The sequence below is a fragment of the Paracoccus albus genome, assembly GCF_027913035.1.
Taxonomy (GTDB): Bacteria; Pseudomonadota; Alphaproteobacteria; order Rhodobacterales; family Rhodobacteraceae; genus Paracoccus; species Paracoccus albus.
In genome coordinates, this window is record NZ_CP115775.1 from 1 (window position 1) to 57,069 (window position 57,069).

Consider the following 57,069-nt stretch of genomic DNA (forward strand, 5'->3'; position numbering starts at 1 on the left):
GGGGGAAGTTGCATAAGATTCGGGTCTGCCACCCGATCAGATGCAGTTCGAAACCGACCGCAAAACGGTCTGTAGCTGACCAAGCAGGGGAACTGCCATCCCGCTGCAAGGCAAGCGATATGCTAGCTGACCAGATCGGTCGGGCGGCCCTTTGCTGTCCTGACTGGTCGGGTGTTGGTCCCCTTTTGTCTCGTGAAGCGCCCGTGCCGCCTGCTGGCCGGAATTGGGGACAAGACAAAGAGAAGATATAATGAAAGAGCTTTGGGATAGGGCCAGTGATGCGCTGCGGGATAAAATCGGAAACAACAATCACACCGCATGGATTGCACCGCTCGATCTGACCGGCATCGACTCGGACGAGGCCCGGATCACCACCCCGACGCGCTTTATTTCTGATTGGGTTCAGCGCCATTATGCCGAAGCCATTCGCGATGCGCTGAATGAGGCAGGCGCAGCCGTCGGTCGGCTGAGCTTTCAGGTCTCGGCGACCGCACGCACAGCGACATCCCGCAAAAGCGCTGCCGCGCAAACTGCTGCCTCCCCACGCAGCGCCGCTGAACCGGAAATGTCTGCTCCGCTGGATTCGCGTTTTACCTTCGACAATTTCGTTGTCGGCAAACCGAACGAACTGGCCCATGCCGCGGCCCGTCGTGTTGCCGAAGGTGGACCCGTTACGTTCAACCCGCTGTTTCTCTACGGGGGCGTCGGTCTTGGTAAGACGCACCTGATGCACGCCATTGCGTCCGAAGTTCGTGCGCGCCGCCCTGAATCTCGGGTGCTCTATCTGTCGGCGGAACAATTCATGTATCGTTTCGTGCAAGCGTTGCGCGAACGTACGGTTATGGATTTCAAAGAGATTTTCCGTACCGTTGAAGTGCTGATGGTCGATGATGTTCAATTCATCGCCGGCAAGGAATCGACGCAGGAAGAGTTTTTCCACACCTTCAATGCGCTCGTCGATCAGGGCAAACAGATTGTTATTTCGGCTGACCGCGCTCCGGGTGAGATCAAGGACCTTGAGGACCGGATCAAATCGCGTCTGCAATGCGGTCTGGTCGTCGATCTGCACCCGACGGATTATGAACTGCGCCTTGGCATCCTTCAGTCAAAAACGGATGCTTTCCGGGCCCAATATTCCGGCCTTTGCATCGAGCCCGGCGTGCTGGAGTTTCTGGCCCACAGGATCACATCGAATGTCCGCGTTCTGGAAGGCGCGTTGCAGCGTCTGTTTGCATTTGCCAGCCTCGTGGGTCGCACCATCGACATGGAACTGACGCAGGATTGCCTTGCCGATATCCTTCGCGCGTCTGACCGGAAGCTGTCGATCGAAGATATTCAGCGCCGCGTTGCCGAACATTACAATATCAAACTGGCCGATCTGGTCGGGCAGAAACGTGTCCGCACCATCGCCCGCCCGCGGCAGGTGGCCATGTATCTTGCCAAGCAGATGACCACGCGCAGTCTGCCAGAGATCGGGCGTCGCTTCGGTGGCCGCGATCACACCACCATTATGCACGGTGTCCGCAAGATAGAAGAGCTTTGTTCGGACGATCATGGTCTGGCCGAAGATGTGCTGCTTCTTCGCCGTGCTCTGGAAGCCTGACACCAAGGCTTGATTCCGGACGCATTTTTAATGACATTCAGCGGACCGGCCGCTGGCCGGTATTGTTGCGCCGGATGTGCGCAGGAAAGACGCGCGCATGACAGGGGACTGGCAATGAAATTCTCGATTGAACGGGCTGATCTGGTGAAGGCCGTGGCACAGGCAGGATCTGTCGTGGAACGTCGGCATACGATCCCGATTCTCGCCAATGTGCAGATCGAAGCGACACCCGATGGCGTCAGCTTCCGCGCGACCGATCTGGACACCGAAGTTATCGACCGCACTGCGGCGCATGTCGAACGTCCGGGCTCGACGACTGTATCGGCGCAGATGCTGAACGAAATCTCGCGCAAGCTTCCTGACGGCTCGCTGGTGACGATTGCGGTAGATGGCGCGAATGAGCGGCTGACGGTGCAGGCCGGGCGGTCGAACTTTACGCTGGCGACTTTGCCGTCAGAAGATTTTCCCGTGATGGCAAATGCCGAATATTCCGCCAATTTCGCTGCCCCGGCCCCGGTATTGCGCCGTCTTTTCGACAAGGCGAAATTCGCGATCTCCAACGAAGAGACGCGCTATTACCTGAACGGCGTCTATATGCATGTCGCCGATTCCGAAGACGGTAAGGCGCTGCGCTGTGTGGCGACAGATGGTCACCGGCTGGCACGGATTGACGCGCCGCTGCCTGATGGTGCTGCCGACATGCCGGGTGTCATCGTGCCGAAGAAAACGGTCGCCGAGCTGCGTAAGCTTCTGGATGACGATGATCAGCAGATCGCCGTTTCAGTGAGTGAGACAAAAGTGCGGTTTGCCACGCCGAATATCACGCTGACATCGAAGGTCATCGACGGCACTTTCCCGGACTACACGCGCGTGATTCCGATGGGAAACACCCGCAAGATGGAAGTGGACGCCAATGATTTCGCCCGTGCGGTGGATCGTGTGGCCACCGTTAGCAGCGAACGTTCGCGGGCGGTCAAGCTCGCACTGGAGCTTGATCGTCTGGTGCTTTCCGTCAACGCGCCGGATTCCGGCACGGCGGATGAAGAACTTGCCGTGGCATATGGTGATGACCCGCTGGAAATCGGTTTCAACGCGAAATACCTGCAAGAGATTGCTGCGCAGGTGGATCGTGAAAATGCCGTGTTCATGTTCAACGGCTCGGGCGATGCAGCGCTGATCCGCGAAGGCAGCGACAGCTCTGCCGTCTATGTCGTCATGCCGATGCGCGTGTGATCCTGTCCCGGCTGACGCTGTCGCAGTTTCGGTCCTGGCCGCGGTTAGAGCTTGATCTCGACGCGCGGCCATTGGCTTTTTATGGGCCGAACGGGGCGGGCAAGACCAATATTATCGAAGCAGTGTCCATGCTGTCGCCCGGGCGCGGAATGCGCGGCGCGGTGCCGGGCGATCAGGCGCGTCAGGGTGTTGATGCGGGGTGGCGCATCCGGGCAGCCGCCGGCGATGATGAGATTGAGACATCTGCCCTTCCCCGCGCCAACAGAACTGTCAGCATTAACGAAAAGAATACGCCGCAAATCGCGCTCGGCCAGATATTGCGGCTGATCTGGCTGACGCCCGCCATGGACCGGCTCTGGATCGAAGCGCCCGAAGGCAGGCGCAAATTTCTGGACCGGATGACGCTGTCATTTCACCCGGATCATGCCAGCCTGTCGCTGTCCTATGACAAAGCGATGCGCGAACGAAACCGCCTGCTGCGCGAACAGGTGACCGATCCCGGCTGGTATCGCGCGCTTGAAGGGCAAATGGCAGAGGCGGGCGCGAAGATCACGCAGAACCGCCTTGCGGCAATCAAAGCGATCATGGCTGCGCAGACATGCGACAGCGATTTTCCGGCAGCGCAGCTGAGCCTGTTGCCGGGTGAGGGCTTCGCCGATGATCCCAATGCGAACGACATCGCAGGCCGGCTGGAAACTATGCGCGCTAGGGACCTTGCCGCAGGGCGAAGCCTGTCCGGCCCTCATCGCGCGGATCTGGGCGCGATTTGGGGACCGCAGGACATGCCGGCCGCGCTGTCATCGACCGGCGAGCAGAAGGCGCTGTTGCTGTCCATGATCCTCGCCAATGCAACGGCACTGGAGGGTCAGCCCGTGGTGCTGCTGCTTGATGAGGTGGCGGCCCATCTGGATGCCGACAGGCGTGCCGCGCTTTACGACAGGATCACGGCGTTGAACGCACAGACCATGCTGACCGGGACAGGCCCGGAACTGTTCAGCGCATTTGGTCCCCGCGCCCGGCATATTTCCGTCAGCAGAAGCGACGGCGCGTCGCGGGCAGACGAAGCATCCTGACTAGAGCAGCCACTCAATCGGCAGCAGATTCAGAACATAGACGGCGACCCGGTTGCCCAGCCCAAGGCCCGGTTCATGTTCGATCAATGCCTCGCCCCCATCGGCTTGCGGATCGCGCCACAGCATTTTGCCGTCGCGCAGGATCGGTTGGTAACTGCGTCCGACAAGGTCGTTGTTCATCAGGTCGCTGCCGCCCGTGGCGATTTCGGCGCTTTCGATCAGGAAGCCCATTTCGCAATTCAGCGCGGCCGAACGTGGGTCAAAGTTGAAAGAGCCGATAAAGACGCGCAGATCGTCGGCAGCAAATGTCTTGGCGTGAAGGCTGGCACCGGACGAACCGAACGGACCCATCGGATCGTGAGGTTGATCGCCGTCCTCCGCAGGTTTCAATTCATACAGGTTGACGCCAGCTTCCAGAAGCTCTCGGCGGTACTTGACGTATCCTGCATGAACCATCGGCACATCGGTCGCCTGCCAGGAGTTTGTGAGGATGTTCACCTCTACCCCCTTGCTCGCTAGCGCGGCGAATTGCTGGCTTCCGTTCTTGCCTGGCACGAAATAGGCCGAGATCAGATCAAGGCGTTTCTGAACGTCACCCAGAATGTCGGCAAGCCTGAAGATCATCAGTTTATCCCGGTCAACCTCTCCGACCCCTTTAAGGGGATCGTCGGCGACAACGCTGACATCGGTCCAGACGAGCGGTGGACGTTCGCCGCGCGCGAGTTCGGCAGCAACTGTCGCGGTCATGTCCGAAATGGCTTGCCCAACATCGGAATTACGAGCTGCTTCGACCGCGTTGTCAAATGCGGCCATGTCACCGCTGCCGGAAATGACCTGATCGAGCGCCAGGACCGGGGCAGAGTTCCAGTACTCATCGAAGATCGCAGCAGTGTCCGTCACGACCGAACCGACACCCAGCACATCGAGGTCAAGATATGCAGGCGCTTCGCCGACTTCGAAATATTCATTGCCAATATTGCGACCGCCGACGATTGCAGCGGCGCCGTCAACGATGAAAGCCTTGTTGTGCATCCTGCGGTTCATGCGCAGCGGATAGAGCGCGTATCCCAGCAGTTTCGGATTGCGAACGGTCGAGGGATTGAACAGCCGAACGGAAAAATTTTCCTGCGCGTGCATTGCAGCCAGCATGTCGTCCATTCCGGCAATGCCATTGTCATCGAGCAGCAGTCTGACACGGACACCACGGGCCGCTGCCTCTTTCAGGGCATTCATCAGCAGCAAGCCGGTCTCATCATCGTGCCAGATGTAATACATGACGTCGATTGATCGTTCGGCGCCACCGGCAAGCGCCATGCGGCTGAGAAATGCCGTTCGCCCGTCAGGCAATGGATTCACGCCGCTTTGACCAGGATGATCTGACTGCGCGGCCAGAGCCTCGGGGCCAAGACGTGTTTCAGGATCAAAGGGGATTACATGCTCGGTCGGTCGTCCCTCGGTCGAGGGAACGGACCAGATCATTCTGCCGACAAGCCAAAGTGCGACCAGACCAAGGATCACGATAAGAATCATCTTTAACCACCGCATAGTTGCCCCTGATTGAACGCTAGCCACTCCGACTGTTTCAGCCGCAATCCGGCACCTGTGCAAGGGGCGGCTGCATTTCGCCGTTTTGCCACGAAATACAGTGTGTTTCCCGTGACTTTACCTTCGTGAATGACTATATGATGTGCAGAATAACAGGAAAAATCAGGCATGACAGACAGCGCTCCGCAGCCCGCCGAATATGGCGCGGATTCCATTAAAGTTCTCAAGGGGTTGGAAGCCGTCAGAAAGCGGCCGGGGATGTATATCGGTGACACCGATGACGGCTCTGGCCTGCATCACATGGTTTACGAGGTCGTCGACAACGGGATTGACGAAGCGCTTGCCGGTCACGCCGACTTCGTGAAGGTCAAAATTCACGCTGACAGCTCCGTCTCCGTTCGTGACAATGGTCGTGGCATTCCGGTTGAGATGCACAAGACAGAGGGCGTGTCGGCGGCCGAAGTCATCATGACGCAGCTTCACGCAGGCGGTAAATTCGACCAGAACAGCTACAAGGTTTCCGGCGGTCTGCACGGTGTGGGCGTTTCGGTGGTGAACGCGCTGTCCGACTGGCTGGAACTGCGCATCTGGCGCAATGGCAAAGAGCATGTCGCGCGGTTTGAAAAGGGCGACACGGTTGAACATCTGCGCGTTGTCGGCGATGCGCCCGAGGAGAAGGGCACAGAGGTCCGCTTCCTTGCCTCTTCCAAGCTGACAGATCCGAACGGCACGTTTTCCAATCTCGAATACAGCTTCAAGACGCTGGAAAATCGCCTGCGCGAACTGGCTTTCCTGAACAGCGGAGTGCGCATTATTCTGGAGGACGAGCGTCCGGCGGAACCACTGCGAACGGAGCTGTACTATGAGGGCGGTGTTCGTGAATTCGTGAAATTCATCGACCGCTCCAAAAGCGCCGTCATGCCGGAACCCATCTTCATCGAAGGTGAGCGGAACGGGATCGGCGTTGAGGTGGCGATGTGGTGGAATGACAGCTACCACGAAACTGTGCTGCCATTTACCAACAATATTCCGCAGCGTGATGGCGGCACCCATATGGCTGGCTTTCGTGGCGCATTGACCCGCGTGATCCAGAAATACGCGCAGGACAGTGGGATCGCCAAGCGCGAGAAGGTGGATTTCACCGGCGATGACGCACGCGAAGGGCTGACCTGCGTGCTGTCAGTCAAGGTGCCCGACCCGAAATTTTCGTCGCAGACAAAGGACAAGCTTGTCTCTTCGGAGGTTCGCCCGGCTGTTGAAGGCCTGGTGGGAGAGAAGCTTTCGGAATGGTTTGAGGAAAACCCGAACGAAGCAAAGCAGATTGTCGGCAAGATCATTGAGGCTGCGCTTGCGCGGGAAGCTGCACGTAGGGCACGCGAACTCACCCGGCGTAAATCCGCAATGGATGTTGCCTCACTTCCGGGCAAACTGGCTGATTGCCAGGAAAAGGACCCGGCGCTTGCGGAACTTTTCATCGTCGAGGGTGACTCGGCCGGTGGTTCTGCCAAGCAGGGGCGTTCGCGTCAGAATCAGGCCGTTTTGCCGCTGCGCGGTAAGATCCTGAACGTCGAGCGAGCGCGTTTTGACCGGATGCTTTCCTCTGACATGATCGGGACGCTGATAACTGCCCTTGGCACCGGGATCGGACGGGACGAGTTCAATCTGCAAAAGCTGCGCTACCATAAGATCGTCATCATGACCGATGCCGATGTTGACGGCGCGCATATCCGGACGCTGCTGCTGACCTTCTTCTTCCGCCAGATGCCCGAGCTGATTGAGGCCGGACACCTCTATATTGCTCAGCCGCCGTTGTATAAGGTTGGACGTGGCCGGTCCGAGGTATATCTGAAGAACGAGGCCGCGTTGGAAGATTACCTGATCCAGCAAGGTGTCGATGGCGCCGCGCTGCGGTTGGGTTCGGGTGAAACCATATCCGGCAACGACCTTATCCGCGTGATCGAAGAGGCGCGGATCGCACGTCGTATCCTGCGCGCCTATCCGACGCACTATCCGCCTCATATTACCGAGCAGGCGGCCATTGCAGGTGCACTTGTTCAGGGTCGTATAGATCAGGACGCCGCAGGCGTCGCCTCTGCCGTGGCGCAGCGGTTGGATCAGGTTGCCGAGGAATATGAACGCGGCTGGTCCGGCCGACCTACGCAGGACGGCGGTATCCGTCTGTCGCGTCTTCTGCGTGGCGTAGAAGAGGCGCGGACGCTGGATGGCACGATGCTTCGGTCAGCCGAATCGCGGCGTCTGGGCTCGATGACCGAGCAACTGGAAGAGATCTATGCGCAACCGGCCGTGCTGGTTCGCAAAGAGCGCGAACTGCCGATCTGGGGACCACTCAGCCTTCTGCAGGCGATTTTCCTGGAGGGTGAGAAGGGGCTTTCGCTTCAGCGTTACAAGGGGTTGGGAGAGATGAACCCGGAACAGTTGTGGGAAACAACGCTTGATCCGCAGGCACGGACGATGCTGCAAGTCAAGGTTGAAGACTTGTCCGAGGCCGAAGATATCTTCACGAAACTGATGGGTGATCTGGTCGAGCCGCGGCGCGACTTCATCCAGCAGAATGCGCTGAGTGTAGAGAATCTGGATATCTGATCCGTTCGGTTGTCGATATTGCCCGCGCAATAGCGTGGCAATCCTGCCGCAGGTTGCGGCGGGATTGCCGGTTGAGCGGCCACTCTGGATAGGTCGATTGCTGCAATTGCAACTTGGCAATATAGCTCAGCCTATCATTCACCGAGACCGACATCTCTGATCGTGGAGTTAACGATGAAATCGTCCTCTTTTTATCTGCCTTTTGCAATTGCGTTGGCCGCAGTCACTTCCGCTGGCGCCGGTGGCTACACCGCTCCAACAGTTGAAACTCCTATTGAGGTTCTGCCCACGCCCGTCGCTCCGCTGACGTGGCAGGGTGCCTATGTCGGCGGCACGCTGGGTTATGCTTTTGGCGGCGACGACGAGGTCGGTATCGGTCAGGGCGATACGCGTCATTACACAACGCTGGACGATAAACTGGAACTCAGCGGCGTGAACTATGGTCTGCGCCTTGGTTTCCGCGGTCAGCGCAATATCGATGAGCGCTTCGACTGGGTTTTTGCAGGCGAACTTGGCTATGAAGCCGGCAGCATTGAGGACAAAGTTTCGGACGGCATCTATACCGCCAAGTCCGAGATCAACAGCGTGCTGGCGCTGCGCATCAAATCCGGTGTGCTGAACGCTGCCAAGGATACATGGTTCTACGGCATCGCTGGCGTCGGCAAGGTCGATTTCGATTATTCGGTCACGGGCGGAAGTGCCGTAGCCGGGGCAGCCGGGGCGGTCAATATCGACAAGGAAGGCCAATCGGCAACGGGTTACATCCTTGGTCTGGGTGTCGAGCGTAAGATGAATGAGCGTCTGTCGCTGACGGGCGAGTGGGAATACCACAACTATGGCAAAGAGCATCTTGAAGATGTGGCTGGCCGTTCGACCGAGGCGACGCCTGATTGGCACCAGATCAAGATCGGTCTGAACTACCAGTTCTGAGTTCGACCAACCTTTTCAGGGGCCGCGCATCACCTTGCGCGGCCCTTTTTAATTGGCGTTTTCATTCAACCCGTGCGCTCGCGCATTTTGCATAGGGCATGGTTCGGGGAGATTGCGCATCCGCTCAACATATTCGCGCATCAGCCTGATGCGATGGGGCCGGAAGCTGCGGCCGGTCAGCTTTGCGCTGATGATGCGGTTGCAGTGAAACAAGCGATAGTCCTCGCGCATGTTGCACCAAGCCAGCAGCAATAGAGCATTCTCGGAATAGGACATCCCAATGGGCCGGATCTCGCGCTCCGTAACCTGATCGCTCAGATCGCGATAGCAGAGCCAGATCTCCTCCTCCCGCCAGCAGGCGTCGCGCAGAATTGCCATATCAATGGTCGGTCGCGCACGCTCGGTTGCCGCCGCAAAGCCGCGCAGCGCGACATGCGCGGCCTGAAGGGCCTGCCGCTCTGGCAGGGTCGCCACGATACGTGCAAGCGCGTTGCGGGCTGCGTCTATCAATTCGGCATCTGCGACGCGCGGCAGGGCGTCTATCGCAAGGCGCAGGGCCTCGATTTCAAGCCGAGAGAAACTTTGCGGGGGCAAGGCGGGGTCTTCTGTCAGCGTGTAGCCAAGGCCTGCCTCACCGTCGATCAACGCGCCACCCGCACGCAGTGTGGCGATGTCGCGGTATAGCTGGCGCAAGCTGACGCCGGTTTCACTGGCCAGCCTTGCGGCAGTCACCGGAGCGGGCAACCGGCGCAGCGTATCCATCAGTCTCATCAGCCGGTCGGTGCGTGCCATGCTGTCACATTCTGTCAGGGACGATCAATCATAACTGCCGCATCGAAATACAGGAGTCCACAATGCTGACGCTTTATCACGCCCCCAAATCCCGCTCGACCTCGGTCGTGCAGTTGCTGCACGAACTTGGTGTCACGGATCAGGTAAAGACCGAAATCGTGACCATTCCCCGGCCGGACGGATCGGGTGGGCCTGACCCGAAGAACCCGCACCCGGAAGGCAAGGTGCCCTATCTGACGGACGGCGACGATTTCGTGCGTGAGCGTGCGGCAATCGTCCTTTACCTGACGGATCGGTTTCCGGGTGCCGGACTTGGCCGGTCGGTTGGTGACCCGCAGCGCGGCGCTTATCTGTCGTGGCTGGTCTGGTATCAGGGCGTGCTGGAGCCGGTGACGATTATCAACTGGGCCGGTGTCGGCCACCCCGCCATTTCTGCCTCACTACGCGACTACGATACCGCGATCCAGCGGCTGGACGAGGTGCTGAGCAAGCAACCCTATCTGCTGGGGGAGGATTACAGCGCGGCCGATCTTCTGTGCTCTGGCCCATTCGCGTGGGTCGCGGACCAGATGAAGGTCACGCCAGCAATCACGGATTGGGTCGCGCGCTGTCAGGACCGTGACGCGGTGCGGCAGGTTGGCGAGGGCTGACGCCGCTGACCGGCAGGCGGGCGACTTGCACAAGCAGAATGCCCGCCGCCACGATGACCGCGCCGAGTACATCGCTGAGTCCGAAACGCTCGCCAAGAAACAGCGCCGCGATGGTCACGCCGAAGATCGGTGACAGAAAGTGGAATGTGGCGGCGCGCGTGGCACCGATGCGGCCGACCAGAAGAAACCAGATGAATGTCGCGGCGATCCCCGGTGCCAGAACCGTGTAGATGAATGCGAATACCAGCTTCCAGCTCCACTCTATCGGTTGGCCCCATTCGGTGATTGCCGCCGGGACGGCCAGCACAATTGCGCCAACCGCCATTTGCATTGCAACGATCATCATCATGTTGCGGCTTCCACCTGCGCCCCGTGCAACCAGGGTCGCAATCGTCAGTGCTACAACGGCGATAAGGGCCAGCGATGTGCCATACAGATCCAGCCCGTGTTGAAGGCGTACGCCCATGACCATGCCGACCCCCAGCATCCCAAGGATCAGGCCAAGAATGGCCATCGGCCGCAGCCGCTCACCCAGCCAGACCCACCCAAATAGCGCCACCAGCAGTGGCATCATGGATGCGATAATTGCTGCGGCAGAGGCTTCGATGGTTCGCATTGCGACCCAGTTCAGCCCCAGATACAGCGCGTTCTGCATGATGCCGAAGATGATGACGACGCGCCACTCGTTGCGGCTGAGCTTCCAGCTTTGTCCCATCGCACGGGCGAGAGCGATGCCGATCAGGGCCGACAGCGTAAAACGGATAACAAGTGCCGTTATCGGAGGGGCAGCCACGACGATAACGCGCGTCGAGGTAAAGGCGGATGCCCACATCAGGGCAAATGCGAGCCCCATCGCAATTGATTTGAAATCCATGCCGCACCTGCTTCGATCGCGGCGACGATAGCCTTCTGGCATTCCGGGGGCCAGCCTGACAAGCGCTGTCGTTCCAATAAAAAGGCCGCCGGGGTGGCGGCCAGTTCGTTCTTTTTTACATCGCCCTCCCTGTCGGGCGACGGATCAGGCGTTGACGCTGTCTTTCAGAGCCTTCGCGACGGTCACTTTGACCTGCTTGTCGGCGGGCTTCTGCATCATTTCCTGGGTCTGCGGATTGCGGACCATACGCTCGGGACGAGCGCGGCAAGCGATTTTGCCGATGCCCGGCAGGGTCACTGCACCACCATTGGAAACTTCGCGGGTTACCACGGCGGCAATCGCGTCCAGAGCGGCGGCAGCGGATTTTTTGTCGCTGCCCATTTCGTCGGCCAGAGTGGCGACGAGTTGGGTCTTGGTCATCGGCTTAGCGGCTTGAGCCATTATCTGTCTCCTCGTTGCCCCGAAAGTGGGGAAAGTTCAGCGCCGCTTGCGCGGCATGTCCTCTGCTACACAGGGTTTCGCAGAATATTTCAACCGTTTTTCTCTATCCGGACGCAGCAATCGCTAAGAAAGAGCGTTTTCCGCCGATTCTTATGGCATGACGCAGCGTCAACATTGGTTAATATGCCTATAAAAACGCGGTCTCGCTGAACGAACGAAGCTTGCGCGAGTGGATCCTTTCAAGCGGCATATCACGCAGTTTCTCCATCGCGCGAACACCGATCAGCAGGTGATTAGCAACTTGCGTGCGGTAGAAATCAGTCGCCATGCCGGGCAGTTTCAATTCGCCATGCAAAGGTTTGTCCGAAACACAAAGCAGCGTCCCGTAGGGCACCCTGAAGCGGAAGCCGTTGGCGGCGATGGTGGCGCTTTCCATGTCCAGCCCGATCGCGCGCGACAAAGACAGTCGGTGGATCGGTCCCGACTGGTCCCGAAGCTCCCAGTTGCGGTTGTCGATGGTGGCCACTGTGCCGGTGCGCATGATCCGTTTCAGCTCATACCCTTCCAGCTCCGTGACCTCTGCCACGGCTTCCTGCAGTGCCACCTGCACTTCGGCCAATGCAGGGATCGGCACCCAGACCGGCAGATCATCGTCCAGAACGTGATCTTCACGCAGATAAGCATGTGCGAGAACGAAATCGCCAAGACTCTGAGAGTTCCGCAGCCCCGCACAATGCCCGACCATCAGCCATGCGTGGGGACGCAGAACGGCAATATGATCCGTCGCGGTTTTCGCGTTTGACGGACCGACACCGATATTCACCAGCGTGATGCCCTGATTGTCGGCCCGCTTGAGATGATAGGTCGGCATCTGTGGAAGCTTGGCCAATGCCGAAATCTTGCCGTCAGGCGTGTCAATGATCTGGTTTCCGGGCGCGACGAAGTCGACATAGCCGGATTCCCGGTCGCCAAGGGCCTGACGGGCAAATGCTTCGAACTCGTCAACATAGAACTGATAGTTCGTGAACAGAACGAAGTTCTGAAAATGCTTCGGGTCCGTCGCGGTGTAATGCGCAAGCCGTGCAAGCGAATAGTCGATCCTCTGCGCGGTAAAGGGCGCAAGGTCCTCGGCCCCGTCGGGGTGGGGCACGGCCAGTCCGTTGACGATATCGTCGTTAACTGTGTTCAGGTCAGGCACGTCGAAAACGTCGCGAAGGCTGAAATCCAAAACACCTTCCTGGGGCACGTTCAGGTCGGTCCGCGTCGCCACCGCAAAATGGACTGGCATCGGGGTCGTGCTGTACCCGACTGCGACGGGTGTGTCGTGGTTCTTTATCAGAAGGCCAAGCTGCTCTTTCAGATAGTGACGAAACAGGTCAGGTCGGGTGATGGTCGCGGTATAGCTGCCCGGCGTTGCGACATGGCCAAAGGACAACCGTGAATCGGTTTTGGAATGGCTGGTCGTGGTCAGCCGGACTTCGGGGTAATAGGCGCGATACCGCGCTTCCGGTTGGCGTCCGCCAAGTGACGCGACGAAATGCTCGGTCAGGAAGCCCGATGCGCGATCGTAAAGCTCGCACAGCCTTTCCACGGCCGCTGCAGGATCGGTGAAATATTCCTGCTCGACCGGTCTCGGCGTTTTCAGGGGCAGAATCTTGTCGTTCATGAAAGACCTCTTGTTTGAGCAAGAGTGCCAGCCGTGCGCGACACTGGCAAGACGCCCGGCGAGTGCCTAGATCGTCGGGGAAAGGAAATTTTCATGCGTTATTCCATACTTGATCTTGCCCCTGTTCCCGAAGGATCAACGACCGCAGAGGCGATTGCCAGCAGCGTCGCGCTTGCGCAAATGGCCGACGGGCTAAACTATCATCGCTATTGGCTGGCAGAGCATCACAATATGATAGGCATCGCTTCTGCCGCGACCTCGGTCATGATCGGGCATATCGCTGCGCATACATCGCGCATTCGTGTGGGTGCCGGCGGGATCATGTTGCCGAACCATTCGCCGCTGTCGATTGCCGAACAGTTCGGAACGCTTGCCACGATTCACGGAGATCGCATTGACCTTGGGCTGGGCCGTGCGCCGGGCGGGGACGGTGCTGTTTTCCGTGCGCTGCGCAAGACGCCCGATATGGCCGAGAATTTTCCCCATGACGTTCTGGAACTGATCTCTTATCTCGGGGACGCAGCGCCTGATGCGACTGTTCTGGCGCATCCGGGGCAGGGGACTCATGTGCCGGTCTGGATGTTGGGATCGTCACTGTTCGGCGCACAACTGGCCGCAGTGCTGGGTCTGCCATATGCATTTGCTTCGCATTTCGCGCCCGGTGCATTGGACGAGGCCCTGCCGCTTTATCGCGACAGGTTTGAGCCGGCGGGTCGCGCCGATGCACCCGATGGGCCGCATTTCATGCTGGCCGTGAATGTGATCGCAGCGGAGACGGATGAAGATGCCGACTATCTGCAATCCAGCCAGAAGCTCGCCTTCGCGCGACTGCGCAGCGGGAAGCCGGGAAAACTGCCCGCGCCGACGCGTGATCTGTCTGAAATCACCCCTCCGTTGGAGCGTATGGTGGGCCAGGCGCTGCGGGTCAGTGCGGTCGGAAATCCGGCGACGGTGCGGACGCAACTGGCGCAGCTGATCGACCAATACAAGCCGGATGAACTCATCCTGACCGGCCAGATTCATGATCCGGAAGCGCGACGCAATTCGTTCCGGATCGCGGCGGAAGTTCTGGATGAAATAGGCAAGTGACAGTGAGGCCTATCGTTTTGGTTTTCATGAGGGCTGAGTTGTCATGGACATGCTGATCTTCGGGCATGGATATACCGCCGCCGCATTGACTCGGCGTCTTTGCGCTGCGGGTTGGAGTGTGTCTGGCACGACCCGCGGCGATCCGGGGCGTGTTTCGGCGGCCGGGGCGAAGCCGATAAACTGGTCGGATGACAATGGGCGGCTGGAAGATGAGATAGAGCGTGCGGACGCGATCCTGTCATCCGTCGCGCCGGACGCGAGCGGTGCGGCGGGTGGGGCCGATCCGGTCATTGCTCGATTTGCAAGTTCGTTGCGAACTGCGCGACCGAAATGGGTTGGCTATCTGTCCTCGACGAATGTCTATGGCGATCATGGCGGCGACTGGGTGGACGAAGAAACGCCACCCAATCCCACTATGTCGCGCGCAAGGGCGAGGCTGAAAGCTGAAAGGGAATGGGCAGACCTGTCCGAACAGGCGGGTTGGCCGCTTAGGATATTCCGGCTTGCCGGCATCTATGGTCCCGGTCGCGGTCCGATAGAAAAGCTGCGCAGCGGCCGGGCGCGCCGCATCGTGAAGCCCGGTCAGGTTTTTTCGCGGATACATGTCGATGATATTGCCGGTGCGGTCATGGCATCTCTGTCTCAGCCAACCGGGGCATCTGGGTCGCGTGTTTTCAACCTATGCGACGACGATCCGGCACCACCACAGCAGGTGATTGCCGAGGCGGCGCGAATGTTGGGCCTGCCTGCGCCGGAGGAAGAGGATTTCGCCTCGGCAGATATGTCGTCGATGGCGCGCAGCTTCTATGCGGATTCCAAGCGTGTCAGCAATGCGCGCTTGAAGTCCGAACTGGGCTATAAACTGCTTTATCCTGACTATCGGTCTGGTCTTGCGGCAATCTTGCAGGCCGAAGATCGTGTCTGACCCGGATTTTTCGGGCCACGCCTTGGTTGCTGTAGATTTTATAGCTTAGCCTTGCGGATTCGAATGATCTGCTCGGCCAGCAACTCGCACAGGACCAGCTTTGAAACGACCGGGCCAAGCTCGCCACGCTCTGGCAACGGGGAAAGCGGCGTTGCGATCAGCACCTTGTCGCAAAGCTGATTGAGGTCAGCGATCCGGCGCCCGGAAATCGCGACGCGGTATGCGCCCCGGATGCCCGCCGTTCGCAGCATTGCTTCTACGCGGGACGTCAGACCGGTTTCAGACACGGTGATATAGACCGAACGGTCGTCGATTGCGCCAATGATCTCTTCAGCAATGACGGGGTCCTGAATCCCGCGCGCGATCAGCCCCAGCCGTGAAAAGCGATAGGCCAGAAGCTTTGCGGTTATCCCCGAAACCCCCGCGCCGAAAATGTCGATGTGACGTGCAGCGACAAGTTTCATTGCCACCGCGGCGAGATCGCTGTCACTGGCTTCGTCGACGGTTGCGCGCACTGCGTTGGTGATGCGCGTTCCGAAATCGGTTTCTCGTGGTGTGGCGCCGTTGCGATAGGCGATATCCGAGGCAAGTGAGATCTTGAAATCCGTAAAACCATCAAAGCCAAGCTTCCGGCAGAAACGAGCAATACTCGCCTCTCCGCTGCCAGCGAGAGATGCGAGCTCAGACATAGATGCGCGAACAGCCGTATCAGGTTCTTTCACAATGAAATCCGCGATCCGTGCCATTGCGTCGGGCATGTCATCCCGGCTGGTCTCTATCAATCCAAGCACATGCCGCATGTGAAAGCCGCCCTCCTTCAAAGCCGGATCACTTTGCGTTGTATTTTAGCGGCCTGCAAAGACAAGGAAAACGCGCCTTCGCCTAGATGCCCGTCAGTGACCATGCTGCCTGATGACGCAGATATTCGGCAAGCTCTTGCGCGGAACCAACGACGAAAGAAGCACCTGCCGCAAGCAGAGAGCCCGCGCTTTCAGGGCCGCAATGGCTTCCGCCTGTGAATCCGATGGCAGAGGCGCCCGCCGCGACGGCACCGGAGATGCCGCTGACGCTGTCGTCGATGACAGTGCAGCGGCGGATATCCGCGCCGAGCCGAGCGGCAGCAAAATAGAACAGATCAGGCGCTGGCTTCCCTTCCGCGACATCTTCAGCGCTGAATACATGGTTGCCGAAATGCTCTGCCAGTCCCGTCAGGCGCAGCGACAGGGCCAGCCGCCTGTGACCGCTATTTGACGTGACGCATGACGGAACTTCCAGCCCACTAAGAACGGCCCGTATCCCCGAAACCGCCCTTAGCTGGTGGTGAAAGCGCTGAAGCAGAAGCTCATCATATCGTGCCTCCATCGATGGTGACAGATCTACGCCAAGATCCTCTCGCAGAATGTTGCGAGCATGTGCCGCGCTTTTGCCGGTGAACATTGCCGATGCCTCGGCGATGCTAAGCTCAATTCCCAAGGCTGACAGGCATTCAACCATCGTTTCGGTCGCCAGACCTTCGCTGTCAACCAGCACGCCGTCACAGTCGAAACAGATGAGGTCCGTCATGCGGATGCCTGTCGAGGTTGCGTCATTGGGATTGGTCCGTTGATGCTTCATTGGGCAAGCTGTCTGCTGCGAAGGAATTCAGCCGATGGCAGGATCGTCGCATAATCGCGCAGTTCCAGGATCAGCCGGGGTTTGGATTCCAGCTGTCCGAGCGCGGCGAACACCGCGTCCCAAATCACCGTGCCCTTGCCGATTGCCCAGTGGCGATCTGCATATCCGTCGGCGTCCTGCAGGTGAATATGTTCCAGCAGATTGCCCGCGCGATGCACGAAGTAGTCGACAGGGGGCGCCCCTGTCGAGCCATGTGCATAATGCGCGTGGCCAGTATCGATCGACACCTTCACCGCATCGCTGCCAAAGCTGGCCGCAAGTTCGCACCTAGCGTCAGGATCTTTATCCTCGATATTTTCCAGCACCATCGTCACGTTTGCATTTTCGGCGCGGGAGACGACGGTATCAAGCGTATCATGGACAAGATCCAGCATCTCCTGCCGCGCATCAGGCAGGTTGTCGAGGTTGTTGTAGGACCATGTTGTGAAAGGACTGTGAATCACCATCTGCGTCGCCCCTAAAGCTTCACAGACCTCTATTCCCTGCATCATTCTGTGCGTGGTCAGGCGGCGCAAATCCGGGTCGGGATTGGCAAGTGTCAGCCCCCAGAATGGACCGTGGATCCCCAACCTGCCCGCATAGCCGTCCAGCAGGCGTTGCGCATGTGCGACCTTGTCCGACCAATCACCGTTCAGCGTATCAGCGGTGATGAAGTCCTGCAATTCCAGATCGCGCTGATCCACGATGATCCAGTCCCGAAGGGTTTCGAGTACCGATAGTGGCATGGCGGCGCCAAGGACGGGAAGTGCTGACATCATAAGATTCCATATGAAACATACCGGGTATTTCCGGTCGTGGTTGTGAGGTTTCGGCCCTGACCAGAGGACCCGGATGCGGTAAGATTTACCCTGCATTTGTGACGGTATGATCTCAGAACTTCATATTTTTCACGAATAATGGAGGAATACTCCACATTTCATCAGACCGTGTTCGAAGCGTCGCCGAATCGTTACACGCACGGGGCTAATTGGCAGCAGTTTCGGCGTGATTGCGCACGAAACACGCAATTCTGCGTTCCGGGCAAGGCCCGGTATCCGCTATTCAGGAGAACGGAAATGATCCGATTGAATCGACGTCATGCGCTTGGTTTGATGGGTGCGACCGCAGGCGGGCTTATGCTGCCGGGCTATCTGCGTGCGCAGGGAACCCGCCCCTCGGTGACCATTGCTGTCCAGAAGATCACCATTAACAATACGCTAGACCCTTGGAATGAACAGTCCAATGTAGGAGAGCGTGTGTTCTATCCGAACCTCTGGGAAGGGCTGATCCTGCGTGACTGGATGGGCGATCAGGGTCCGGTCCCCGGTCTGGCGACGGAATGGACGCGCATCGACGACAAGACGCTGGAGCTGAAGTTGCGTCAGGGCGTCAAGTTCCACAACGGTGACGAGATGACGGCGGAAGACGTCGCCTTTTCATTCTCGCCCGAGCGTTGTTTTGGGGATACCCAACCGGTCGGTGGCAAAACCATCTATGCAGCGGACTTCGCGCCTCAGACCGAAAAAGACCTGCCCGCGAATCTACCCGGCGTCAGCCGTCGCCTGTGGCCGTCGCTGGAAGGGATAGAGATCGTCGACAAATACACTGTGCGCCTGCACAACGCGACGCCGGATGTGACGCTGGAAGGTCGCCTGTATTCAATGGGCAGCCAGATCACCAGTCGTCGCGCCTGGGACGAAGCCGCCAGCTATGCCGAGTGGGCGGCGAAGCCCGTCACCACCGGCCCCTATATGGTCGAGGATCATCGCCCCGATGTGTCGCTGACGTTGGTTGCGTTTGACGATTACTGGGGCGGTCAGGTGCCGCTGCAGCGCATCACCTTCGTTGCCGTGCCAGAGGTTGCCAGCCGTGTGAATGGTTTGCTGTCTGGTGAATATGACTTTGCCTGCGACCTGCCGCCGGATCAGATCGATCAGGTTCAGAACGCGGATGGGTTTGAGGTGCAGAACTCGACGATCTGGAACCATCGTATCTCGGTGTTCAACACCCAGAACGAAACCCTCGCAGATCCGCTGGTCCGCCGCGCGATGACCCATTCGATTGACCGCGATGCAATCGTGCAGGCACTGTGGAAGGGTCAGACCAATATCCCCGCCGGGCTTCAGTTTGACAGCTTCGCTAGCTCTGACATGTTCATCGAAGGCTGGGCGCCGCCGGAATACAACCCGGAACTGGCCAAGGACCTTCTGAAGCAGGCCAACTACAAAGGCGATGCGATCCCCTATCGCCTGTTGAATAATTACTACACCAACCAGACGGCCAACGGCCAGATCATGGTTGAGATGTGGAAGCAGGTCGGCCTGAATGTCGAAATCGAGATGAAGGAGAACTGGGGCCAGATCCATGATCCCGCAGGCCTGAAGGGTGTCCGTGACTGGTCGGCCTCCAACACGATCAACGACCCGATCACACCTATGGTGGTTCAGTTCGGTCCGAATGGCGAAGTTCAGCAGAAGCAGGATTGGTCCAATGCCGAGCTGAACGAGTTGTCGGTCGTGATGGAAACCTCTACCGACCGTGCGAAACGCAAGCAGGCCATCGCCCGTATGCTGGAAATCGCTGAGCGTGAGGACCCGGCCTATCAGGTTCTGCATCAGAATGCGGTCTTCACCGGCATGCGCTCTGATCTGGGGTGGAAGGCGGCACCAGCTTTCGCAATGGATTTCCGCGCAGGCAACTGGACGACCAGCAGCTAAGCCAATCCGGCTGCAAAGCCCGGCCAGCCGCTTGCTGGCCGGGTCTGCGGGTATTGCTGCCGAAATCGGGGGTTAAATCGTGACCAAGCTTGTAGAGATCCGCGACCTTCGTGTTGCTTTCGATGGCATCGAGGTTCTGCATGGCATCAACCTGTCCGTAGCGCCGGGCGAGGCGCTTGGCCTTGTTGGCGAAAGCGGTTGCGGGAAGTCGGTGACATGGCTTGCGGCGCTTGGCCTGCTTCCGTCGAAGGCGTCAGTGTCCGGCAGTGTCGTGGTCGACGATCAGGAACTGTCGGGTGCAGCGCGGACGGTGCTGGAAAATGTGCGCGGCGGGCGCGTCGCAATGATCTTTCAGGACGCCTCAAGCGCGCTAAATCCGGTTCTCAAGGTCGGCAAGCAGTTATGCGAAGCGCTGCGGCTGCATCGTGGCCTGACTGGTGCTGCCGCGAAGGCGCGCGCTCTGGAATTGATGGATACCGTCGGCATTCCGGATGCGAGGGGACGGTTCAACCTCTACCCGCACGAGTTTTCCGGCGGTCAGTGCCAACGCCTTATGATCGCAATGGCAATCGCCGGAGAGCCGGACCTGCTGATCGCGGATGAGCCGACAACGGCGCTCGACGCGACGATACAGGCGCAGATCCTCGACCTGCTGACACAGCTTCGTCAAGACATGAACATGGCGATGGTCTTTATCAGCCATGATCTCGGGGCGGTTGCACAGGTCTGCGAGAGGGTCTGCGTCATGTATGCAGGACGCATCGTCGAAGAGGGAGAGGTCAAAATGCTTTTTGACCGTCCAAGCCACCCCTATACACGCGGCCTGTTCGACGCGCTGCCGCGACTTGACGGTCCGCGCACGCCGCTGGTTCCGATCCGTGGCAACGTACCTGATCCGCGCAAGAAGCTGCCCGGCTGCGCCTTCGCGCCGCGATGCACGCAGGCGCGCGCGTTCTGTCAGCAAGAGGTGCCATCGCTTTTGCCGCAGACGGACGGGCGCAAGCTCGCCTGCGCCTTTCCTATCAGTCATTCCCGCCCGGCGGAAACGCCACAGAAGCAGTTCGAGGGGGCGCTGTGATGAAACCATTGCTGGAAACCCGCAATCTTGTTCGGGTCTACGCGGGGCGCAAGGGTCTGCTTGGCAAGCCGGTCGCCATTCGCGCTGTGGATGGCGTGGCGCTGCGGCTGCACCAGGGTGAAACGCTGGGCATCGTCGGCGAAAGCGGGTCTGGCAAATCGACGCTGGGCCGTATGCTTCTTGGCGTTGATCCGGCGCAGGACGGCGTGGTGCGCTTTGACGGCGAAGCCCTGCCACCACTTGGCACGAAAGAATGGCGTTCGCTGCGCTCGCAAATGCAGATGGTTTATCAGGACCCGCTTGCCGCGTTGGATCGCCGGCTGAAGATCGCCGCGCAGATCCGCGAACCGCTGGATATTCATGCAATCGGCTCGCCTGCCGAACGGGACGCCCGTGTCGGTGAATTGCTGCGCTCGGTTGGCCTTGGTACGCAGCATGCCAGCCGCTACCCGCATGAGCTTTCCGGCGGTCAGCGTCAGAGGGTTGTGATCGCGCGCGCCCTGGCCACCGCTCCGCGCCTTCTTGTCTGTGATGAGCCTGTATCCGCGCTCGACGTATCCATCCAGGCGCAGGTGGTAAACCTGCTGCGGGATCTAACGCGCGACAGCCGCCTGTCCATGGTGTTCATCAGCCACGACCTGAAGGTGGTGCGCAACCTCTGTGACCGGGTCGCGGTGATGTATCTGGGGCGGATCGTCGAAGAAGGCCCGACCACCCAGCTTTTTGCCGCGCCGAAGCATCCCTACACTCAGGCGCTTATCTCATCCGTGCCCGAGCCGGGTCGCGTTCTTGACAGCCGGGTCATCCTGCAAGGTGAGCCACCCGATCCCGCGCGACGCCCCAACGGCTGCGCTTTTCATCCCCGCTGCCCGTTGGCGAGCGACATCTGCCGCGCGCGCGTGCCGCAACTGATGCCCGTCGCTTCGGGGCAGGCGGCTGCCTGCCATCATGTGAATACCGTGAATACGGTCCGCGCCGCGTAAGGATCATGCCATGATCAGATTTGTCGCCCTGCGCCTTTTCCGCGCCATTGTCACAGTGCTGGCCGTGATGACATTTGCTTTCGTCGTGCTGCGCATGTCGGGCGACCCGGCGGAAGTTCTGATGGGACCCGACGTGCCGCAAAGTGTGATCGACGCATTTCGCAAGGAATGGGGCCTCGACGCGCCGCTCTGGCAGCAATACCTGTCCTATCTGCGAGCCATCCTTTCAGGTGATTTCGGCTTATCTATGCGTGACCGGGCACCCGCGCTTGATCTGGTGATGGAGCGTGTACCGGCGACGCTGATGCTGACCATACCGGCCCTGTTGCTGAAGCTGGGCCTTGGAATTCCGGCAGGCATATATGCGGCGCTGCACCGCGACAGCGCCGTGGACCGCGGTGTCATCTTTCTGGCCGTGCTGGGTTTTACCATTCCATCGTTTGTGCTTGGGTTGGTGCTGGTCCTGATATTCTCTGTGACCTATGGGGTGCTGCCATCGGGTGGCTATGGGTCGTGGCAACATGCGATATTGCCTGCGGTTACCATTTCGATCGGCGGCATCGGCATCCTCGCACGCTTCTCTCGCTCTGCCATGATCGAGGTGCTGGGGCAGCCCTATATCCGCACCGCTTCCGCCAAGGGACTGAAATGGCGTCACGTCGTTATGGGGCACGCGCTTCCGAATGCGGCTGTCCCCATCGTGACCATTGTCGGCTTCATGGTCGGATCGCTGGTCGCAGGCGCCGTGGTGGTCGAGACGATATTTTCCTGGCCCGGAATCGGGCGGTTGCTGATCGTATCTGTGTCGAACAGAGATCTGGCCGTTGTGCAATGTATCCTGCTGCTGATCGCGGCGCTCATGGTGGTCTCCAACCTTATTGTCGATCTGCTTTACGGCTGGCTTGATCCGCGCCTGCGCACGCAGAGCGCCCACTGATCGGGGTATAAAATGGCTGACGCTACGCAAATTCATTCACTGCCCAGAGGCGCAAGGTTCAAGGCGCGTATAGGTCGCGTTCCGGTCACGGTGTGGTTGGGGCTGACCTGGCTGGCTGGCATGGTGATCTGTGCCCTGCTGGCCGATCTGATCCGACCCTACGACATCACGCAGATGGACCTTTCCGCGCGGCTGTCCCCACCGGGAACGCCGGGCCATTGGCTTGGCACGGATGAATTGGGGCGGGACGTGCTGTCACGGCTGATCCAATCGGTCAGGGTCTCGCTGGTGATCGCGTTTGGGGCAACCGTTATCTCAGCCGTGTTCGGTACCACGCTTGGCTTTTTGGCTGCGCAGTTCCGAGGGGTGGTTGAACATTTCGTCGTCATGCTGGCCGATTTTCAGGCGGCGCTGCCCTTCCTGATCATGTCGCTTGCCGTGCTGGCCTTCTTCGGCTCTTCAATGGTCTTGCTCGTCTGCCTGATGGGCTTTTACGGATGGGAGCGTTATGCGCGAATTGCGCGCGGGTTGGCGATTTCGGCGGGCGCGCAGGGTTACGCCGCAGCGGTCGTGCAGCTTGGTGCCACGCCACGGCGGGTCTACCTGAAGCATATCCTGCCGAATGTCGCATCGACGCTGATCGTTTCGATGACTCTGACCTTTCCCGAAATCATCCTGATGGAATCCGGCTTGTCCTTTCTGGGCCTCGGTGTGCAGCCGCCAGAAACCAGTCTTGGCAACATGGTCGGTTTCGGGCGCGATTATCTGACGACAGCCCCCTGGATCATGCTGGGCCCGGCTGTCGTGATCATGTTGACAACTCTTTCGATCTCTCTGGTGGGTGACTGGCTGCGCGACAAGCTGGACCCCACAGTCGGCTGAACGAATGGAGCAATAAAGCTGACTTCAATCGCTAGCTCTGGTTCGCACGCCTGAGGCGGCCCTTTATCGCCGCTCCGTTTTGCCTGATAGGTGCGGAGCACGCCTTGCGCCGCGCCTGCGAAAAGATGCGATCCCGGGCCCGCGTGAATGACGCCGAATATCATGCTTGGTGCCCTAAGGGCCAGGTCTTGTGGGCGATTTTGGCGAAGAGACAGATGAGTTGGAATACTGAAATTTTTAGAACAGCTTCGCGTTGTTCGGTGATTCCAAACAGGCGGTGAGACTGACTCTATTTACGACTGGCTGGCGGAGACTGATGTTCACGGTCAACAGAAGAAAGCTGCTAACAATGAAAATGAGCCGGTTAAAGCCCTGACACAGGCGCGGTGGCTCCAAGCAAAACTGACCGAACCCCTTCGTTCGTTGCGCCCACACCCGATCACGCGGAAATAAGCTCTACCCCGCTCAGCGCTGCGATCTCTGCCAGATCCGCCGCATAGATTTCAGACAGTTTGTCGACTACATCCTGCGTCCAGCCGGGTAGGGTAAGTTCGGTCTCCAATGCGCTGATGTCCGCTGATGCGAGCGCATATTCCACCAGATCACGTCTGGCACTGATATTGCCTGCGACTTCCTCGGTAATGCTTTGCTTCAGTTCCGAAAGAGCTTCGGCCGAAAGTAGCTCTGCCAGTATCACGTCTTCATCAAGCAGCGGCATCGCGCTGCTCACACCGGCCATTCGCCGCAAGACCTCTGGCCAGATGAAAGGCAGATCCTCTTGGGCCCAGGTCACAATTGTGCGTCCAGGCACGGCCGACAGGAAACGGCGGAACATGGGGGCCCATCGTAATTGTTCCAAGTCGATCCCATCCATCACCGCGCCATAGTCGCCCTTCGACATTTCCACGATAACTTGCACATGGCGCGCGGGATGAAGGATGCCGACGAAGAACTCGACAGAGGAATCCGGGAACAGGTTCGAAAGCCCGGCCATCCGGTGATGCGCGAAAGCGTAAACGCCCTGCGTCGTGATCGCCCGTTTCGGCAGTCCGATGAAGCCTGACTGCGACAGCACGACCCGCGCGGCCTCGTCACTGTCCATGACCGCGTCCAGCAGCATCTCCTGCATTTCGTCAGAGGCTGTCCCGCCTTTCAGTGCAGCGAGTGCTTCACCGTAGACGCCACGGTATCTGCGCGGGGACGGAACCTCGATCCCGGCCTTCCAAAGCTCATCCCGATTGCGCAGCAGCGTCCGGATTATACGTTCCATGCCGCTTCCGTAAGCGCCGACGTGATAGACTATTTCCATACGATATCTGATCTTCTTAAACTGCGGGTCAAACTAGCTTTTACGGTGCGGCAGGAAAACCTCTTTCAGACTCTGGCTTGCGCCCGACGCGGAGTGCCGTTAATCGGGCAGCAGGACATGAGTTCAGGGCCGGCATAGCTCAGCTGGTAGAGCAGCTGATTTGTAATCAGAAGGTCGCGGGTTCGATTCCTGCTGCCGGCACCACGATCCGATCCAGTCCGCTTTGATCGCTAGTTCTGCCAGACCTCTATTTCCGGAAGCTCTGTCAGCGGCACATCAAGCGCCTGCATTGCTGCAAGTGAAAGCTGGCTGCCAGAGCCACCGCCGCCCAAAGGTTGCAGGTCGACATTCGCCGATTTTCCGCTTGCCGGGTTCACCACGCGCCCCTTGCCAGCCGCGGAAACGAGCGGGGTCTTGATCCAGAAGCCGCCTTCTGTCGCGTCGCCGAGAGATGCGACGGTCGTTCCCAACAGTCCTCCGCCCGAGGCAGGTGCTGCCGCTGCCGCCTTTTCTTCCGCAGAGGTCGTGTCAAGCTGCGCGACGGTCTGCCCGCCGCCCTGCAATCCGGATGTACTGGATTGCGCGGGGGCGGCCGAAGGCGCGGCGACGGGCTCGACGTAGCCGCCGTCTAGGCCATCGCCGGTGGTCGTTGTTGAGCCTGCCGCCGCAGCCTCTCTGGCGGCGGCTTCGGGGCGCGAGACGATGTCGCTTCCGCCTGAGAGGCCGCAGGCGCTTAGTGTCGCTGTGCTCAGCCCCAGAATGGCAATGGCTCTGGCTCGGATCATCTCGATCTCCCTCGTTTTTCAGGGTTGAGGCTAGCTGCGGGCCGCCGCTTAGGCAACGCCGGAACTTGCGGGGTGGCAAGGACCGACCTATTTCAAAGGAATGAACGTGACGCCGCTGATTGATCCATTCGCGCGACCGATTACCTATCTGAGGGTGTCGGTGACGGATCGTTGCGATTTTCGGTGTAGCTACTGCATGGCGGAACATATGCAGTTTCTGCCCAAGCGTGACCTGCTGACGCTGGAAGAACTGGACCGGATGTGTTCGGCCTTTGTGGGGCTGGGCGTGCGAAAGCTGCGGATCACCGGCGGCGAGCCGCTGGCCCGGCGCGACATCATGTCATTCTTCCGCGCAGTTTCCCGCCATCTGGGCGAGGGGCTGGATGAGCTGACATTGACCACGAATGGCAGCCAGTTGCGTCGATTTGCTGCAGAACTGGCGGATATCGGGGTGCGCCGGGTCAATGTCTCGCTCGATACGCTGGACCCGGAAAAATTCGCGAAGATCACGCGTTGGGGCCGTTTGCCGCAAGTGCTGGACGGTATTGCCGCGGCGAAAGATGCGGGGTTGCGCGTCAAAATCAACGCCGTGGCGCTGAAGGGTTTCAACGAGGATGAGTTGTTTTCCCTGATTGATTGGTGTGCAACCGAAGATCACGACCTGACCTTTATCGAGGTCATGCCTATGGGAGATATGGGGGAAGCGGACAGGCGGGATCAGTACTGGCCCTTGTCAGACCTGCGCAATCGTATCGCCGAGCGGTATACGGTTGTTGATCTGGCAGAGCGCACCGGCGGCCCGGCCCGATATGTCAGGCTGGCTGAAAACGGTCAAAAAATAGGCTTCATCACCCCGCTGACCCATAATTTTTGCGAAAGCTGCAATCGCGTGCGCGTGACCTGCACAGGAGAGCTTTATATGTGCCTCGGGCAAGAGGACCGTGCCGATTTGCGCGCGCCGCTGCGCAACTCACCTGACGATACAGATCTGACGGAGGCTATTCGCGCAGCGATTGCGCGCAAGCCGAAAGGGCATGATTTCGACTATTCACGCCAGAAGATTGCTGGACAGGTCAGCCGGCATATGAGCCATACCGGGGGATAGCCCCTGCGGTTCGGACCGGGGGCCAGCCCCCGGACCCCCGAGGTATTTTGAGCACCAAAGACAGGCAGGCCGGATGGCGGGTGCGACGATCAGGCGGCGGGCATTCGCGTTTCGATCATGCCGGACAGCCAGCTTGCACCGAAGGGGATCGCATCGTCGGAGAAGATATATTTCGGGTGGTGCAGCGGGGCGCTGTCGCCATTGCCTAAGAAGATATAGGCGCCCGGCCGCCGTTCCAGCATGAAGCTGAAATCTTCGGATGCCATGATGGGTGCGGTTTCGGGATCGACATTGCCCTCTCCGGCGACGGCTTTGGCGACATTCACCGCGTGCTGCGTTGGTTCGGGATGATTGATGGTCACGGGGTAGCCGCGATTGTATTGGACCTTTGCCGTCGCGCCGAGGGCCTGCGCTGTATTCTGGGCGACGCGGCGCAGTGCATCGGCCTGAAGTTCGCGCGTATCGGCGTCGAGGCTGCGGGCGGTGCCGCGTATGGTGACGGTTTCGGGAATGACATTATAGGCAGTCGAATCGGAATCGACGACGCAGCAGGAGATCACACCGCTTTTCAGCGGGTCCACATTGCGTGAGACAACGGATTGCAGTGCGACGATGATATGCGCCGCGGTCAGCATTGTGTCTGTTCCCATCTGCGGCTGTGCGGCATGCCCGCCGCGGCCGGTGACGGTAATCTCGAACTCGTCGGCGGAGGCCATCATTCCGCCTTCGCATATTGCGAACTGTCCCACTGGGATACCGGGCATATTGTGCAGGCCGTAGAATTCCTGAATGTTCCAGCGATCCGCCAGCCCATCTTCGAGCATGGCACGGGCGCCCGCCTGGCCCTCCTCCGCGGGCTGGAAGATGAGGATGGCTGTTCCGTCGAAATTGCGCGTTTCGCACAGGTATTTTGCTGCACCCAGAAGCATTGATGTATGGCCATCGTGCCCGCAGGCATGCATTTTTCCCGGTATGGTCGACGCATAGTCCAGACCCGTTGCCTCGGTAATCGGCAGGGCATCCATGTCCGCGCGAAGCCCGATCACGCGGTCATTGGTATTGCTGCGGCCGTGGATCACCCCCACCACACCGGTTCTGCCGATCCCTTCATGCACCTCGTCCACGCCGAATTCGCGCAGCAATTCAGCTACGCGTGACGCTGTGCGGTGGACATCGTACTGAAGTTCCGGATGGGCGTGGAAGTCATGCCGCCAAGCAACGATTTCCGGCAGCATCTCGGCAAAACGGTTTTTCACGGGCATGACAGTTTCCTTATGGCCAGCGATAGCAGGTGAGGGGTGCGCTGCGTAACTACTCGACCGTAACTGATTTTGCGAGGTTTCTGGGTTGATCGACATCGGTGCCTTTAGCAACCGCCGTGTAATAGGCGAGGTATTGCATCGGGACGGCATAGACGATGGGCTGGAAAATGCCGCCCCCGGTGGGCATGGTCAGGCTGGCCCGGACGCCATCGCCGCCTTCGCGGATACCAGCGGCATCAGAGATCAACAGAACCTGACCGTGACGGGCCATGACTTCCTGCATGTTCGAGATCGTTTTTTCGAACAACTCGTCGCGCGGGGCGACGACGACCACGGGCATATGCTGGTCGATCAGTGCGATCGGGCCGTGCTTCAACTCTCCGGAGGCATAGCCTTCGGCGTGGATATAGCTGAGTTCCTTCAGCTTAAGCGCGCCTTCGAGTGCGACGGGGTAAAGCGGGCCGCGCCCGAGGAACAGAACATCGGTGCTTTCCGAAAGCCAGCCAGACAGCTCCTGACACTCATCTGCGATGTTGATGGCCTGGTTAACCAGGGCCGGTATCGCGCGCAGGTCGTCGATATGTGAGGCAAGTTCAGCATCGGTCAGGCGGCCGCGATCATGAGCTGCCTTGAGGGCAAGTACGGCCAGAACGGTCAACTGGCAGGTAAATGCTTTCGAAGAGGCGACGCAGACCTCTACCCCCGCGAGGGTCGGAAGGGCGATATCAGTGTCGCGTGCAATGGCCGAGGTTCCGACATTTACGACGCCGAGGGTCTTTGCCACCTTTCCGTTTGCATAGTGGAGCGCCGCCAGCGTGTCTGCGGTTTCGCCGGACTGGCTGATGAACATGGCCCAGCTTTTGTCAGACAGGGGCGGTTCGCGGTAGCGGAACTCCGACGCGACATCCAGATCGCAGGGCAGGCCGGCCAGCTTTTCGAACCAGTATTTGGCGACATATCCAGCAAGATACGCGGTGCCGCAGGCAACAAGGGTCAGTCGGTCCGTATCACGGAAATCCAGCCCTTCGGGCAGGACGATCCGGCCATCCTTGATATAGTGGCTCAGCACGTCGCCGATGACCGCGGGTTGCTGGGCGATTTCCTTTGCCATGAAGTGGCGGTAGCCGCCCTTGTCGATGGTCGTCGCGCCCACGTCGATCTGCGCGATTTCACGATTTACCGGGCGGCCATCGGCGTTGAAGACTTCGGCACCTTCGCGGGTGAGGATGACGTGATCGCCCTCTTCCAGATAGGTGATACGATCGGTGAAGGGGGCAAGCGCAATCGCGTCAGAGCCGACATACATTTCGTTGTCGCCGTGACCCACCGCAAGCGGACTTCCCCTGCGGGCGGCAACCATCAGATCGGATTCGCCTTCGAAGAGGAACGCCAGGGCAAAAGCGCCGTGCAGCCGGGACAGCGTGGCGCGCGCGGCCTCGACCGGGGTCAGGCCATCGGCCAGATATTTGGCGGTCAGCATGGCGACGGTTTCGGTGTCAGTCTCTGATTCAGGGCTGTAGCCGGCAGCGACCAGTTCTTCGCGCAATTCCTTGAAGTTTTCGATGATGCCATTGTGCACAACCGCCACAGGCCCGCGTTGATGCGGGTGGGCATTGCCTTCGGTCGCGGCACCATGCGTGGCCCAGCGGGTGTGACCGATACCGGACCTGCCGGACAGGGGTTGGGCGACAAGCCGGTCTGACAGGTTCACCAGCTTACCGACGGCGCGCCTGCGATCCAGCTTGCCCGCGTCGTCAATGGTGGCAACGCCTGCGCTGTCATAGCCGCGATATTCCAGACGCTTCAGCGCCTCGACCAGTTGCGGGGCGACCTGATGGCTGCCCAGAATTCCGATGATCCCGCACATCAGCGCTGCCCCTTCTTTGCCTTTTGCTCTCGCAGCGCCTGCATGATGCGGCGGGCGAGGCCTGCTTTGTTTGTCTGACGCGCGCGGCCAACACCAAGCGCATCCGGCGGCACATCTTCGGTTATGACCGATCCGGATGCTGTCATGGCATGATCGCCAACCTTCACCGGTGCGACCAGCATGGTGTCAGAGCCTATAAACGCCTCTGCCCCGATCTCTGTGCGGTGCTTCATCACGCCGTCATAGTTGCAGGTCACAGTGCCTGCGCCGATATTCGTGCGCTCACCGATATGCGCATCGCCAAGATAGGTCAGGTGGCCGACCTTCACGCCTTCGTCCAGCACAGAGTTCTTTATTTCGACGAAGTTGCCGACATGAACGTCGCCGCCAAGCTCTGCGCCCGGGCGCAGCCGTGCGAAGGGGCCGACAGTTGCGCCGGTGGAAATGTGGCAGCCCTCAAGGTGGCAGAAGCCGAGGATTTCGGCGCCGCTTTCCACCGTGACGCCAGGGCCAAAGATGACATTAGGGCCGATGATCGCGTCACGCCCGATATGAGTGTCGAGCGAGAAAAACACCGTTTCAGGCGCGGTCAGGGTTATACCCTCTTCCAGTGCCTCAATACGGCGGCGGGCCTGAAAAATCGCCTCTGCCCGTGCCAGCTCGGTGCGCGAATTGACGCCAAGCGTCTCTGCCTCTTGGCAGGTGACGACAGCGGCCCGATGGCCGTTGTCGCGTGCGAGGCCCGGAATATCCGTCAGGTAGTATTCGCCAGACGCGTTGTCGTTGCCGATCCGGTCGATAAGCTGCCGCAGCAGCGCTGCATCCACGGCCATGACACCTGAATTGCAGAGGCGGATTGCCCGCGTCGTCTCATCGGCGTCCTTGAACTCTACAATGCGCAACAGATTGCCTGCATCATCCGTCATCAGCCGGCCATAGCGGCCCGGATCCGCAGCCTCAAAGCCAAGCACGACAACATCAGCATCATGTGTGGTCAGCTTCGCCAGCGTGTCCTCGCTGATGAAGGGCGTATCGCCGTAAAGCACGATCACCCGCCCGTCGAACCCGTCCAGCAGCGGCAGGGCCTGCGCCACGGCATGGCCGGTGCCAAGCTGTTCGGCCTGCAGCGCGATCTTCGCCGTTTCATCCAGTTTGCCGACGGCCTTGCCGACCTGTTCCGCACCGTGGCCTGTCACGACGACGATATGGGCCGGATCAAGGCTGCGCGCTGCGGCAAGCGCATGGCCCACCATCGGAACCGCGCCGACCTTGTGCAGCACTTTCGGTAGGTCGGATTTCATTCTGCTGCCTTGCCCGGCTGCGAGAATAACGACTGCGATTTCCTGACTTTTCGTCTGTTCCGACATACTGCCCGTTTCGTTGTTTGCCGTTTCTTCACAGGCGGTTTACCCCTTGGCGGGGCAAGCTCGCAAGCGCTCGATACTTCACTTGATTTGACGAAAGGTTACAGAATGGCCGGGACAGTGGTTTTTGATCTCGACGGAACCTTGGTGGACACGGCGGGCGATCTGATTGCTGCGGCCAATACGGCACTGGCGCGGCGCGGGCTTGGTGGCCTTGATCCGGTCGCAGATGCGCGGATTGCGGGCTATGGTGCAAGGGCGATGTTGCGGGCTGGCTATGCGCGGGCAAGCGCCGGGATGCTGATACCGCCACAGGCCGAGGATGAAGATTTTCCTATCGTGCTGGACGCCTATGGCGCCGCCATCGCCGTGCATTCGCGACCGTATCCGGGGCTGGAACGCGCGCTCGCGCAACTGGCTGATGCTGGTTTCCTGCTGAGCGTCTGCACCAACAAACCTGAGAGTCTGGCAGACAAGCTGCTGCGCGAATTGGGTATCCGCGATGCCTTTGCGGCCCTGATCGGTGCCGATACGATGCCGGTCCGAAAGCCTGATCCGGTGCCTTACCGCGAGGCCGTGACGCGCGCCGGTGGCACGGTCGCTGCCTCTTTCATGGTTGGGGACACAGAGACCGATCTGAAAACCGCACGCAATTCCGGGGTGCGCGTGGCCCTTGTGTCATTCGGGCCAGAGGGGCCGTCGCTGTCGAAACTAAAGCCCGATGCCATGCTGGATCATTTCGATGCGCTGCCCGATCTGGCGCAGAAATGGTTTTCAAAGTCTGCTATTTAAGCCCGCCCAGTTCCATCAGCACCGCCCATTCGTCCTCGCTGACTGGCTGGACCGAAAGGCGCGAATTGTTGACCAGCACCATATCCTTCAGGCGCGGTTCCTCTTTCGCCTGATCCAGTGTCACGGTCTTTTCCAGCGGTTGAACGGCCTTGATATCCACACATTCCCAGCGAGGGTCTTCGGTCGTCGAATCGGGATGGGCTTCAGCCACGACTTCGACAATGCCGACGCATTCCTTGCCGATATTGGAATGATACAGCATGCCGCGTTCGCCCTTTTTCATCGCCCGCATATTGTTGCGGGCCTGATAGTTGCGCACGCCGTCCCATTCTTCGCCCGTCTCGCCTCTGGCGACCAGATCGTCCCATCCAAAGACATTGGGTTCGGATTTGAACAACCAGAAAGCCATCAGCCGATCACCCTTTTCCACTCTTTGATGGTCACGGACTGGAACAAACCCGCCTTTCCGTAGGGGTCATCTGCCGCCCATGCCTCTGCCGCGGCCATATCAGCGACATCAAGAATTGCCATGGAACCAGCCATTTGACCGCCTTCGATCAGCGGGCCGCCAAGAAACACGGCGCCCGATTCATTTGCATAGGCCAGATGGGCCTCGCGGTTTTCCATGCGCAGCGGCAGGGAATCCGGTTTGTCACGGCAGATCACAGCGAAATAAGGCATCATTCCTCCTTCAGGGGGCGGCTCATCAGGTTTTCCATGGTCTCTGCCACGCCGGCGTGGCCCTGGGCAAGTGCTGCGACAGCATCGGCGATAGGCATGGCGATATCGCGGCGCTGCGCCAGCACGCTGACGGCCTGCGCGGTCGCAGCGCCTTCGACCGTGATGCTACTGTCAAATGTCTGCCCCGCGCCGAGTGCGTGACCATAACGGAAATTACGCGACAAGTCGGACGTGGACGTCAGCACCAGATCGCCAAGCCCCGACAGCCCGGCCAGAGTTTCGGGCCGTGCTCCAAGCGTCGTTGCCAACCTGACCATCTCGGCAAAGCCGCGCGTTATCAAAGCGGCACGGGCGCTGTCGCCAAGTCCCGCGCCAATCGCCACGCCTGCGGCAATGGCCACCACGTTTTTCAGCGCCCCACCCAACTCGGCGCCGCGCAGATCATCGCTGCGATAGATCCGCAGCACAGGGGTCGAAAGGTCACGCTGCAATGTCTCCAGATCGCTTTCGTCCGAGGCAAGCGTCAGGGCCGTGGGCATACCCCGTGCAATATCGGCGGCGAAACTGGGTCCGGTCAGCGTGGCAATGCGAGCCGTCGGACAGGAGGAGCGGATAAGGGTCGACGGCGACTCGCCCGTTTCAAGGTCGATTCCCTTGGCGGTGTTGACCAGCCAACGACCGTCCAGCAAGTGCCCATGCGCGCTCAGAAATCCCCGCAGCGCCTGGGCGGGCAGGGCAAGTACAAGCGGATCGCGATTAGCCGTGGCGGCAGCAAGGCTTCCGGTCAGTTGCACCGCATCCGGGATACCGACGCCCGGAAGCTGCGGCACCTGACGCTCCTTTCGCAGGCGACGGCCCCACAGGGTCACCTGCTGCGTCCCGCACAGCGCGACGGCCAATGCGGTGCCAAAGGCCCCGGCGCCGATGATCCCGATCATCGCTCTCCTCCATTCAGGTCGATATCGTTCTTCCGGCAGTACCAAAGGAACAGCGGCGCCTCGATCAGGGCCATGGACAGTACCGTAAAGACAAACCAATTCGTGGTCAGCAGGTCCGACCCGGTGTCGAAAATCAGCAGGCTGAAACCGATGCCTTGCCCGTAGAACAGACTGCCCGCAGCCAGCAGCGCAAGCACGAGCAGCAGCACATCAACGGGCAACATCTGCATGACGCGGCGGATATTCATCGCGGGGTAGATCGCGAAATAGGCCATACCAAGCAGCACAGCGTTGAGGATCAGCACCTTCAGTTCGGGCGTCATGCCTTGGCACCGCGCTTTCCCGCGCCCAACATGGGGGCCACGCTCTGATCCAGGGGCCAGCGGGGCCGACCCGCAAGATCCATCCCATCGCGCCGGCCCTGGCCGAATGCCTCGATGCCGGCCCATGCAATCATCGCGGCGTTGTCCGTGCACAGGCGCAGCGGCGGTGCTGTAAAGCGCGCGCCTGCCTTTGCAGCGACGGATTCCAGCCGCAGGCGGATTGCCCTGTTCGCGGCGACCCCGCCCGCGACTGCCAGAACCGGAACCGGATGCGCCGCCAGTGCCCGCGCTGTCTTTCCGGCCAGAACATCCGCGACGGCGGCCTGAAACCCGGCGCAAAGATCCGCGCGGTCCTGCACGGTCAGTCCGCCTTGTGTTTTCGACAGGTCATCACGCGCGCGCAGCACAGCCGTTTTCAGGCCCGAGAAGGACATGTCACATCCCGGCCGGTCAAGCAGCGGTCGGGGCAGGCTGAAACGACCTGCATCACCGGACAGTGCCTGTTCTTCGACCGAAGGGCCGCCGGGCTGGGGCAGGCCAAGTAGTTTGGCAACCTTGTCAAACGCCTCTCCCGGCGCGTCGTCGATGGTGCCTCCAAGGCGTGAGAACGCGTCGGGCCCGTCAACACGCAGAAACTGGCAATGCCCGCCAGAGACGAGCAGCATCAGGTAGGGATAGGCTATTCCATCCGTCAGCCGTGGCGTCAGCGCATGACCGGCAAGGTGGTTGACGCCAACCAGCGGCAGGCCCGAACCCGCGGCAAGCCCCTTGGCCAGCATGACCCCGGCCATCACCCCGCCGATCAGCCCCGGCCCAGCTGTCACCGCAATCCCGTCCAGTTTGGCAAGCGTCAAACCGGCCTCTGCCAATGCCTCCTCCACGCAGATATCCAGCTTTTCCGCATGGGCGCGGGCAGCGATTTCAGGCACCACTCCGCCAAAGGCGGCGTGAAGGTCGGTCTGGCCAGCAACGAGCGAAGACAGAATCTCGCCATCCCCGCGCACCACGGCAGCGGCGGTATCGTCGCAACTGCTTTCGATGCCCAGAAAGATCAGTGTCATGGTTGCGGCCTTGTGCGCGTTAAGGATAGCACTCAGATAGCCACACCGACGCGAGGCCGCAATGACTGCGCCACTTTGCCTTTTGACCCGGCCAGAGGCCCAGTCCCACGATTTCGCGGCTGCGCTGACGGGGGTTGAGGTCCTGATCTCTCCGATCATTCGGATAGAGGCGCTGCCATTCGACAGAAACCGGGTGGCGGCAGCGCCGGGTCTGGTCTTCACATCTGCCAATGCTGTCGGCTTTGCGGGGGCCGGTGACGGCAAGCCCGCGCTTTGCGTTGGTGTCCAGACCGCGGAAGCGGCGCGGGTCGCCGGGTACGACGTCATCACCGGCCCGGGCACTGCAGACGGTTTGATACCGCTTTTGAAGGGGCGGGGGGACTGGCTTCATCTGCGCGGCAGGCATCGCAGCCAGCCTTTGCCGGTGGAAAGCCTGGCGATCTACGATCAGATCGAACAACCGCTCAGCCCTGCGGCACTTGCAGCAGCGCAAGATAACCGGCCCCTGATTCTGCCGCTATTCTCGCCGCGCAGCGCCGCTTTGCTGTCCCGGGCATTGTTTCGGGCGAAGGCCCCGATCACGACGATTGCAATCAGCAGCGCTGCCGATACCGCTTTTGTCGGACCGGTTATTGGCAGGATTGTTGCGGATAAACCTGACCGTCAGTCCATGCTGCATGCCATTTTGTCACTGCGCGTGACGGAACGAACAGGTTTGCCGTGGGTTGAGACCGAAAGGGGCGCCCGCTAGAGTGCATGCGATGCAGTCAGCGGAAGGTCCAGACTGCTGTTATTTCAGGGGGAAAAGACGTGGCCACGTCCGGTAAAAACAACAAGTCATCCAAAGCCACTTCTGCCGCTGCCGCCAAGAGCCCCAGAAAAACCGCCTCGTCAAAGCCGGTTGTGCCGTCCGAGCCGGTCGAAGCGGGCGGCCCTGTCGTATCGCGCATACCTCCATCGACTCCGATCGAATCGGCGATGGTCGGCGAATCAGCGACGCCTATTCCTGCGGCGTCGCGCCGCACTGACGGTGACGAAAAGACGGCCGCGCCGATGGTATCTGCGGATGGTGCGGCAAAACCCACGCCGCCGCATACGGCTGCAAGCGCTCAGCCCGCGCAGACGACCGTCGTCCGCAAGGGCGGTTTCTGGCCGCTGGCTCTTGGTGGGGCCGTTGCCGCAGGGCTTGGTGCCCTGGCTGCGATCTGGGCCATGCCATATCTGAACCCGGCGCCCGAACCGGCTGAAACCGTGCAGATCGATCCGGCTGCGATTCGCGCCGATGCAGTACAGGCCGCGACAGAGGCCGGGGCGAGCGCCGGCACCGAAGCCGCCGAACAGGCAATCGCTGCGCTGCCGCCCGCTGAAGGTGCCGATGCGGCCCTGCAAACCGAACTGGACGCGCAGGCCGAGAAGATTGCCGCGCTGGAGCAGGCACTGGCGGAACGTCCCGCCACGCCGCCCCCCGCCGCAGAGGTTACGACCGCTGAAGATGCCTCGACTGCGCAATCGCCCGCCGGAGGTGAAAGTGCCGAGATTGCCGCGCTTCAGGAACAGCTTGCCAGTCAGGCGCAACAGATAGCCGATCTTGCCGCCCGCCCGCAGCTTGAACCGCAGGCTTTGGAGCAGGTGCAGGCCCTTGCGCAGAATGCCGAACAGGTAAAGGCCGAGATAGAGGCCGCAGCAAATGATGCCCGCGCCAGCTTCGATGCGGTGCAATCCGAAGCGCAGGCCGCGACCCAGCGCGCGCAGGCCGTCGCCTCTGTGGCCGCACTTGGTGCTGCACTGGAACACGGCAGCTCTGCCGGCGAGGCCGTGCAGCAGCTTGAAAGCGCGGGTGTCGAAGTGCCCGAATCGCTTGCTCAGGATGATCTTCCGACGTTGGTTCAGATTCAGATGGGATATGACGCGGTTGCCAGAAACGCGCTGCGGACCTCGCTAAAGTCACAGTCGCGCGATGGCGGGGCAATGACCGCCGTCGGTAACTTCCTGCGCGTCCAGACCGGCGCGCGTTCGGTCGAACCGCGAGAGGGCGGCGACCCTGACGCCATTCTGTCGCGCGCAGGTGCGCTTGTTGAACAGGGCGAGATCACGACCGCATTGGAAGAACTTGCCGCGCTGCCGGAAGAGGGCCAGCAGGTCATGGCCGACTGGATGGCGCAGGCCCGGGCCTATATCGACGCCGAAGCCGCGCTCAATGACGTCGCCACGACGCTGAACTGAGGATTTAACCATGCTGCTATCACTGCTTAAGATCCTTTTGTTCTTCGCCTTTATTCTGGCGGTGGCGATTGGCCTGAACAGGCTGTCGGCGACCACGGACGGGGTGCAGCTTGTCTTTGGTGGCACCGAATACACGCTGGGTCCAATTCAGGTTGTCGTCGCACTTGTACTGCTGGTCGTCGCTGGCTGGCTTGCGATGAAGCTGCTTGGTATCCTGTGGGCCTTCATCCGCTTTGTCATGGGCGACGAAACCGCGATCAACCGCTATTTCGCCCGCTCTCGCCGCGAGAAGGGGATAGAGGCGCTGTCGCAGGGCCTTCTGGCCGTCGCCTCGGGTGAGGGGAAGCAGGCGCAGGATCTTGCTGTGCGTGCCGCCAAATATCTGGACGATCCGCGTGCAACCCGGCTGTTGGCCGCTCAGGCGGCAGAGGTGGCCGGTGACAATTCCAAGGCCGAATCCGTCTATCGCGAAATGCTGGAAGATGACCGGACCCGCTTTGTCGGCGTTCGCGGCCTCATGAAACAAAAGCTGGCTGACGGCGATACGCATACCGCACTGGCGTTGGCGCAAAAGGCCTATGCCCTCAAACCGCGCCATACCGAGGTTCAGAATACGCTGCTGGAACTTTCTGCCAAGGAAGGCGACTGGAAAGGCGCGCGTTCCGTGCTGAAGGACAAGCGCAAACAGGGCGAGCTGCCGCGCGACGTTCATATCCGTCGCGATGCGGTTCTGGCTCTGCAAGAGGCGCGGGATGTGCTTGCCCATGGCTCATCTATCTCGGCGCGAGAAGCGGCGATTTCCGCTGCCAAAGCCTCGCCCGATCTTGTGCCTGCGGTCGTCATGGCTGCGCGGACCTATATCTCGCAGAAGGATCGCCGCAACGCTGAACGGCTGCTGGAAAAGGCATGGTCCGTCCGCCCGCATCCCGATCTGGCAGAGGTCTATGCCGAAGTCGCACCGGATGAGACCCCGAACCAGCGTCTGCGCCGCTTCGAATCGCTGATGAAGCGCAATCCGGATGATCTGGAGACGCGTCTGCTGCGAGCCGAATTGCTGCTCGCGAACGAAGATTTCCCCGCCGCCCGGCGCGCGCTTGGCGATCTGGCCGCATCGCACCCGACCACGCGGACATTGGCCATCATGGCCGCTATCGAGCGTGGCGAGGGCGCGGAAGATGCAACAGTCAGGGCTTGGCTGGTCAAGGCAATGGGTGCTTCTCGTGGGCCGCAATGGGTCTGCGACAAATGCGATCATGTGATGGAAGATTGGGCACCGATCTGCGAAAGCTGCGGCGGCTTCGATACGCTGACATGGCGAGAGCCTGCCCATAAGCGTCCCGTTCCTTCGCCAACGGGGGCAGAGCTTCTGCCGCTGCTGGTCGGTGCGAAAGACGAAAAACCGTCCGATGGGGCTGGGACAGATACCGCTGAGCTTAGCCACGACGCCCAAAAGGTAAACGGCAAGCAGGCGGCTGGTGCCACCGTCGTGGCAGATGTCGCGCCCGGAATGGTGCCCCGCGAAGCCGATTTCAAGGGGGAGCCGTCGAGCACCATCACGGACGCGGAACCACCCGTAAAAAAGACGACCGTAACGCCGGTCGCTGACCCCGCCGAGCGGGTGGAGAAGGCAGACAAGGCTCCGCCGGTGAACGAAGTTCCCGTTGCACCTTCAACGCGGTCAATGTCCACACCGGCACCTGCCCCGCAACCATCGCCTGCGAAGGATACTGATCAGACTGTCGAGCCGCCGCGCCCGGATGTTGAACTGCCGTCGGATGATACACTGCCCCCGGCACGGCAGAATGCGCGGTCGTCGCGATTGGTTCTGGATGGCGATCAGCCCGTCCGCCCGGACGTAGAGCCGCCAGAGACGCCCGCAAAGGGTCGCTGAACGGTCGAAAATCACCGCGAAAGGGTCTTTCCCCCCGCGCCGGAACCTGCTATCCGGCGCGGCACGCAGACGGGGCCGCTGTAGCTCAGCTGGTAGAGCACGTCATTCGTAATGATGGGGTCGGGGGTTCGAGTCCCTTCAGCGGCACCACCTCTGCGCTCTCTTTCGCAAAACCCTTCTGAATGGCTACGGCGCGGGGACACGCCGGAACCCCGTTCTGCTTGATACAAATCAATGACGGCTTTGACGGCTCACCCCATGCTCGTTTCAGGCAGGAGGGCTGATATTGAGGCTGACAGTTCGTACAAATCTGGCCATGCGCGTGCTGATGTATTGCGCGATCCGCAGCGGTGATCTGGTTCGGTCAGCGGATATGGCCGAGGCGATCAATGCCTCAACGCATCATGTCGCGCAGGTGGTCAATCGTCTGTCCGCGTTGGGCTATCTCGAAACCCTGCGCGGACGAACTGGCGGCGTCAAACTTCTGCGCGATCCCAGAACGATAACCGTCGGGGATGTTTTCGTGCAGTTTGAAAGTGGCGTGCCCCTGACCGAATGCTTTGATGAGGCAGGCAATACCTGTCCGCTGCTAGCCGGGTGCAGGCTGCGCGACGCCCTGATCGCCGCTGTTTCGGCCTTCTATGCGTCGCTGGAGGGGGTCACGCTCCACGATCTTGTTCGAAACAACCATGAGTTGCAAAATCTGTTTGCCGGGCACGGGTGTCATACTGTAGAACAGGAATGTGCAATGATTTCAGCCTGACGCGCCTGTCCGCAGTTGCTGGACAGACCGGCCCGAGCTGAAGATTTTTTTCATTTCGTTAACTTTTTTGCTCGCATCGGGCCGAACGTAAATATTGAACTATAAATCAATTTGTTACGATTTTTTGCGCGACGAATGCGCGGCACTGGGGCAATGCCAGGAAGTATTACTTTACATCTTATACCGCGCTGCGGCATTCGCGACCGCCTTGTTTTGTCAAACTTTGTGATTGAAATCTATCGGATTTATGCCGCAACGGCATTGTAGCAAACCGGCCTCCGACCATTTGACATTGCGGTTTTTTCGCGCAGAACCTGAGCGAAAGCCCGCTGGGTTAACCAACAAATGGAGGAAATCACTTGATACGTTTACTCATGACTTCGGCCGCGATGATAGCGCTGACAGGCGCAGCTGCGCAGGCCCAGATGGTGTTCGAGCCCGGCGAGGATGATCGTTTCAACTGGGCCAGCCTTGACGAATTCGCGGCCAGCCATACGGGGCTTGAAGGGCAAAGCTTCCAGATGCTGGGTCCGTGGCTTGGCCAGGACCTTGAACTGTTCGAATCGGTGTTCCCCTATTTCGAAGAAGCGACCGGCATTACCGTGAACTACAGCGGTTCCGACAGCTTCGAGCAGCAGATCGTCATTGATGCCGAGGCAGGCTCTCCGCCGGATGTGGCGATTTTCCCGCAACCGGGTCTGGCCGCCGGGCTGGCCGCCAAGGGCCAGCTGAAGCCGCTGCCGGATGAGATGCGCCAATGGATCGTCGATAATTACGCAGCCGGCGAAAGCTGGGCCGATCTGGTCACCTATCCCGGCCCGGAAGGCGAAGATCACCTGTACGCCTTCCCCTACAAGGCCGATGTGAAATCGCTGGTCTGGTATGTCCCCGAAAACTTCGAGGATATGGAATATGAGGTTCCCGAAACGCTGGAGGACCTGAAGGCGCTGACCGAACAGATCGTCGAGGATGGTGAAACCCCGTGGTGTATCGGTCTGGGTTCAGGCGGTGCGACGGGCTGGCCCGGCACCGACTGGGTCGAAGACCTGATGCTGCGTATGCATCCGGCGGAAGATTACGACGCCTGGACCACGAACGAATTGAAGTTCAACGACCCGAAAGTCGTCGCTGCCATCGAGGAATTCGGCTGGTTCGCCAAGAACAACGACTTCGTCTCTGGCGGCGCGGGCTCGGTTGCATCGACCGACTTCCGCGACAGCCCCAAGGGCCTGTTTGAAAGCCCGCCCGGCTGCTACATGCACCGTCAGGCGAGCTTCATCCCCAGCTTCTTCCCCGAAGGCACCATGATCGGCGAGGACGCGGACTTCTTCTACTTCCCCGCGCCGGAATCTGGTGAATTCGGTCAGCCCGTTCTGGGCGGCGGCACGCTGTTTTCTGTCCTGACGGATAACGAAGCCGCGATGGCCTTTGTGGAGTTCCTGCAAACCCCGATCGCGCATGAAATCTGGATGGCGCAAAGCGGCTTCCTGACGCCCCATAGTGGGGTGAACCCCGATGCCTATGGCGACGATACGCTGAAGCGTATGGGTGATATCCTGCTGAACGCGACGACCTATCGCTTTGACGGCTCTGACCTGATGCCGGGCGCAATCGGTGCCGGTGCGTTCTTCACCGGTGCGGTCGATTTCGTCGGCGGTGCCTCGGCCCAGGAGGTTGCGGATTCGATCCAGGGCACCTGGGACACGCTGCAGTAAGGTTAATACGGCCGGCCCCTCATTCCGGGGCCGGCCGCACGAATGGAGGGGGCAGGGATGGAACTTCTGGTTCTTGCTATCGGCACGATAGCATTGGGCGTCTTGGGTTGCGCCGCTTGGTTCTGGGGGTCGAACTATGTGCTCGACAAAATCTATCCCCCGCGCGGCCCGAATGCCGGTGACAATATCCGGCGCGCGAATGTCATCCGTCCCTGGCTTTTCCTTGGCCCTGCGATCCTGTTTCTGGGCATCTATCTGGTTTATCCGGTCGTCAACTCCCTCTGGCTTTCGCTGAACAACGCCCCGACGACACAGTTTGTGGGACTGGATAACTACACCTGGCTTGCGGGTGACGCGAAGTTTCAGGAATCCATGATCAACAACTTTTTCTGGTTGCTGGTCGTGCCTGCGCTCTCCACGGTTTTCGGCCTTCTGGCCGCGCAACTGACCGACCGCATCCGCTGGGGAAATTTCGGCAAATCGCTGATCTTCATGCCAATGGCGATTTCTTTTGTCGGTGCCGGTGTGATCTGGCGGCTGATCTATGAATATCGTGAACCGGGGGCAGAGCAGATCGGCTTGCTGAATGCCATTGTGCAGGCCCTTGGCGGCACGTCGCAAACATGGCTGACCATTCAACCGTGGAACAACTTTTTCCTGATGATCGTGCTGGTCTGGATTCAGACGGGCTTTGCCATGGTCATCCTGTCCGCAGCTCTTCGCGGCATCCCCGAAGAAACGATCGAGGCTGCGGTGCTGGACGGTGCCAACCCGTGGCAGATCTTCTTCAAGATCAAAGTTCCGCAGATCATGGGCACCATCGCGGTGGTCTGGACGACCATCACCATCACCGTTCTGAAGGTCTTTGACATCGTTTTCGTCATGACCAACGGCCAGTGGGGCACGCAGGTTCTGGCAAACCTGATGTATGACTGGATGTTCCGCGGCACGCCAGATTACGGTCGCGGCTCTGCCATCGCTATCGTCCTTATGATTCTGGTCCTGCCGATCATGATCTGGAATATCCGTAACGTCCGTAAGGAGATGCGCTGATGGAAGGCATGGCCGGACAGAAATCCACGCTGACATGGCTGGTCAACCTTGCGGCACTGATCCTCGTGGTGCTGTGGACGATCCCGACCGCTGGCCTGTTCGTGTCGTCTTTCCGCGACCGCGACCAGATTTCGGCGACAGGCTGGTGGAAATCGCTTTCCGCTGCAGAACAGACCGCATTCGTGCGCACAGGAACCGCCGACGATCAGCGGGAAGAGGGCGACCGGTTCATCCTTGACGGCACCGTCCTTTCCGAAGGGCAAAGCCTGATCGCATGGGGCACGCGTTCCCGCGAACCGGGGGCCTATCAGCCCGGCGAAACCATCGAGTTCGAGGGCGGAGAGCTGACGGTGAACGAGGACGGCACCTACCTGTTCACCTCTCCCACCGCGTTTGAGATGAGCCGGGGCGAACGCATATTCGTCACGACCAAGACGCCACCCGAATTCACCGTGCAGAACTATTCGACCGTTCTGAATGCCGCCGGGATCGGGCGCGCTTTCATGAATACGCTGACGGTGACGATCCCGGCCACGATCATCCCGATCCTGATAGCCGCCTTCGCCGCATATGCGCTTGCGTGGATGGAGTTTCCGGGCCGTGCGCTGCTGACGGCCGCTGTTGTGGGTCTGCTGGTGGTGCCCTTGCAGGTCGCCCTGATTCCCATCCTGCAAATGCATAACGACATCGGCATCGGAAAGGGTTACTTGGGCATATGGCTGGCCCATACCGGCTTTGGCCTTCCACTGGCGATTTACCTGTTACGAAACTACATGGTCGGCCTGCCGAGAGAGGTCATTGAATCCGCCCGAGTCGACGGCGCGACAGAGTTTCAGATCTTCCTGAAAATCATCCTGCCGCTGTCCTTCCCGGCACTGGCAAGCTTCGCGATTTTCCAGTTTCTCTGGGTGTGGAACGACCTTCTGGTCGCCACGGTTTTCCTTGGCAATACGCGGGATGAACTGGTCATGACCGGCGTCATCCGCGAACTGATGGGCTCTCGCGGTGGTGAATGGGAAATCCTTGCCACATCTGCCTTCATCTCCATCGCGGTTCCGTTACTTGTCTTCTTTGCGATGCAGAAATACCTCGTCCGCGGCCTGCTGGCCGGATCTGTCAAAGGTGGATGATGAGCAAGACTGAAGACTGGTGGAAAGGCGCGGTAATCTATCAGATTTACCCGCGGAGTTATCAGGACACGACCGGCGATGGCGGCGGCGACCTGAAGGGCATTGCCAACCGGATGGACTACATCGCCTCGCTTGGGGTCGATGCGATCTGGATCTCGCCCTTCTTCACCAGCCCGATGAAGGATTTCGGCTATGATGTCAGCGATTATCGCGGCATCGACCCGATCTTCGGCCGGATGGAGGATTTCGAAGAAATCGTCGCCCGCGCCCATCAATTCGGCATCAAGGTGATGATCGACCTCGTGCTGTCGCATACCTCGGATCAGCATCCGTGGTTTCAGGAAAGCAAAACCTCGCGCGATAACCCCAAAGCCGACTGGTATGTCTGGGCCGATCCCAAACTGGACGGCACGCCGCCCACCAACTGGCTGTCGATCTTCGGCGGCAGCGCGTGGCAGTGGAACCCCGCGCGAGAGCAATATTATCTGCACAACTTCCTGCGCGAGCAGCCCGACCTGAATTTCCACAATCCCGATGTGCAGGGCGCACTTCTGGATGTGGTGCAGTTCTGGATGGGCAAGGGCGTGGACGGTTTCCGTCTGGATACCATCAACTTCTATTTCCACGATGCGCAGCTTCGCGACAATCCGGGCCTCCAGCCAGAGGATCGTAGATCCGACACTGCGCCTTCGGTGAACCCCTATAACCACCAAAGCCACCAATTTGACAAATCGCAGCCCGAAAACCTCGATTTCCTGAAAAAGCTCCGTCAGGTCCTGGACCATAACGGCTGCGCTGCCGTGGGCGAAATCGGCGACAGCGAAAAAGCTTGGGAATTGTTGGATGAGTACACCAAGGGCGACGAACGCGTGCACATGTCCTATGTGTTCGACTTCCTGTCCGGTGACGACCTGACCGCCGAACGCATTGCGCAGGTCTTCGAAGAAAAGGCGCGCCGCGCGCCCGATGGCTGGCCCTGCTGGGCGTTTTCGAACCATGACGTGGTACGTCATGTCTCACGCTGGAATCTGGGCGATACAGCGGCCAAGGCCTATTGCACCGTTCTGATGTGCCTTCAGGGTTCCATCTGCATTTATCAGGGTGAAGAACTGGGCCTGCCAGAGGCCGATATCGCCTTCGAGGACCTGCAAGACCCCTATGGCATCGAATTCTGGCCAGAGTTCAAAGGCCGCGACGGCGCGCGGACCCCGATGGTCTGGGACGCCAACAGCAACGACCATTACGGCTTTTCGCAGGCGAGGCCATGGCTGCCGGTCCCGCCCGAACACCGCCATCTGGCCGTTTCGGAACAGGACCATCAGGCGGGCTCCATGCTGAACCATTACCGCTGGGCGATCGAACTGCGTCACAAGCATCCGGCCCTGCGCAAGGGCAACCAGACCGGCACCCGCGCCGATGGCTCGATCCTGTCATTCCGGCGCAGCACCGATCGGGGCAGCCTGACCGTCCGGGCGAACCTGTCTGACAGCCGCGCCGCCGGGATGGAGCCGTGGCAGGTCGATATAAACGAGGAATAATTGGGGGGAAGACGAGAATGGCTGAACTCAATCTGAATGATGTCGCCAAGTCCTATGGCGACGTGAATGTGCTGAGGAATATCAATCTCGACATCAAGTCGGGTGAGTTCATTGTTTTCGTCGGCCCCTCCGGCTGCGGCAAGTCAACGCTTCTGCGAATGATTGCAGGGCTGGAACAGATCACCGGCGGTGACCTGCATATCGACGGCGTGAAGATGAACGACATCCCGCCCAGCCAACGCGGTATCGCGATGGTGTTCCAGTCCTACGCGCTCTACCCCCATATGACCGTGCGCGACAACATGGCCTTCGCCCTGAAAATCGCCGGCAAATCGCCCGCCGAGATCAAGGAAGCCACGGATCGCGCCGGCCAGATGCTGCAACTGACGCCCTATCTCGACCGCCTGCCCAAGGCGCTGTCGGGCGGGCAGCGCCAGCGTGTCGCCATCGGGCGTGCCATCGTGCGCGACCCGAAGGTGTATCTGTTCGACGAACCGCTGTCGAACCTCGACGCCGCACTGCGCGTGGCCACCCGGATCGAGATCGCGCAGCTCAAGGAATCGATGCCCGACCGGACCATGATCTATGTCACCCATGACCAGACAGAGGCGATGACTCTCGCCGACCGCATCGTCGTTCTGGCGGGCGGCGGTATCGCACAGGTCGGCGCCCCGCTGGAGCTTTACGAACGCCCGGTCAACGAATTCGTGGCCCAGTTCATCGGCAGCCCCGCCATGAACCTTCTGCCCGGCAAGATCGTGGCGACGGGTGCGCGCACGCAGGTTAAGCTTGAAGGCGGCGGCACCTGCGAGGTCGCCATTCCAACAAGTGCAGAGGATGAGGGCAAATCCGTCAATCTCGGCGTCCGGCCCGAGGATATGCGCGTCACGGATGGCCCCGCTTTGTTCGAAGGCACCGTCGATCTGACCGAAGCACTGGGCGAAGTGACGCTGCTCTATTTCGGCACGACAGGCGGCGCGGACCCCTTCATCGCCAAACTGCCCGGCATTCATACGGGCCTGAACCGCAAGACCGTGCGCCTGACCGCGGATCCCGAAGCGATGCACCTGTTCCATGACGGTCAGTCCCTGCTGTATCGCGACGGCCCGCCCACAACCCCCATGCGGTGGACGCAACAGTCCGAACCATCGGGTGGCGAGGAACTGGACGAAGTCGTAAAGCCCAACCCGGCCCGCTGAGCCTTCATTGACGCCCTGTCCCATGACGCCTAATGCTGAGCGAAAGGCGAAGGGAACGTCATGAAGATCATCATCTGCGGGGCAGGGCAGGTCGGCTGGCAGATTGCGCGGCATTTGTCAGGCGAAAGCAACGATGTCACCGTGATCGACAATAACGGCGAACTCGTGCGCCGCGCGACAGAGGCACTGGATGTGCAGGGCGTCGAAGGCTTTGCCAGCCATCCCGACGTGCTGGACCGCGCAGGGGCGCGGGATGCCGATCTGATCATCGCCGCGACCCAGTCGGACGAGGTGAACATGGTCACCTGCCAGGTCGCGCATTCCGTCTTTCGTGTGCCGCGCAAGATTGCGCGGCTGCGCAGCTCTGCCTATCTGGATGCGATCTATTCCGACCTTTACCGCACCGATCACCTGCCCATCGACGTCGTGATCTCGCCTGAACGAGAGGTCGCGAAGGCCGCACTTGCCCGCCTGCGCGCTCCATCTACCTTCGATGTAGAGGATTTTCTGGATAACCGCGTCCGGCTGCTCGGGATCGTTCTTGATGACGATTCGCCCGCGTTGAACACACCGCTGCGGCAATTGAACGACCTGTTCTCCAGCCTCTTCGCCATTGTCGTGGGCGTCAGGCGCGAAGGCCGTCTGTTCGTACCCGATCCCAATGACCAGCTTTTCGCGGGCGATCAGATCTATGTCTTTTCCTCGCGCGAAGATGCTGACCGGACGCTGGAAATCTTCGGTAAGGAAACCTCGCGCCCCGAACGGGTCATCATCATCGGCGCGGGCAATGTCGGCCTTGCCGTGGCCCGCGCGCTCGAAGCCGCGCCGCGCCGTGTGCGCACCAAGATCATCGAGCGGAACCGCGGCAGCGCCGAACGCGCCGCCGACGCGCTTGAACGCACCATCGTTCTGAACGGCGACGGTCTGTCGTCCGAACTGCTGGAAGAAGCCGCGATCAGCAAGGCCGACGCGGTTCTGACGCTGACCGATGACGACAAGGTCAATATCCTTTCTGCCGTCCGTGCCAAACAGGCCGGGGCGAAGATGGTCGTCAGCCTCGTCAATGACCCGACGCTTGTCTCGCTGATGGGACCGCTGGATATCGACGCCTATATCAACCCGCGCTCGACCACGGTTTCCACCATCCTGCGCCATGTCCGCCACGGCCGCGTGCGCGACATCTACTCCATCGGCGATGCCGAGGCAGAGGTGATCGAGGCGCAGATCCTGCCCACCTCCTCCATGTCGGGCCGCGCCATCCGCGACATCGACCTGCCAGAAGGCGCGCTGATCGGAATGGTCGCCAAAGCGGATGAGAAAATCATCAAGCCCATGCCGGACACCCGGATCGAGGAAGGCGACATCGTCTGCATCTTCGCCCTGACCCATGACGTGCCAGAGGTCGAGCGTCTGTTGCAGGTCGCCATCGACTTCTTCTGATGGATTTTCTTGGCCGCCTGCCGCTGCTCGTGCTGCTGATCGGGATTGCCGGGCTGGCGATGCTGGTGCCGGCTGGCTACGCCTGGGCCACCGGCTGGCGCGCCATTGCCGAGTTCTTCGGCTTCAGCGCCCTGTTGCTGCTTGTCGTCACGGCCCTTCTGGCGGTCGCGACATGGGGCCGCACGGCGCCGCAGCGTGCCAATGGCCTGCCCGTGCTGGCAACCATGCTGGCAGTGTTCGGCGGATTGCCCGTAGCACTTGGACTGCCGCTGGCCATGGCTTTGCCCGATACCGGCCTGTTCAACGCCTGGTGGGAAATGGTCAGCTCACTCACCACCACCGGCGCCACGCTTTACGCAGCCGACATGCTGCCCCCGCCACTGCACCTGTGGCGTGCGCTCGTCGGCTGGCTGGGCGGGCTGTGCGTGCTGGTCACCGCCGTCGCCATCCTTGCGCCGCTGAAAGTCGGCGGGTTCGAGATCATGTCATCGCCATATGGCCGGGATGAGCGCTTCCAGCCCCTTCCGGAAAGCGCGGGCTCTCGCCGCCGCAAGAGGCAGGCCTTCTATTCCGCGGGCAGCGAACGCGCCACGCCCAGCTTGCGGGCGATGCGCGTCCTGCGCGATATCGGCCCGGTCTATGCCGGTCTGACCGTGATACTTTGGGTGCTGCTTTTGCTTGCGGGCGACCCCGGCCTGATCGCGCTTGTCCGCGCGATGGGCACCATCTCGACCTCTGGCATATCGCCTGTCACCGGCGGGGTCGGCGCACATTCCGGCATCATGGGTGAAATGATGGTGTTCTGCTTCCTGATCTTCGCCCTGTCGCGCCGCCTCTGGCCGGGCGCGGGAGAGCTTCGTGCAAGCGATTCGCTGCGCTCCGACCCGGAACTTCGCATCGGCTTCGGCGTCGTGATCCTCGTGGCGCTCGTGCTGTTCGCACGCCATTTCGTTATCAATATCGAACAGGTCTCTGACGCGGACAGCGTGTCGACCACTGTTGCGGTTAGTCTGCGAAATGCGGCGGTCGCAACCTGGGGCGGGCTGTTCAATGCCATGTCATTCCTGACCACGACCGGCTGGAACTCCGTCGACTGGCAAGGGGCACGGAACTGGTCCGGCCTGCAATCGCCCGGCCTGCTGCTGGCCGGTCTTGCCATGATGGGCGGTGGCATCGCCACGACCGCAGGCGGCGTGAAACTGCTGCGCGTCTACGCCCTCGCCCGCCAAAGCGAGAGAGAGCTTGAGCGTATCGTTCACCCCACCTCTATCGCGGGGGGTGGCCGCATGGCCCGAAGGCTGAGGGGCGAGGGCGCCTACCTCGCCTTCATCTTTTTCATGCTCTTCGCGCTGTCCATTGCCGCGACGGTGATTCTCATTTCAATTCATCAGATTGAGTTTGACACCGCCGTCATGCTGTCGGTTTCCGCACTGACCAACACAGGACCGCTGGCCGGCACCATCGCGCTGACACCCAGCTTCGAATCGACCGCCGGCATCGCCTCCAACCCGTGGGAGGGCTGGTCCGGCCTTGCTACGCTGCCCAAAACCGTCCTTGCCGGTGCCATGATCGTCGGCCGGTTAGAGACATTGGCCATCCTTGCCCTGCTCACGCCGGACTTCTGGCGTCGCTGATCGGCCACAGGCTGTGGTTGCAATGCACACCCCGCTTGTCACGTCCCGATTCGTTCCATAGATTTTGGAAAACAATCAGAACAGGGACATAACCATGGCTGCCGACAAACAAAATCTTCAGGACGCTTTCCTGAACCACGTCCGCAAGGCCAAGGTTCCCGTGACGATCTTCCTGATCAACGGTGTCAAGCTCCAGGGCGTGATCACATGGTTCGACAACTTCTGCGTGCTGTTGCGCCGCGACGGACAATCGCAACTTGTCTATAAGCATGCGATCTCAACCATCATGCCGGGCGCGCCGATCAATCTCTATGAAGGTGACGACTGATTGGCTGAAGCCCATATCACCGAACGCGCCCCGACCCGCGCCTATGTGATCCATCCTGACATCGACGGTGCCGGCAATCAGCGCCGCACCGCGGAAAACGCGTTGGAAGAGGCTGTGGCCCTCGCCCAGGCGCTTCCTGGGGTGGAAATCGTCGGTGCACAGGCGGCACGGCTGCGCAAACCGTCGCCGGGCCAGCTGTTCACGAAGGGCAAGCTGGAAGAGCTTGGCCGCGAGCTGGAGGCGGCAGAGGCTGAACTCGTCCTGATCGACGGCCCGGTCACGCCGGTTCAGCAGCGCAATCTGGAAAAGGCCTGGGACGTCAAGATACTGGATCGAACGGGCCTGATTCTCGAAATCTTCGCCGACCGCGCCCGGACGCGCGAAGGTGTGCTGCAGGTCGAACTGGCCGCACTGTCCTATCAGCGCACCCGGCTGGTGCGGGCATGGACCCACCTTGAACGTCAGCGCGGCGGATTGGGCTTCGTCGGCGGTCCCGGCGAAACCCAGATAGAGGCCGACCGCCGTGCCATCGACGAACAGATGACCCGGTTGCGCCGCCAGCTTGAACGGGTGGTGAAAACCCGCACGCTGCATCGCGCCTCACGCGCCAAGGTGCCCTATCCGATCGTCGCCCTTGTCGGCTACACCAACGCCGGCAAATCGACCCTCTTCAACCGCCTGACCGGGGCAGAGGTGCTGGCCAAGGACATGCTGTTTGCAACGCTCGACCCCACGATGCGCGCGATCCGCCTGCCCGGTGGCCGGCAGATCATCCTGTCGGACACGGTGGGTTTCATCAGTGACCTGCCCACCGAACTCGTCGCCGCATTCCGCGCCACGCTGGAAGAGGTGCTGGAGGCCGATCTGATCCTGCATGTCCGCGACATCTCCCACCCAGAAACGGAAGAGCAGGCAGAGGATGTGGCCGAGATCCTCGATTCCCTCGGCGTCGCGGACGATGTTGCCCTGATCGAGGTCTGGAACAAGATCGACGCCCTGTCAGACGCGACCCGTCAGGCGCTGCGCCGCACCGATCAGCGCACCGACGGCGTGCAGGCGATCTCGGCACTGACCGGCGAAGGTCTGGACGATTTGGCCGCCGCAATCGACAAAGCGCTTGAAACCGTGCTCGCAGAACCGCGCGAACCCGCCGCGATTCACCTCGATTTCAGCGAAGGTCGCCGCCGCGCATGGCTGCACGAACAGGGCGTGGTTGAAGACGAACGCCAGACGAAAGACGGCTTCGATCTTCAGGTCATGTGGACAGAACGTCAGCGCGCATCTTACGACGCGCTCTGATCTAGTTCCGGGCCATGCGGCGTATATACAGGATATATATGCGTTATGTACGGATTCTATACGCGATAAATACAGGCGTCAGTCATAACTACAGGCTGTTATGACTGTTCAGCAAATCCGCCGCGCGCACCGTCCGCCCATTCGGCAAGCGGCACAGATCCGCCCTGCGGTTCCCCTGAACACGCGCAATAACCTGCCCGCCGCTGCGCTGACAATAGATGGCCGATGGCGTCGGCGGCAACTGGCTTGCACCGGTCGCCTGCTGCGAACCGCCCGAAGAACCGCCGCAAGCGGCCAATAAGGTCAATGCAGGCAGGGCAAATAAATATCGCAACTGAACCTCCGTCAGATAACGTGAAATCAACGCCGGCAATAGTCCGCCGAACAGCCCACAGACGCAAGCGGCACGCGCCGACTCTCAGCAGGATTTCCGCCATAATGTTCGCCCCGCGCGGCAGGAAAGCACCCGGTCAGTCGCAATGCCTGCATCGACCGCATCCATTGCCCATTTAACCGGGACAGAAGTATTTTAATACAATATCAGGTCGATAGAATAAGATTCGCGTCAAGCCCGCGCGCAAACCACTGCTCGACGTATCTCCAAATACTCGAACTCGTCCGCCTCCCTCACAATCTCCGGAGCACAGGTGCATTGCCGAAAAAAGGCTTCAAAGCTTGACGGAAAATCGACCCCTTAGCATCCCACGCAAACGATCGCGTCCTTCCTTGGTCTTTGGTGATCAAAATACCTCGGGGTCCGGGGCAGCGCCCCGGTCCGGCAGCGCGTCTCACAACAACCCCTCACGTCGAAAACTGACATCGCAACCCGCCCCGATGATCAGGTGATCGTGGATCGTTATCCCCATGACCTCTGCACCAGTGCGGATGCGGTGGGTCATGGCGATATCCGCCTCGGACGGTGTTGGATCGCCAGAGGGATGGTTATGCACCAGGATCAGGGCAGAGGCTGACAGTTCCAACGCCCGGCGCAGGATTTCGCGCGGGTAAACGGGGACATGATCGACAGTGCCGCGCCCCTGCGCTTCATCGGCGATCAGGATGTTTTTGCGGTCTAGGAACAGCACGCGAAACTCCTCCACGCCGTTGTGACTCATCGCCGTGTGGCAATAGTCCAGCAGGGCGTCCCAGCCTGACAGAACGGGGCGGTCGATAACGCGTCGCCGCGCCAATCTTTGCGCTGCGGCTGCGACCAGTTTCAGCTCGATTACGACGGCAGGGCCGACGCCTTTCACCTGTGAAAGTTGCTCATTCGTGGCGGTCAGGACACGCGCCAAATCCCCAAAATTCGCGATCAGCCGGCGAGCCAGCGGCTTGACGTCCTGCCGTGCCATGGCGCGGAACAGGATCAGTTCCAGCAACTCATAATCCGGCATTGCCGCCGCGCCGCCCTGCATGAAACGCTCGCGCAGGCGCGCCCGGTGATCGGACAGGTAAGATGGTATCTTGCCGCCCTTTACCGGCGGAGCGGCCACGTCATCGCCTGCGGGAGCAAACAGCGGAAGCGGTGCTTCGGAAAAGGCCGAGTGATTCTTGTCCATATCCCGGAGGTTGAATAACAGCGGTGAAAATTTTGTTAAGCTGGGCCTGAGCCGATAAAAACCAACAAAAACACAATTTCACGGACTTGACCTTGGGTCAGCATAAATAAACCGCCTTGACCGCTGACCCACCTTCCGCCCTAAACTCGACGTCGTCCGCGGGCAGTGTCGCCCGCCTGAATCAAGAGGTTGCCATGACCCTTCTCAAGCCTGTCCTTGCCTCGACCATTGTACTTGGTCTGATGGCGGGCACCGCCCTTGCCGAACCTGCGCTGATCTTCGATCTGGGCGGAAAATTCGACAAATCCTTCAACGAGGCGGCCTATATGGGTGCCGAACGCTGGAAGGAAGAAACCGGCGGCACCTATAAGGAACTGGAAATGCAGTCCGAGGCTCAGCGCGAACAGGCGCTGCGTCGGCTGGCGCAAAGCGGCTCCAACCCGATCGTGATGACGGGCTTTGCCTTTGGCGAGGTGCTGAACAAGATCGCGCCGGATTATCCGGAAACGAAATTCGTGATCATCGACGCCGTGGTCGAACAGCCCAACGTGCAGTCGAACGTCTTCAACGAAGGCGAAGGTTCGTATCTGGCCGGGATCATGGCCGCGATGGCGTCCGAATCCGGAACGGTCGGCTTTATTGGCGGGATGGACATTCCGCTGATCCACAAGTTCGAATGCGGCTATCGTCAAGGCTTCCTGGCCACCAAACCTGACGGTAACGTGCTGATTAATTACACCGGCACCACGCCTGCAGCCTGGAATGACCCGGTGAAGGGTGGTGAACTGGCGAAGGCGCAGAAATCGCAAGGTGCTGACGTGATCTATGCGGCCGCTGGCGGCACCGGGATCGGTGTGCTTCAGGCAGCGGCGGACGAAGGCGTTCTGGGGATCGGTGTCGATTCGAACCAGAATCACCTGCATCCGGGCCAGATCCTGACCTCGGTCGTCAAGCGCGTGGACAATGCCGTTTTCGACGCCTTCACGGCTGCTGAAGGGGTAGAACCGGGCGTGAAGGTCTGGGACGTGAAATCCGATGGTGTGGCGGTCGCCATGGACGAGAACAATGAATCGCTCGTCACAGAGGAAATGACCGCCGCGGTGGACGATGCTAAGGCCAAGATCGCTTCGGGCGAGATCATTGTGCACGACTATATGACCGACAATAGCTGCCCGGTGGATTGATGCCGGCGCAGGCTGTTCTGAACGAAGGGGGGCCGGATTCGGCCCCCCAATCCGCACCTCCTGCCATTGAATTGCGCGGGATTTCGAAGGCCTTCGGTCCTGTGCAGGCCAATAAGGATATCAACCTTAACGTCAGGCGCGGCACCATTCACGGCATTATCGGCGAGAACGGCGCGGGCAAATCGACGCTGATGTCGATCCTGTACGGCTTCTACAAGCCCGACAGCGGAGAGATCCGCATCAACGGAAAACCGATCCAGATCACCGATTCCATGACCGCGATCCGCGCGGGCATCGGGATGGTTTTTCAGCATTTCAAGCTGGTGCGGAACTTTACGGTTTTGGAAAATATCATCCTTGGCGCAGAAGACGGACCGATGCTGCGTCCGTCTCTGGCGCGGGCGCGGACCCGGTTGCGCGAACTGGCCGAGGAATATGAGCTACAGGTCGACCCTGACGAAACGATTGATGAATTGTCGGTCGGCCACCAGCAGCGGGTGGAGATCCTGAAGGCGCTGTATCGTCAGGCTGATATTCTTATTCTGGATGAGCCCACCGGCGTGCTGACCCCGGCAGAGGCCGATCACCTGTTCCGCATCCTCAACGGGCTGCGCAATGAAGGCAAAACGATCATCCTGATTACGCACAAGCTGCGCGAGATCATGGAGATCACCGATAACGTGAGCGTCATGCGGCGCGGAGAGATGGTGGCCTCTGTCCGGACGGCAGAGACGAGCCCCGAAGAACTGGCCGAGTTGATGGTCGGCCGTAAGGTCCTGATGGAGGTCGACAAGACCCCGGCGAAGCCTGCCCAGACCGTGCTGGAGGTTCGCAATCTGCGGATGCTGGACGAAGACAAGGTCGAACGTATTCGCAGCGTCAGCTTTGACATTCGCGCGGGTGAGATTGTGGGCATCGCTGGCGTGTCAGGCAACGGCCAGACGCAACTGCTCGAACTGCTCGGCGGCTTTCCCGAGAAGGGATCGAAGGTTTCGGGCGAAATCCTGATGAATGGTCAGTCGCTTGACCTGACGGGGCGTCGGTCCGATGCGGCGACGCGCCGGGCGCGGGGCATTGGCCATGTGCCCGAAGACCGGCAGGATGAAGGTCTGATCATGGATTTTGCCGCGTGGGAGAACGTAGCTTTCGGCTATCACAACACGCCGGAATATTCGAACTGCATGTTCATGGATCGCAAGGCGATCCGCGCCGATGCGGAAGGCAAGATAGAGCGTTTCGACGTCCGCCCGCCGAATGCCGATCTTGCGGCGCGGAACTTTTCTGGCGGGAACCAGCAGAAGATCGTTGTGGCCCGCGAGGTAGAGCGTAATCCCGATCTGCTGCTGATCGGCCAGCCGACGCGCGGCGTCGATATCGGTGCGATCGAGTTCATTCACAAGCGCATCGTCGAGTTGCGCGACGCTGGCAAGGCGGTGCTGCTGGTCAGTGTCGAACTGGACGAGATCATGTCCCTGTCGGACCGGATCCTTGTCATGTTCGACGGCATGATCATGGGCGAACGCGATCCGGCGAACACCTCTGCCGGAGAGCTTGGCCTGCTGATGGCAGGGATTACCGACACCGAGAATGTGCCGAAGGAAGCCGGTATTCCGCCCGAGCATGGCAACCCTGCGGACCGACCGGATGAGCCGACCGCGACACCGGAGGAGCGCAGCTGATGGACAAGATGCCTAAATGGGCGGATGTCATCCTGACGCCGCTGATCTCGCTTTTTCTGGCATTCGCGATTTCCGCATTGGTCATCCTCGCCATCGGGGAGAACCCATGGCTTGCCTTGCAGACGATGGTGACAGGGGCGCTCGGCTCCAGCTATGGCTGGGGATTCACGCTGTATTACACGACCAATTTCATTTTCACCGGATTGGCCGTGGCGGTCGCTTATCACGCGGCGCTGTTTAACATCGGCGGTGAGGGGCAGGCGGCGCTTGGCGGCCTTGGCGTTGCGATGGTCTGCCTGTTCATCCCCTGGCCGCATTGGTCGCTGGCCTTGATTGCGGCGATGATCGGGTCGGCGATTTTCGGGGCGGCATGGGCCTATATCCCGGCGATTCTTCAGGCCAAGCGCGGTAGCCATATCGTGATCACGACGATCATGTTCAACTTCATTGCCGCTGCTTTGCTGAACTGGGCTCTGGTCAACTGGCTGCGTCCGGTGGGCAGCATGGACCCGGCATCGGCCAATTTCCCGGCGGCGACGCATCTGCCGAAGATCACCGATATGTTCGCCGGCCTGGGCATCGAGTGGGGCGAGCATACGCCCGCAAATGTCACTTTCCTTGTCGCACTTCTGGCCTGCGTCGTGGTCTGGTTGCTGATCTGGCGTACCAAGCTGGGTTATGAGATCAGGGCTTTCGGCAAATCCGAAACGGCGGCGCGCTATGCCGGGATTTCGCCCACAAGGATCACGGTCATTGCAATGCTGATCTCTGGCGGGCTGGCTGGGATGATGGCGATTAACAATGTCATGGGCGAGGCCGAGCGCCTGATCCTCAACAATGTCGAAGGTGCGGGCTTCATCGGAATCGCCGTCGCGCTGATGGGGCGAAACCACCCCATCGGCGTGTTGCTGGCAGCGTTCCTGTTTGGCTTCCTGTATCAGGGCGGCGGCGAGCTGGCGCTTTGGACGTCGATCCCGCGCGAGTTGATCATCGTCATTCAGGCTTTGGTGATTCTGTTCACCGGCGCGCTCGACAACATGGTCCGCATCCCGCTGGAGGCATTCTTCATGTCCCGGCGGCGCGCGGCGAGGGCCAATCAGGCAGGGCGGGACTGAGCCATGGATTTCAACACGATCATCCAGATCCTCGACAGCTCTGTGCGTCTGATGACCCCGCTGCTGCTGGCCTGTCTGGCCGGGCTTTATTCCGAACGCTCGGGCGTCTTCGATATCGGTCTGGAAGGCAAGATGCTGATGGCCGCGTTTTCGGCCG

The 57,069-nt window shown here is 60.3% G+C and carries 53 protein-coding genes and 2 tRNA genes (1 of these 55 only partly in view); 34 read left to right on the plus strand and 21 right to left on the minus strand.

The features are described 5' to 3' along the window. Window positions 1-247: 247 nt before the first annotated feature. From dnaA to recF, 3 genes are all read left to right on the plus strand, one after another. On the plus strand, window positions 248-1,603 hold the full coding sequence (gene dnaA / locus PAF20_RS00005; RefSeq protein ID WP_434802962.1) for a chromosomal replication initiator protein DnaA: 1,356 nt from the start codon (window positions 248-250) through the stop codon (window positions 1,601-1,603). A gap of 114 nt (window positions 1,604-1,717) precedes the next feature. Continuing rightward, entirely contained in the window at window positions 1,718-2,836 is a 1,119-nt protein-coding gene (gene dnaN, locus PAF20_RS00010) for a DNA polymerase III subunit beta (protein WP_271071724.1), read from the plus strand. Beyond that, window positions 2,833-3,909, plus strand: a complete 1,077-nt coding sequence (gene recF, locus PAF20_RS00015; RefSeq protein WP_271071725.1) for a DNA replication/repair protein RecF — start codon at window positions 2,833-2,835, stop codon at window positions 3,907-3,909. Before dnaN ends, recF begins: the two co-directional genes overlap by 4 nt. Here the strand turns inward: recF and PAF20_RS00020 are convergent, their stop codons facing one another. Further along, window positions 3,910-5,454: a phospholipase D family protein gene (locus tag PAF20_RS00020; protein ID WP_271071726.1), complete on the minus strand. Its 1,545-nt coding sequence runs from the start codon at window positions 5,452-5,454 to the stop codon at window positions 3,910-3,912. A 168-nt stretch (window positions 5,455-5,622) separates the two neighbouring features. Here PAF20_RS00020 and gyrB point away from each other — a divergent pair, with 168 nt between their 5' ends. Together gyrB and PAF20_RS00030 are read left to right on the plus strand one after the other, a co-directional pair. After that, complete coding sequence (gyrB, locus tag PAF20_RS00025; protein ID WP_271071727.1) at window positions 5,623-8,058, plus strand: DNA topoisomerase (ATP-hydrolyzing) subunit B; 2,436 nt, start codon at window positions 5,623-5,625, stop codon at window positions 8,056-8,058. Between the two features lie 174 nt (window positions 8,059-8,232). Beyond that, window positions 8,233-8,988 (plus strand): outer membrane protein, encoded by a 756-nt coding sequence (locus tag PAF20_RS00030; protein WP_271071728.1) that lies wholly within the window; start codon window positions 8,233-8,235, stop codon window positions 8,986-8,988. 48 nt (window positions 8,989-9,036) lie between these two features. On the opposite strand, the gene PAF20_RS00035 is transcribed toward PAF20_RS00030, so the two are convergent. After that, window positions 9,037-9,780 carry a helix-turn-helix transcriptional regulator gene (locus PAF20_RS00035; protein ID WP_271071729.1) on the minus strand — a complete coding sequence of 248 codons (744 nt, stop codon included), beginning with the start codon at window positions 9,778-9,780 and terminating at the stop codon, window positions 9,037-9,039. A 62-nt stretch (window positions 9,781-9,842) separates the two neighbouring features. Here PAF20_RS00035 and PAF20_RS00040 point away from each other — a divergent pair, with 62 nt between their 5' ends. Further along, on the plus strand, window positions 9,843-10,430 hold the full coding sequence (locus tag PAF20_RS00040; protein WP_271071730.1) for a glutathione S-transferase family protein: 588 nt from the start codon (window positions 9,843-9,845) through the stop codon (window positions 10,428-10,430). Here the strand turns inward: PAF20_RS00040 and PAF20_RS00045 are convergent. From PAF20_RS00045 to PAF20_RS00055, 3 genes are all read right to left on the minus strand, one after another. Further along, window positions 10,369-11,304, minus strand: coding sequence for a DMT family transporter (locus PAF20_RS00045; protein WP_271071731.1), 936 nt, complete (start codon window positions 11,302-11,304; stop codon window positions 10,369-10,371). The genes PAF20_RS00040 and PAF20_RS00045 overlap by 62 nt on opposite strands. Window positions 11,305-11,448: 144 nt before the next feature. Then, the gene (locus tag PAF20_RS00050; protein ID WP_271071732.1) at window positions 11,449-11,745 is read right to left on the minus strand and encodes an HU family DNA-binding protein; all 297 of its coding nucleotides are present in this window, start codon (window positions 11,743-11,745) and stop codon (window positions 11,449-11,451) included. Window positions 11,746-11,932: 187 nt separating this feature from the next. Further along, on the minus strand, window positions 11,933-13,411 hold the full coding sequence (locus PAF20_RS00055; RefSeq protein ID WP_271071733.1) for an AMP nucleosidase: 1,479 nt from the start codon (window positions 13,409-13,411) through the stop codon (window positions 11,933-11,935). Between the two features lie 93 nt (window positions 13,412-13,504). Here PAF20_RS00055 and PAF20_RS00060 point away from each other — a divergent pair, with 93 nt between their 5' ends. Further along, window positions 13,505-14,500 (plus strand): LLM class flavin-dependent oxidoreductase, encoded by a 996-nt coding sequence (locus tag PAF20_RS00060; protein ID WP_271071734.1) that lies wholly within the window; start codon window positions 13,505-13,507, stop codon window positions 14,498-14,500. A 43-nt stretch (window positions 14,501-14,543) separates the two neighbouring features. Further along, a complete protein-coding gene (locus tag PAF20_RS00065; RefSeq protein WP_271071735.1) occupies window positions 14,544-15,425 on the plus strand; it encodes an SDR family oxidoreductase in 882 nt (293 codons plus the stop codon). Window positions 15,426-15,463: 38 nt separating this feature from the next. Here PAF20_RS00065 and PAF20_RS00070 read toward each other — a convergent pair whose 3' ends face one another. The 3 genes from PAF20_RS00070 to PAF20_RS00080 all read right to left on the minus strand — a co-directional run bounded on the left by PAF20_RS00070 (window position 15,464) and on the right by PAF20_RS00080 (window position 17,854). Then, a complete protein-coding gene (locus PAF20_RS00070; RefSeq protein WP_271071736.1) occupies window positions 15,464-16,225 on the minus strand; it encodes a MurR/RpiR family transcriptional regulator in 762 nt (253 codons plus the stop codon). Between the two features lie 82 nt (window positions 16,226-16,307). Then, window positions 16,308-17,039, minus strand: a complete 732-nt coding sequence (locus PAF20_RS00075; RefSeq protein WP_271071737.1) for an HAD family hydrolase — start codon at window positions 17,037-17,039, stop codon at window positions 16,308-16,310. Further along, entirely contained in the window at window positions 17,036-17,854 is an 819-nt protein-coding gene (locus PAF20_RS00080) for a sugar phosphate isomerase/epimerase family protein (RefSeq protein WP_271071738.1), read from the minus strand. Before PAF20_RS00080 ends, PAF20_RS00075 begins: the two co-directional genes overlap by 4 nt. 300 nt (window positions 17,855-18,154) lie before the next feature. Here PAF20_RS00080 and PAF20_RS00085 point away from each other — a divergent pair, with 300 nt between their 5' ends. The 5 genes from PAF20_RS00085 to PAF20_RS00105 all read left to right on the plus strand — a co-directional run bounded on the left by PAF20_RS00085 (window position 18,155) and on the right by PAF20_RS00105 (window position 23,675). Beyond that, complete coding sequence (locus tag PAF20_RS00085) at window positions 18,155-19,795, plus strand: ABC transporter substrate-binding protein (RefSeq protein WP_271071739.1); 1,641 nt, start codon at window positions 18,155-18,157, stop codon at window positions 19,793-19,795. Between the two features lie 79 nt (window positions 19,796-19,874). Beyond that, on the plus strand, window positions 19,875-20,873 hold the full coding sequence (locus tag PAF20_RS00090; RefSeq protein ID WP_271071740.1) for an ABC transporter ATP-binding protein: 999 nt from the start codon (window positions 19,875-19,877) through the stop codon (window positions 20,871-20,873). Continuing rightward, complete coding sequence (locus tag PAF20_RS00095) at window positions 20,873-21,856, plus strand: ABC transporter ATP-binding protein (RefSeq protein WP_271071741.1); 984 nt, start codon at window positions 20,873-20,875, stop codon at window positions 21,854-21,856. Before PAF20_RS00090 ends, PAF20_RS00095 begins: the two co-directional genes overlap by 1 nt. Before the next feature lie 10 nt (window positions 21,857-21,866). Beyond that, a complete protein-coding gene (locus PAF20_RS00100; protein ID WP_271071742.1) occupies window positions 21,867-22,793 on the plus strand; it encodes an ABC transporter permease in 927 nt (308 codons plus the stop codon). Between the two features lie 12 nt (window positions 22,794-22,805). Continuing rightward, on the plus strand, window positions 22,806-23,675 hold the full coding sequence (locus tag PAF20_RS00105; protein ID WP_271071743.1) for an ABC transporter permease: 870 nt from the start codon (window positions 22,806-22,808) through the stop codon (window positions 23,673-23,675). Window positions 23,676-24,114: 439 nt separating this feature from the next. Here the strand turns inward: PAF20_RS00105 and PAF20_RS00110 are convergent, their stop codons facing one another. Next, complete coding sequence (locus PAF20_RS00110) at window positions 24,115-24,945, minus strand: hypothetical protein (protein ID WP_271071744.1); 831 nt, start codon at window positions 24,943-24,945, stop codon at window positions 24,115-24,117. Between the two features lie 167 nt (window positions 24,946-25,112). On the opposite strand from PAF20_RS00110, the gene PAF20_RS00115 reads away from it, so the two are divergent. Next, window positions 25,113-25,188, plus strand: a tRNA-Thr gene (locus PAF20_RS00115). 26 nt (window positions 25,189-25,214) lie between these two features. On the opposite strand, the gene PAF20_RS00120 is transcribed toward PAF20_RS00115, so the two are convergent. Next, window positions 25,215-25,769 (minus strand): hypothetical protein, encoded by a 555-nt coding sequence (locus PAF20_RS00120; protein ID WP_271071745.1) that lies wholly within the window; start codon window positions 25,767-25,769, stop codon window positions 25,215-25,217. A 100-nt stretch (window positions 25,770-25,869) separates the two neighbouring features. On the opposite strand from PAF20_RS00120, the gene moaA reads away from it, so the two are divergent. Beyond that, the gene (gene moaA, locus PAF20_RS00125) at window positions 25,870-26,874 is read left to right on the plus strand and encodes a GTP 3',8-cyclase MoaA (protein ID WP_271071746.1); all 1,005 of its coding nucleotides are present in this window, start codon (window positions 25,870-25,872) and stop codon (window positions 26,872-26,874) included. An 89-nt stretch (window positions 26,875-26,963) separates the two neighbouring features. Here the strand turns inward: moaA and PAF20_RS00130 are convergent, their stop codons facing one another. The 3 genes from PAF20_RS00130 to glmU are packed head-to-tail and all read right to left on the minus strand — an operon-like array spanning window position 26,964 to window position 31,370. Next, a complete protein-coding gene (locus PAF20_RS00130; RefSeq protein WP_271071747.1) occupies window positions 26,964-28,136 on the minus strand; it encodes a M20 aminoacylase family protein in 1,173 nt (390 codons plus the stop codon). 49 nt (window positions 28,137-28,185) lie between these two features. Next, entirely contained in the window at window positions 28,186-30,003 is a 1,818-nt protein-coding gene (glmS, locus tag PAF20_RS00135; RefSeq protein ID WP_271071748.1) for a glutamine--fructose-6-phosphate transaminase (isomerizing), read from the minus strand. Continuing rightward, window positions 30,003-31,370: a bifunctional UDP-N-acetylglucosamine diphosphorylase/glucosamine-1-phosphate N-acetyltransferase GlmU gene (gene glmU, locus PAF20_RS00140; protein WP_271071749.1), complete on the minus strand. Its 1,368-nt coding sequence runs from the start codon at window positions 31,368-31,370 to the stop codon at window positions 30,003-30,005. Before glmU ends, glmS begins: the two co-directional genes overlap by 1 nt. Before the next feature lie 105 nt (window positions 31,371-31,475). Between glmU and PAF20_RS00145 the strand changes: the two genes are divergently transcribed. Then, window positions 31,476-32,159 carry an HAD-IA family hydrolase gene (locus tag PAF20_RS00145; RefSeq protein ID WP_271071750.1) on the plus strand — a complete coding sequence of 228 codons (684 nt, stop codon included), beginning with the start codon at window positions 31,476-31,478 and terminating at the stop codon, window positions 32,157-32,159. On the opposite strand, the gene PAF20_RS00150 is transcribed toward PAF20_RS00145, so the two are convergent. From PAF20_RS00150 to tsaD, 5 genes are read right to left on the minus strand one after another with little or no spacing between them, the layout of a single operon-like run. After that, window positions 32,152-32,568, minus strand: a complete 417-nt coding sequence (locus PAF20_RS00150) for an EVE domain-containing protein (protein ID WP_271071751.1) — start codon at window positions 32,566-32,568, stop codon at window positions 32,152-32,154. The genes PAF20_RS00145 and PAF20_RS00150 overlap by 8 nt on opposite strands. Next, window positions 32,568-32,840, minus strand: a complete 273-nt coding sequence (locus PAF20_RS00155; protein WP_271071752.1) for a YciI family protein — start codon at window positions 32,838-32,840, stop codon at window positions 32,568-32,570. Before PAF20_RS00155 ends, PAF20_RS00150 begins: the two co-directional genes overlap by 1 nt. Beyond that, entirely contained in the window at window positions 32,840-33,778 is a 939-nt protein-coding gene (locus tag PAF20_RS00160; RefSeq protein WP_271071753.1) for an NAD(P)H-dependent glycerol-3-phosphate dehydrogenase, read from the minus strand. The genes PAF20_RS00155 and PAF20_RS00160 overlap by 1 nt, the downstream gene beginning before the upstream one ends. Continuing rightward, window positions 33,775-34,101 carry a hypothetical protein gene (locus PAF20_RS00165; RefSeq protein WP_271071754.1) on the minus strand — a complete coding sequence of 109 codons (327 nt, stop codon included), beginning with the start codon at window positions 34,099-34,101 and terminating at the stop codon, window positions 33,775-33,777. Before PAF20_RS00165 ends, PAF20_RS00160 begins: the two co-directional genes overlap by 4 nt. After that, complete coding sequence (tsaD, locus tag PAF20_RS00170) at window positions 34,098-35,162, minus strand: tRNA (adenosine(37)-N6)-threonylcarbamoyltransferase complex transferase subunit TsaD (RefSeq protein WP_271071755.1); 1,065 nt, start codon at window positions 35,160-35,162, stop codon at window positions 34,098-34,100. The genes PAF20_RS00165 and tsaD overlap by 4 nt, the downstream gene beginning before the upstream one ends. A gap of 61 nt (window positions 35,163-35,223) precedes the next feature. On the opposite strand from tsaD, the gene PAF20_RS00175 reads away from it, so the two are divergent. Then, a complete protein-coding gene (locus PAF20_RS00175; protein WP_271071756.1) occupies window positions 35,224-35,913 on the plus strand; it encodes a uroporphyrinogen-III synthase in 690 nt (229 codons plus the stop codon). A gap of 16 nt (window positions 35,914-35,929) precedes the next feature. On the opposite strand, the gene PAF20_RS00180 is transcribed toward PAF20_RS00175, so the two are convergent. Continuing rightward, the gene (locus tag PAF20_RS00180; RefSeq protein ID WP_271071757.1) at window positions 35,930-36,187 is read right to left on the minus strand and encodes a hypothetical protein; all 258 of its coding nucleotides are present in this window, start codon (window positions 36,185-36,187) and stop codon (window positions 35,930-35,932) included. A 28-nt stretch (window positions 36,188-36,215) separates the two neighbouring features. Between PAF20_RS00180 and PAF20_RS00185 the strand changes: the two genes are divergently transcribed. The 13 genes from PAF20_RS00185 to hflX all read left to right on the plus strand — a co-directional run bounded on the left by PAF20_RS00185 (window position 36,216) and on the right by hflX (window position 51,375). Continuing rightward, window positions 36,216-37,385: a ribonuclease E domain-containing protein gene (locus PAF20_RS00185; RefSeq protein ID WP_271071758.1), complete on the plus strand. Its 1,170-nt coding sequence runs from the start codon at window positions 36,216-36,218 to the stop codon at window positions 37,383-37,385. A 10-nt stretch (window positions 37,386-37,395) separates the two neighbouring features. Further along, a complete protein-coding gene (locus PAF20_RS00190; protein WP_271071759.1) occupies window positions 37,396-39,276 on the plus strand; it encodes a heme biosynthesis protein HemY in 1,881 nt (626 codons plus the stop codon). Between the two features lie 74 nt (window positions 39,277-39,350). Beyond that, window positions 39,351-39,426, plus strand: a tRNA-Thr gene (locus tag PAF20_RS00195). 136 nt (window positions 39,427-39,562) lie between these two features. Continuing rightward, entirely contained in the window at window positions 39,563-40,039 is a 477-nt protein-coding gene (locus PAF20_RS00200) for an RrF2 family transcriptional regulator (RefSeq protein WP_271071760.1), read from the plus strand. Between the two features lie 359 nt (window positions 40,040-40,398). After that, a complete protein-coding gene (locus PAF20_RS00205; protein ID WP_434802926.1) occupies window positions 40,399-41,754 on the plus strand; it encodes an ABC transporter substrate-binding protein in 1,356 nt (451 codons plus the stop codon). 57 nt (window positions 41,755-41,811) lie between these two features. Beyond that, window positions 41,812-42,807, plus strand: coding sequence for a carbohydrate ABC transporter permease (locus PAF20_RS00210; protein ID WP_271071761.1), 996 nt, complete (start codon window positions 41,812-41,814; stop codon window positions 42,805-42,807). Then, window positions 42,807-43,937: an ABC transporter permease subunit gene (locus tag PAF20_RS00215; RefSeq protein ID WP_271071762.1), complete on the plus strand. Its 1,131-nt coding sequence runs from the start codon at window positions 42,807-42,809 to the stop codon at window positions 43,935-43,937. Before PAF20_RS00210 ends, PAF20_RS00215 begins: the two co-directional genes overlap by 1 nt. After that, window positions 43,934-45,475: an alpha-amylase family glycosyl hydrolase gene (locus PAF20_RS00220; RefSeq protein ID WP_434802927.1), complete on the plus strand. Its 1,542-nt coding sequence runs from the start codon at window positions 43,934-43,936 to the stop codon at window positions 45,473-45,475. The genes PAF20_RS00215 and PAF20_RS00220 overlap by 4 nt, the downstream gene beginning before the upstream one ends. 17 nt (window positions 45,476-45,492) lie before the next feature. Next, entirely contained in the window at window positions 45,493-46,674 is a 1,182-nt protein-coding gene (locus PAF20_RS00225; protein ID WP_271071764.1) for an ABC transporter ATP-binding protein, read from the plus strand. A gap of 60 nt (window positions 46,675-46,734) precedes the next feature. Further along, window positions 46,735-48,114, plus strand: a complete 1,380-nt coding sequence (gene trkA / locus PAF20_RS00230) for a Trk system potassium transporter TrkA (protein ID WP_271071765.1) — start codon at window positions 46,735-46,737, stop codon at window positions 48,112-48,114. Then, window positions 48,114-49,748, plus strand: a complete 1,635-nt coding sequence (locus PAF20_RS00235; RefSeq protein ID WP_271071766.1) for a TrkH family potassium uptake protein — start codon at window positions 48,114-48,116, stop codon at window positions 49,746-49,748. The genes trkA and PAF20_RS00235 overlap by 1 nt, the downstream gene beginning before the upstream one ends. A 94-nt stretch (window positions 49,749-49,842) precedes the next feature. Continuing rightward, the gene (gene hfq, locus PAF20_RS00240; protein ID WP_271071767.1) at window positions 49,843-50,076 is read left to right on the plus strand and encodes an RNA chaperone Hfq; all 234 of its coding nucleotides are present in this window, start codon (window positions 49,843-49,845) and stop codon (window positions 50,074-50,076) included. Continuing rightward, on the plus strand, window positions 50,077-51,375 hold the full coding sequence (gene hflX / locus PAF20_RS00245; RefSeq protein ID WP_271071768.1) for a GTPase HflX: 1,299 nt from the start codon (window positions 50,077-50,079) through the stop codon (window positions 51,373-51,375). 88 nt (window positions 51,376-51,463) lie between these two features. On the opposite strand, the gene PAF20_RS18795 is transcribed toward hflX, so the two are convergent. Both PAF20_RS18795 and radC read right to left on the minus strand, forming a co-directional pair. Continuing rightward, on the minus strand, window positions 51,464-51,616 hold the full coding sequence (locus tag PAF20_RS18795; protein WP_353620623.1) for a DUF333 domain-containing protein: 153 nt from the start codon (window positions 51,614-51,616) through the stop codon (window positions 51,464-51,466). A gap of 547 nt (window positions 51,617-52,163) precedes the next feature. After that, the gene (gene radC / locus PAF20_RS00250) at window positions 52,164-52,934 is read right to left on the minus strand and encodes a RadC family protein (protein WP_271071769.1); all 771 of its coding nucleotides are present in this window, start codon (window positions 52,932-52,934) and stop codon (window positions 52,164-52,166) included. A gap of 194 nt (window positions 52,935-53,128) precedes the next feature. Here radC and PAF20_RS00255 point away from each other — a divergent pair, with 194 nt between their 5' ends. The 4 genes in view from PAF20_RS00255 to PAF20_RS00270 are tightly spaced (at most 3 nt apart) and all read left to right on the plus strand, a layout consistent with a single transcriptional unit that may run on beyond the window. Continuing rightward, window positions 53,129-54,118: a BMP family lipoprotein gene (locus PAF20_RS00255; RefSeq protein WP_271071770.1), complete on the plus strand. Its 990-nt coding sequence runs from the start codon at window positions 53,129-53,131 to the stop codon at window positions 54,116-54,118. Next, window positions 54,118-55,797 carry an ABC transporter ATP-binding protein gene (locus PAF20_RS00260; RefSeq protein ID WP_271071771.1) on the plus strand — a complete coding sequence of 560 codons (1,680 nt, stop codon included), beginning with the start codon at window positions 54,118-54,120 and terminating at the stop codon, window positions 55,795-55,797. The genes PAF20_RS00255 and PAF20_RS00260 overlap by 1 nt, the downstream gene beginning before the upstream one ends. After that, a complete protein-coding gene (locus PAF20_RS00265) occupies window positions 55,797-56,912 on the plus strand; it encodes an ABC transporter permease (RefSeq protein ID WP_271071772.1) in 1,116 nt (371 codons plus the stop codon). The genes PAF20_RS00260 and PAF20_RS00265 overlap by 1 nt, the downstream gene beginning before the upstream one ends. Window positions 56,913-56,915: 3 nt before the next feature. Then, window positions 56,916-57,069, plus strand: the beginning of a protein-coding gene (locus tag PAF20_RS00270; RefSeq protein WP_271071773.1) for an ABC transporter permease. 812 nt of this gene lie beyond the right edge of the window; the window shows 154 of its 966 coding nt (coding positions 1-154); its start codon is at window positions 56,916-56,918; its stop codon lies beyond the right edge, outside the window.

Coding starts and splice junctions, on each gene's coding strand:
- PAF20_RS00145 (WP_271071750.1), top strand. CDS start 31,476: ATGGCCGGGACAGTGGTTTTTGATCTCGACGGAACCTTGGTGGACACG.
- PAF20_RS00255 (WP_271071770.1), top strand. CDS start 53,129: ATGACCCTTCTCAAGCCTGTCCTTGCCTCGACCATTGTACTTGGTCTG.
- trkA (WP_271071765.1), top strand. CDS start 46,735: ATGAAGATCATCATCTGCGGGGCAGGGCAGGTCGGCTGGCAGATTGCG.
- PAF20_RS00080 (WP_271071738.1), bottom strand. CDS start 17,854: ATGTCAGCACTTCCCGTCCTTGGCGCCGCCATGCCACTATCGGTACTC.
- tsaD (WP_271071755.1), bottom strand. CDS start 35,162: ATGACACTGATCTTTCTGGGCATCGAAAGCAGTTGCGACGATACCGCC.
- PAF20_RS00215 (WP_271071762.1), top strand. CDS start 42,807: ATGGAAGGCATGGCCGGACAGAAATCCACGCTGACATGGCTGGTCAAC.
- PAF20_RS00075 (WP_271071737.1), bottom strand. CDS start 17,039: ATGAAGCATCAACGGACCAATCCCAATGACGCAACCTCGACAGGCATC.
- PAF20_RS00225 (WP_271071764.1), top strand. CDS start 45,493: ATGGCTGAACTCAATCTGAATGATGTCGCCAAGTCCTATGGCGACGTG.
- PAF20_RS00120 (WP_271071745.1), bottom strand. CDS start 25,769: ATGATCCGAGCCAGAGCCATTGCCATTCTGGGGCTGAGCACAGCGACA.
- PAF20_RS00265 (WP_271071772.1), top strand. CDS start 55,797: ATGGACAAGATGCCTAAATGGGCGGATGTCATCCTGACGCCGCTGATC.
- PAF20_RS00160 (WP_271071753.1), bottom strand. CDS start 33,778: ATGATCGGGATCATCGGCGCCGGGGCCTTTGGCACCGCATTGGCCGTC.
- PAF20_RS00190 (WP_271071759.1), top strand. CDS start 37,396: ATGCTGCTATCACTGCTTAAGATCCTTTTGTTCTTCGCCTTTATTCTG.
- PAF20_RS00220 (WP_434802927.1), top strand. CDS start 43,934: ATGATGAGCAAGACTGAAGACTGGTGGAAAGGCGCGGTAATCTATCAG.
- PAF20_RS00165 (WP_271071754.1), bottom strand. CDS start 34,101: ATGACGCCCGAACTGAAGGTGCTGATCCTCAACGCTGTGCTGCTTGGT.
- PAF20_RS00050 (WP_271071732.1), bottom strand. CDS start 11,745: ATGGCTCAAGCCGCTAAGCCGATGACCAAGACCCAACTCGTCGCCACT.
- PAF20_RS00060 (WP_271071734.1), top strand. CDS start 13,505: ATGCGTTATTCCATACTTGATCTTGCCCCTGTTCCCGAAGGATCAACG.
- PAF20_RS00235 (WP_271071766.1), top strand. CDS start 48,114: ATGGATTTTCTTGGCCGCCTGCCGCTGCTCGTGCTGCTGATCGGGATT.
- PAF20_RS00030 (WP_271071728.1), top strand. CDS start 8,233: ATGAAATCGTCCTCTTTTTATCTGCCTTTTGCAATTGCGTTGGCCGCA.
- PAF20_RS00155 (WP_271071752.1), bottom strand. CDS start 32,840: ATGCCTTATTTCGCTGTGATCTGCCGTGACAAACCGGATTCCCTGCCG.
- PAF20_RS00260 (WP_271071771.1), top strand. CDS start 54,118: ATGCCGGCGCAGGCTGTTCTGAACGAAGGGGGGCCGGATTCGGCCCCC.
- PAF20_RS00095 (WP_271071741.1), top strand. CDS start 20,873: ATGAAACCATTGCTGGAAACCCGCAATCTTGTTCGGGTCTACGCGGGG.
- PAF20_RS00210 (WP_271071761.1), top strand. CDS start 41,812: ATGGAACTTCTGGTTCTTGCTATCGGCACGATAGCATTGGGCGTCTTG.
- gyrB (WP_271071727.1), top strand. CDS start 5,623: ATGACAGACAGCGCTCCGCAGCCCGCCGAATATGGCGCGGATTCCATT.
- PAF20_RS00040 (WP_271071730.1), top strand. CDS start 9,843: ATGCTGACGCTTTATCACGCCCCCAAATCCCGCTCGACCTCGGTCGTG.
- PAF20_RS00065 (WP_271071735.1), top strand. CDS start 14,544: ATGGACATGCTGATCTTCGGGCATGGATATACCGCCGCCGCATTGACT.
- PAF20_RS00085 (WP_271071739.1), top strand. CDS start 18,155: ATGATCCGATTGAATCGACGTCATGCGCTTGGTTTGATGGGTGCGACC.
- PAF20_RS00130 (WP_271071747.1), bottom strand. CDS start 28,136: ATGCCCGTGAAAAACCGTTTTGCCGAGATGCTGCCGGAAATCGTTGCT.
- PAF20_RS00175 (WP_271071756.1), top strand. CDS start 35,224: ATGACTGCGCCACTTTGCCTTTTGACCCGGCCAGAGGCCCAGTCCCAC.
- PAF20_RS00020 (WP_271071726.1), bottom strand. CDS start 5,454: ATGCGGTGGTTAAAGATGATTCTTATCGTGATCCTTGGTCTGGTCGCA.
- PAF20_RS00110 (WP_271071744.1), bottom strand. CDS start 24,945: ATGGAACGTATAATCCGGACGCTGCTGCGCAATCGGGATGAGCTTTGG.
- glmU (WP_271071749.1), bottom strand. CDS start 31,370: ATGTCGGAACAGACGAAAAGTCAGGAAATCGCAGTCGTTATTCTCGCA.
- PAF20_RS00055 (WP_271071733.1), bottom strand. CDS start 13,411: ATGAACGACAAGATTCTGCCCCTGAAAACGCCGAGACCGGTCGAGCAG.
- PAF20_RS00035 (WP_271071729.1), bottom strand. CDS start 9,780: ATGGCACGCACCGACCGGCTGATGAGACTGATGGATACGCTGCGCCGG.
- PAF20_RS00185 (WP_271071758.1), top strand. CDS start 36,216: ATGGTATCTGCGGATGGTGCGGCAAAACCCACGCCGCCGCATACGGCT.
- PAF20_RS00070 (WP_271071736.1), bottom strand. CDS start 16,225: ATGCGGCATGTGCTTGGATTGATAGAGACCAGCCGGGATGACATGCCC.
- moaA (WP_271071746.1), top strand. CDS start 25,870: ATGAACGTGACGCCGCTGATTGATCCATTCGCGCGACCGATTACCTAT.
- dnaN (WP_271071724.1), top strand. CDS start 1,718: ATGAAATTCTCGATTGAACGGGCTGATCTGGTGAAGGCCGTGGCACAG.
- PAF20_RS00045 (WP_271071731.1), bottom strand. CDS start 11,304: ATGGATTTCAAATCAATTGCGATGGGGCTCGCATTTGCCCTGATGTGG.
- PAF20_RS00150 (WP_271071751.1), bottom strand. CDS start 32,568: ATGGCTTTCTGGTTGTTCAAATCCGAACCCAATGTCTTTGGATGGGAC.
- PAF20_RS00100 (WP_271071742.1), top strand. CDS start 21,867: ATGATCAGATTTGTCGCCCTGCGCCTTTTCCGCGCCATTGTCACAGTG.
- radC (WP_271071769.1), bottom strand. CDS start 52,934: ATGGACAAGAATCACTCGGCCTTTTCCGAAGCACCGCTTCCGCTGTTT.
- PAF20_RS00105 (WP_271071743.1), top strand. CDS start 22,806: ATGGCTGACGCTACGCAAATTCATTCACTGCCCAGAGGCGCAAGGTTC.
- hfq (WP_271071767.1), top strand. CDS start 49,843: ATGGCTGCCGACAAACAAAATCTTCAGGACGCTTTCCTGAACCACGTC.
- glmS (WP_271071748.1), bottom strand. CDS start 30,003: ATGTGCGGGATCATCGGAATTCTGGGCAGCCATCAGGTCGCCCCGCAA.